This window comes from Streptosporangium heterodermiicola, from assembly GCF_051390675.1.
Classification (GTDB): domain Bacteria; phylum Actinomycetota; class Actinomycetes; order Streptosporangiales; family Streptosporangiaceae; genus Streptosporangium.
The window spans coordinates 1-56036 of sequence record NZ_JBPJSR010000034.1 but is presented as its reverse complement, the minus strand read 5'-3'; the positions used below and the strand labels follow the sequence as shown (position 1 = coordinate 56036).

Annotated in this window: 54 protein-coding genes; 29 read left to right on the top strand and 25 right to left on the bottom strand. The window is 71.5% G+C overall.

Annotated elements, in window-relative coordinates; genetic code table 11:
• The first annotated feature begins 29 nt into the window (after positions 1-29).
• The 4 genes from ACSC1Q_RS39920 (at position 30) to ACSC1Q_RS39905 (ending at position 2521) form a co-directional block, all read left to right on the top strand.
• Positions 30-371 (top strand): hypothetical protein, encoded by a 342-nt coding sequence (locus tag ACSC1Q_RS39920; protein WP_436763941.1) that lies wholly within the window; start codon positions 30-32, stop codon positions 369-371.
• A 697-nt stretch (positions 372-1068) separates the two neighbouring features.
• Complete coding sequence (locus ACSC1Q_RS39915; protein WP_436763940.1) at positions 1069-1365, top strand: hypothetical protein; 297 nt, start codon at positions 1069-1071, stop codon at positions 1363-1365.
• Positions 1366-1425: 60 nt separating this feature from the next.
• Positions 1426-2055: a TetR/AcrR family transcriptional regulator gene (locus tag ACSC1Q_RS39910; protein WP_362685409.1), complete on the top strand. Its 630-nt coding sequence runs from the start codon at positions 1426-1428 to the stop codon at positions 2053-2055.
• A gap of 235 nt (positions 2056-2290) precedes the next feature.
• Complete coding sequence (locus tag ACSC1Q_RS39905; RefSeq protein WP_436763939.1) at positions 2291-2521, top strand: DUF3107 domain-containing protein; 231 nt, start codon at positions 2291-2293, stop codon at positions 2519-2521.
• A gap of 825 nt (positions 2522-3346) precedes the next feature.
• Here the strand turns inward: ACSC1Q_RS39905 and ACSC1Q_RS39900 are convergent.
• On the bottom strand, positions 3347-3997 hold the full coding sequence (locus ACSC1Q_RS39900; protein WP_436763938.1) for a ferritin-like fold-containing protein: 651 nt from the start codon (positions 3995-3997) through the stop codon (positions 3347-3349).
• A gap of 369 nt (positions 3998-4366) precedes the next feature.
• Here ACSC1Q_RS39900 and ACSC1Q_RS39895 point away from each other — a divergent pair, with 369 nt between their 5' ends.
• The 3 genes from ACSC1Q_RS39895 to ACSC1Q_RS39885 all read left to right on the top strand — a co-directional run bounded on the left by ACSC1Q_RS39895 (position 4367) and on the right by ACSC1Q_RS39885 (position 8259).
• A complete protein-coding gene (locus ACSC1Q_RS39895; protein WP_436763937.1) occupies positions 4367-6301 on the top strand; it encodes a DEAD/DEAH box helicase in 1935 nt (644 codons plus the stop codon).
• Positions 6302-6410: 109 nt separating this feature from the next.
• Complete coding sequence (locus ACSC1Q_RS39890; protein WP_436763936.1) at positions 6411-7283, top strand: alpha/beta fold hydrolase; 873 nt, start codon at positions 6411-6413, stop codon at positions 7281-7283.
• Between the two features lie 58 nt (positions 7284-7341).
• The gene (locus ACSC1Q_RS39885) at positions 7342-8259 is read left to right on the top strand and encodes an oxygenase MpaB family protein (RefSeq protein ID WP_436763935.1); all 918 of its coding nucleotides are present in this window, start codon (positions 7342-7344) and stop codon (positions 8257-8259) included.
• 222 nt (positions 8260-8481) lie between these two features.
• Here ACSC1Q_RS39885 and ACSC1Q_RS39880 read toward each other — a convergent pair whose 3' ends face one another.
• The 3 genes from ACSC1Q_RS39880 to ACSC1Q_RS39870 form a co-directional block, all read right to left on the bottom strand.
• Positions 8482-9390 carry a RecB family exonuclease gene (locus ACSC1Q_RS39880; RefSeq protein ID WP_436763934.1) on the bottom strand — a complete coding sequence of 303 codons (909 nt, stop codon included), beginning with the start codon at positions 9388-9390 and terminating at the stop codon, positions 8482-8484.
• Positions 9391-10116 (bottom strand): MBL fold metallo-hydrolase, encoded by a 726-nt coding sequence (locus tag ACSC1Q_RS39875; RefSeq protein ID WP_436763933.1) that lies wholly within the window; start codon positions 10114-10116, stop codon positions 9391-9393.
• 101 nt (positions 10117-10217) lie between these two features.
• Positions 10218-10859 (bottom strand): DUF6758 family protein, encoded by a 642-nt coding sequence (locus tag ACSC1Q_RS39870; protein WP_436763932.1) that lies wholly within the window; start codon positions 10857-10859, stop codon positions 10218-10220.
• Between the two features lie 74 nt (positions 10860-10933).
• Here ACSC1Q_RS39870 and ACSC1Q_RS39865 point away from each other — a divergent pair, with 74 nt between their 5' ends.
• Positions 10934-11332 (top strand): NUDIX hydrolase, encoded by a 399-nt coding sequence (locus ACSC1Q_RS39865; protein ID WP_436763931.1) that lies wholly within the window; start codon positions 10934-10936, stop codon positions 11330-11332.
• Between the two features lie 126 nt (positions 11333-11458).
• Here ACSC1Q_RS39865 and ACSC1Q_RS39860 read toward each other — a convergent pair whose 3' ends face one another.
• On the bottom strand, positions 11459-14623 hold the full coding sequence (locus ACSC1Q_RS39860; protein WP_436763930.1) for a hypothetical protein: 3165 nt from the start codon (positions 14621-14623) through the stop codon (positions 11459-11461).
• Positions 14624-15433: 810 nt separating this feature from the next.
• On the opposite strand from ACSC1Q_RS39860, the gene ACSC1Q_RS39855 reads away from it, so the two are divergent.
• Together ACSC1Q_RS39855 and ACSC1Q_RS39850 are read left to right on the top strand one after the other, a co-directional pair.
• A complete protein-coding gene (locus ACSC1Q_RS39855; protein ID WP_436763929.1) occupies positions 15434-16102 on the top strand; it encodes a hypothetical protein in 669 nt (222 codons plus the stop codon).
• A complete protein-coding gene (locus ACSC1Q_RS39850) occupies positions 16102-16668 on the top strand; it encodes a DUF6529 family protein (protein ID WP_436763928.1) in 567 nt (188 codons plus the stop codon). The genes ACSC1Q_RS39855 and ACSC1Q_RS39850 overlap by 1 nt, the downstream gene beginning before the upstream one ends.
• Here the strand turns inward: ACSC1Q_RS39850 and ACSC1Q_RS39845 are convergent.
• Positions 16658-17599: an HpcH/HpaI aldolase/citrate lyase family protein gene (locus ACSC1Q_RS39845; protein ID WP_436763927.1), complete on the bottom strand. Its 942-nt coding sequence runs from the start codon at positions 17597-17599 to the stop codon at positions 16658-16660. The genes ACSC1Q_RS39850 and ACSC1Q_RS39845 overlap by 11 nt on opposite strands.
• 135 nt (positions 17600-17734) lie before the next feature.
• Between ACSC1Q_RS39845 and ACSC1Q_RS39840 the strand changes: the two genes are divergently transcribed.
• Both ACSC1Q_RS39840 and ACSC1Q_RS39835 read left to right on the top strand, forming a co-directional pair.
• Positions 17735-18346, top strand: a complete 612-nt coding sequence (locus tag ACSC1Q_RS39840) for a biotin transporter BioY (RefSeq protein WP_436763926.1) — start codon at positions 17735-17737, stop codon at positions 18344-18346.
• A 60-nt stretch (positions 18347-18406) separates the two neighbouring features.
• The gene (locus ACSC1Q_RS39835) at positions 18407-18769 is read left to right on the top strand and encodes a hypothetical protein (protein WP_436763925.1); all 363 of its coding nucleotides are present in this window, start codon (positions 18407-18409) and stop codon (positions 18767-18769) included.
• A 67-nt stretch (positions 18770-18836) separates the two neighbouring features.
• Here ACSC1Q_RS39835 and ACSC1Q_RS39830 read toward each other — a convergent pair whose 3' ends face one another.
• Positions 18837-19787, bottom strand: coding sequence for an EamA family transporter (locus tag ACSC1Q_RS39830; protein ID WP_436763924.1), 951 nt, complete (start codon positions 19785-19787; stop codon positions 18837-18839).
• A gap of 140 nt (positions 19788-19927) precedes the next feature.
• Here ACSC1Q_RS39830 and ACSC1Q_RS39825 point away from each other — a divergent pair, with 140 nt between their 5' ends.
• Entirely contained in the window at positions 19928-21175 is a 1248-nt protein-coding gene (locus ACSC1Q_RS39825; protein WP_436763923.1) for a magnesium transporter MgtE N-terminal domain-containing protein, read from the top strand.
• Positions 21168-21647, top strand: coding sequence for a DUF1003 domain-containing protein (locus tag ACSC1Q_RS39820; protein ID WP_436763922.1), 480 nt, complete (start codon positions 21168-21170; stop codon positions 21645-21647). The genes ACSC1Q_RS39825 and ACSC1Q_RS39820 overlap by 8 nt, the downstream gene beginning before the upstream one ends.
• Positions 21648-21841: 194 nt before the next feature.
• Here the strand turns inward: ACSC1Q_RS39820 and ACSC1Q_RS39815 are convergent, their stop codons facing one another.
• Together ACSC1Q_RS39815 and ACSC1Q_RS39810 are read right to left on the bottom strand one after the other, a co-directional pair.
• Entirely contained in the window at positions 21842-23761 is a 1920-nt protein-coding gene (locus tag ACSC1Q_RS39815) for a Xaa-Pro dipeptidyl-peptidase (protein WP_436763921.1), read from the bottom strand.
• 200 nt (positions 23762-23961) lie between these two features.
• Positions 23962-24447: a MarR family winged helix-turn-helix transcriptional regulator gene (locus ACSC1Q_RS39810; protein ID WP_436763920.1), complete on the bottom strand. Its 486-nt coding sequence runs from the start codon at positions 24445-24447 to the stop codon at positions 23962-23964.
• Positions 24448-24713: 266 nt separating this feature from the next.
• Here ACSC1Q_RS39810 and ACSC1Q_RS39805 point away from each other — a divergent pair, with 266 nt between their 5' ends.
• A complete protein-coding gene (locus tag ACSC1Q_RS39805) occupies positions 24714-25853 on the top strand; it encodes an Mrp/NBP35 family ATP-binding protein (RefSeq protein ID WP_436763919.1) in 1140 nt (379 codons plus the stop codon).
• 198 nt (positions 25854-26051) lie between these two features.
• Here ACSC1Q_RS39805 and ACSC1Q_RS39800 read toward each other — a convergent pair whose 3' ends face one another.
• The 5 genes from ACSC1Q_RS39800 to sigE form a co-directional block, all read right to left on the bottom strand.
• The gene (locus tag ACSC1Q_RS39800) at positions 26052-26414 is read right to left on the bottom strand and encodes a sec-independent translocase (RefSeq protein ID WP_350972036.1); all 363 of its coding nucleotides are present in this window, start codon (positions 26412-26414) and stop codon (positions 26052-26054) included.
• A 104-nt stretch (positions 26415-26518) separates the two neighbouring features.
• Entirely contained in the window at positions 26519-28213 is a 1695-nt protein-coding gene (locus tag ACSC1Q_RS39795) for a S1C family serine protease (protein ID WP_436763918.1), read from the bottom strand.
• A gap of 95 nt (positions 28214-28308) precedes the next feature.
• On the bottom strand, positions 28309-29346 hold the full coding sequence (locus ACSC1Q_RS39790; RefSeq protein ID WP_436763917.1) for a sigma-E factor regulatory protein RseB domain-containing protein: 1038 nt from the start codon (positions 29344-29346) through the stop codon (positions 28309-28311).
• A complete protein-coding gene (locus tag ACSC1Q_RS39785; RefSeq protein WP_350972032.1) occupies positions 29343-29873 on the bottom strand; it encodes an anti-sigma factor family protein in 531 nt (176 codons plus the stop codon). The genes ACSC1Q_RS39790 and ACSC1Q_RS39785 overlap by 4 nt, the downstream gene beginning before the upstream one ends.
• Positions 29874-29925: 52 nt before the next feature.
• Positions 29926-30558: an RNA polymerase sigma factor SigE gene (gene sigE / locus ACSC1Q_RS39780; protein WP_436763916.1), complete on the bottom strand. Its 633-nt coding sequence runs from the start codon at positions 30556-30558 to the stop codon at positions 29926-29928.
• Positions 30559-30729: 171 nt separating this feature from the next.
• Between sigE and ACSC1Q_RS39775 the strand changes: the two genes are divergently transcribed.
• Together ACSC1Q_RS39775 and ACSC1Q_RS39770 are read left to right on the top strand one after the other, a co-directional pair.
• Positions 30730-31380: an O-methyltransferase gene (locus ACSC1Q_RS39775; protein ID WP_362685333.1), complete on the top strand. Its 651-nt coding sequence runs from the start codon at positions 30730-30732 to the stop codon at positions 31378-31380.
• A 167-nt stretch (positions 31381-31547) separates the two neighbouring features.
• Entirely contained in the window at positions 31548-31772 is a 225-nt protein-coding gene (locus ACSC1Q_RS39770) for a hypothetical protein (protein WP_436763915.1), read from the top strand.
• A 91-nt stretch (positions 31773-31863) separates the two neighbouring features.
• Here ACSC1Q_RS39770 and ACSC1Q_RS39765 read toward each other — a convergent pair whose 3' ends face one another.
• Both ACSC1Q_RS39765 and ACSC1Q_RS39760 read right to left on the bottom strand, forming a co-directional pair.
• Entirely contained in the window at positions 31864-33378 is a 1515-nt protein-coding gene (locus tag ACSC1Q_RS39765) for a leucyl aminopeptidase (protein ID WP_436763914.1), read from the bottom strand.
• A gap of 221 nt (positions 33379-33599) precedes the next feature.
• Positions 33600-33767, bottom strand: a complete 168-nt coding sequence (locus ACSC1Q_RS39760; protein WP_084195322.1) for a DUF3117 domain-containing protein — start codon at positions 33765-33767, stop codon at positions 33600-33602.
• A gap of 189 nt (positions 33768-33956) precedes the next feature.
• Here ACSC1Q_RS39760 and ACSC1Q_RS39755 point away from each other — a divergent pair, with 189 nt between their 5' ends.
• Both ACSC1Q_RS39755 and ACSC1Q_RS39750 read left to right on the top strand, forming a co-directional pair.
• Complete coding sequence (locus ACSC1Q_RS39755) at positions 33957-34739, top strand: PaaX family transcriptional regulator (protein ID WP_436763913.1); 783 nt, start codon at positions 33957-33959, stop codon at positions 34737-34739.
• 149 nt (positions 34740-34888) lie between these two features.
• Positions 34889-35668 (top strand): enoyl-CoA hydratase-related protein, encoded by a 780-nt coding sequence (locus tag ACSC1Q_RS39750; protein ID WP_436763912.1) that lies wholly within the window; start codon positions 34889-34891, stop codon positions 35666-35668.
• A 27-nt stretch (positions 35669-35695) separates the two neighbouring features.
• On the opposite strand, the gene ACSC1Q_RS39745 is transcribed toward ACSC1Q_RS39750, so the two are convergent.
• Together ACSC1Q_RS39745 and ACSC1Q_RS39740 are read right to left on the bottom strand one after the other, a co-directional pair.
• Positions 35696-36253, bottom strand: a complete 558-nt coding sequence (locus tag ACSC1Q_RS39745; RefSeq protein WP_436763911.1) for a DNA-3-methyladenine glycosylase I — start codon at positions 36251-36253, stop codon at positions 35696-35698.
• A gap of 53 nt (positions 36254-36306) precedes the next feature.
• Positions 36307-37206 carry a hypothetical protein gene (locus ACSC1Q_RS39740; RefSeq protein ID WP_436763910.1) on the bottom strand — a complete coding sequence of 300 codons (900 nt, stop codon included), beginning with the start codon at positions 37204-37206 and terminating at the stop codon, positions 36307-36309.
• A gap of 23 nt (positions 37207-37229) precedes the next feature.
• Here ACSC1Q_RS39740 and ACSC1Q_RS39735 point away from each other — a divergent pair, with 23 nt between their 5' ends.
• Entirely contained in the window at positions 37230-37628 is a 399-nt protein-coding gene (locus tag ACSC1Q_RS39735) for a hypothetical protein (protein ID WP_436763909.1), read from the top strand.
• On the opposite strand, the gene ACSC1Q_RS39730 is transcribed toward ACSC1Q_RS39735, so the two are convergent.
• From ACSC1Q_RS39730 to ACSC1Q_RS39715, 4 genes are all read right to left on the bottom strand, one after another.
• Complete coding sequence (locus ACSC1Q_RS39730; RefSeq protein WP_436763908.1) at positions 37605-38192, bottom strand: LOG family protein; 588 nt, start codon at positions 38190-38192, stop codon at positions 37605-37607. The two genes, ACSC1Q_RS39735 and ACSC1Q_RS39730, sit on opposite strands and share 24 nt — an antisense overlap.
• 9 nt (positions 38193-38201) lie before the next feature.
• Positions 38202-38996 (bottom strand): LOG family protein, encoded by a 795-nt coding sequence (locus ACSC1Q_RS39725; protein WP_436763907.1) that lies wholly within the window; start codon positions 38994-38996, stop codon positions 38202-38204.
• A gap of 229 nt (positions 38997-39225) precedes the next feature.
• Positions 39226-40290, bottom strand: coding sequence for a succinyl-diaminopimelate desuccinylase (gene dapE / locus ACSC1Q_RS39720; RefSeq protein ID WP_436763906.1), 1065 nt, complete (start codon positions 40288-40290; stop codon positions 39226-39228).
• Between the two features lie 95 nt (positions 40291-40385).
• On the bottom strand, positions 40386-41240 hold the full coding sequence (locus tag ACSC1Q_RS39715; RefSeq protein WP_436763905.1) for a 2,3,4,5-tetrahydropyridine-2,6-dicarboxylate N-succinyltransferase: 855 nt from the start codon (positions 41238-41240) through the stop codon (positions 40386-40388).
• Positions 41241-41309: 69 nt separating this feature from the next.
• On the opposite strand from ACSC1Q_RS39715, the gene ACSC1Q_RS39710 reads away from it, so the two are divergent.
• Positions 41310-42134: a hypothetical protein gene (locus ACSC1Q_RS39710; RefSeq protein ID WP_436763904.1), complete on the top strand. Its 825-nt coding sequence runs from the start codon at positions 41310-41312 to the stop codon at positions 42132-42134.
• 26 nt (positions 42135-42160) lie between these two features.
• Here the strand turns inward: ACSC1Q_RS39710 and ACSC1Q_RS39705 are convergent, their stop codons facing one another.
• From ACSC1Q_RS39705 to fdxA, 3 genes are all read right to left on the bottom strand, one after another.
• On the bottom strand, positions 42161-42802 hold the full coding sequence (locus ACSC1Q_RS39705; RefSeq protein WP_436763903.1) for a DUF4178 domain-containing protein: 642 nt from the start codon (positions 42800-42802) through the stop codon (positions 42161-42163).
• A gap of 47 nt (positions 42803-42849) precedes the next feature.
• Positions 42850-43929 carry a succinyldiaminopimelate transaminase gene (dapC, locus tag ACSC1Q_RS39700; RefSeq protein WP_436763902.1) on the bottom strand — a complete coding sequence of 360 codons (1080 nt, stop codon included), beginning with the start codon at positions 43927-43929 and terminating at the stop codon, positions 42850-42852.
• A gap of 146 nt (positions 43930-44075) precedes the next feature.
• Positions 44076-44402 (bottom strand): ferredoxin, encoded by a 327-nt coding sequence (gene fdxA, locus ACSC1Q_RS39695; RefSeq protein ID WP_350972007.1) that lies wholly within the window; start codon positions 44400-44402, stop codon positions 44076-44078.
• A gap of 109 nt (positions 44403-44511) precedes the next feature.
• Between fdxA and ACSC1Q_RS39690 the strand changes: the two genes are divergently transcribed.
• From ACSC1Q_RS39690 to ACSC1Q_RS39655, 8 genes are all read left to right on the top strand, one after another.
• Positions 44512-44748, top strand: a complete 237-nt coding sequence (locus ACSC1Q_RS39690) for a putative acetyltransferase (RefSeq protein WP_436763901.1) — start codon at positions 44512-44514, stop codon at positions 44746-44748.
• A gap of 192 nt (positions 44749-44940) precedes the next feature.
• A complete protein-coding gene (locus tag ACSC1Q_RS39685; protein ID WP_436763900.1) occupies positions 44941-46002 on the top strand; it encodes an ABC transporter substrate-binding protein in 1062 nt (353 codons plus the stop codon).
• A 126-nt stretch (positions 46003-46128) separates the two neighbouring features.
• Positions 46129-46881: a class I SAM-dependent methyltransferase gene (locus tag ACSC1Q_RS39680; RefSeq protein ID WP_436763899.1), complete on the top strand. Its 753-nt coding sequence runs from the start codon at positions 46129-46131 to the stop codon at positions 46879-46881.
• Positions 46882-46992: 111 nt separating this feature from the next.
• Positions 46993-49485 carry a hypothetical protein gene (locus ACSC1Q_RS39675; RefSeq protein ID WP_436763898.1) on the top strand — a complete coding sequence of 831 codons (2493 nt, stop codon included), beginning with the start codon at positions 46993-46995 and terminating at the stop codon, positions 49483-49485.
• A 3-nt stretch (positions 49486-49488) separates the two neighbouring features.
• A complete protein-coding gene (locus tag ACSC1Q_RS39670) occupies positions 49489-51546 on the top strand; it encodes a UvrD-helicase domain-containing protein (protein WP_436763897.1) in 2058 nt (685 codons plus the stop codon).
• Between the two features lie 49 nt (positions 51547-51595).
• Entirely contained in the window at positions 51596-53437 is a 1842-nt protein-coding gene (locus ACSC1Q_RS39665) for a sigma factor-like helix-turn-helix DNA-binding protein (protein ID WP_436763896.1), read from the top strand.
• Positions 53438-53634: 197 nt separating this feature from the next.
• A complete protein-coding gene (gene cysS / locus ACSC1Q_RS39660) occupies positions 53635-55023 on the top strand; it encodes a cysteine--tRNA ligase (RefSeq protein ID WP_436763895.1) in 1389 nt (462 codons plus the stop codon).
• A gap of 332 nt (positions 55024-55355) precedes the next feature.
• On the top strand, positions 55356-56036 hold a 681-nt coding region (locus ACSC1Q_RS39655), incomplete at its 3' end, for a glycosyltransferase 87 family protein (protein WP_436763894.1).

Here is a 56036-nt window from a genome sequence, read left to right as displayed (position 1 = left end):
TAAATCGATCCTTTCAAGGGGGAAACGCAATGCCCGAGTTCAAGAGTGTTCTCGCAGGGCTCGCGATCAGCACGGCACTGGCCGGCGGAGTCGTCGCCATGGGCGCGGCGACCACCATCACGAGCGCCAACGCGATGACCACCGCGGTCACCGCCGGCACCTTCACGACCTGGGGCGGCGGCGGCTGCTGCGGCCGTGACCGCCACTACCGTCGTAGTCACCACCGCTTCAGGCTGACGCTCAACCAGGACAACTGCAACCGCAACCGCCTGGACAACAGGACCCGTTCCGAGCGCCTCGTGCCGCTCGGGGACACCACTCCGCCTCCGCTGCCTCCGGTCATTCCGGGCACCGCCACCACGTCGTCCTGATCCACGCTTGACACGGGATCGGAACACGAGGCCGAAAACGGCTGGAACCGCTTTCAAAAGCGGCTCCGGAACCGTGACGGAGAGGTAGGGATCCCGTATTCACCAGGGTCGCGTTCTTCTACGGACGAACGCCGATCCGGACGGTGAGCACGGAAGGCCGGGAAGATATTTCCCGGGATTCCGAATCTCGATGAAGTGCGAGTTCTCATTTCTCATGAATCGCAGGCGGGGGCTCCGCGGTTTTCCGACCGCGGGCCCCCGCTCTGTCATATCCGGAAGATCCGACGCCCGGCACGGAAACCCCCCGCCGCCTCCGATTCCCTCGGGCCCATCGCCTCCCTTGTGCCCCTCGCCTCCCTCGCGCCCCCGACTTCCTCGCGCCCCGGACAGCGCGGCACACCTTTGGTCTTCCCGGCACACCCCACCCTGATCTTCCCGGCACACCCCACCCGCTTCTCCGCACGCCCCTCCCCGCCGAGCACTCAACCTCGTACATCGCACTCAAGTTCGTAAATACGGCCGGACAGCGGTGAAAGGCCGTCAACGCGGCAGGTGCCGCCATGGGCAATCCGATGCCGCGTCTTTCTCGGCGCGCGGCACCCGAGGTCGTACGCTGGGCGATGTCCGACGTTTGCAGGAACCGGGTGAGGAGAGGGAACGTGCAGAAGCCCGGATGACGACAGGGGATGTCAGACATATGAACGCGCGCGGCGACAGATCGTACGGGGAAGCGGTCGACGACCTTCCCGAGGAGCTCTCCGTCGAGACGCCCGAGGCCGACGCCGCCGAGCAACACCGGCCGGTGCGCGAGAACGGCTCCGACGCGCCCGTCGACCTCCCCATCGAGGTCGACCCCGCCGACGCCGCCGAGCAGAGCCGCGTGGCGCGCGAGGAGGGGTCGGAGTGGCCCGACTCCATCCCCCTGGAGGCGGATCCCGCGGACACCTTCGAGCAGCGGCGCACCGTCGAGCTCGACGAGGACGATTATCGCTGACCCGGGTTACCCACGCGTAGGATGGCCGCAGACGCCAGGAGCTTGACACGAGGAGACCACGTGACCGCTACCCCGGACGCCAAGCCCCGGGGCACCCGGCTGCCCCGGACGGCCCGACGCCGCCAGCTGCTCAGCGCGGCGCAGGAGGTGTTCGTGGAGAACGGCTACCACGCGGCCGCGATGGACGAGATCGCCGAGCGGGCAGGGGTCAGCAAGCCGGTCCTCTACCAGCACTTCCCCGGCAAGCAGGAGCTCTATCTCGCCCTGCTCGACCTGCACGTGGACGACATGATCACCCGCTGTCGCGACGCCCTCGCCTCCACCACGGACAACAAGCAGCGCGTCCAGGCCGCGATCGGCGCCTTCTTCGACTTCGTCTCCAGCCAGGGTGAGGCGTTCCGGCTGGTGTTCGAGTCGGATCTCCGCAACGTCGCCCCGGTCCGCCAGCGCATGGAGCGCAACCTCCGCGAGAGCGCCGAGATGATCAGCCAGGTCATCCAGGAGGACACCGGCTGCTCCAGTGACGAGGCGCGCCTGCTCGGCGTCGGGCTCGTCGGCATGGCCGAGGTCAGCGCCCGTTACTGGATCAGCAGCAACGGCTCCATCCCCAAGGACGCGGCCACCCAGCTCATCGCCCGCCTGTCGTGGCGTGGCATCTCCGGCTTCCCCCGCACCGTCGCCGACCACTGAGGCCCCCGGGCGTCCGCCCGCGCTCCCGGCACCGGCCTCGGGCCGGTTCCCCTCCCCCGTCCTTCCCTCTCACCGTTTTCCCTCTCCCGGCGTCGCCGTCACCGGGGAATCCTCCGGCCTTCCGTCCGGCTGTTCGCCGACCGCGATCACCTGTTCGCTTGCCGCGATCAACCGGCGCGTCGGATCTCCGATGGGGCGACCATGGGACGAGCAACCCTCATCGAAAGGGAGCACAATGGAAATCAAGATCGGCGTACGTTCCGTACACCGTGAACTCGTAGTGGAGACCGACCTCACGGCCGAGCAGCTCGAAGGCGAGATCGGCGCCGCCCTCGCGTCCGGCAGCGGTGTCTTCACCATCACCGACGTCAACGGCCGGAAGATCATCGTCCCGGTCGCCTCACTCGGCTTCATCGAGATCGGCGAGGAGGAGGCGCGTCCCGTCGGCTTCGGCGGCACGCTCTGACGGATTCCGGGCTCGCGCCAGGTCGTCCTTCGCGGCATGGCGCGGTCCGCGGATCCGGTGCGAGCGCGCCCCTCGGGTTCCCTGCCTCCCCGTCTCACCGCGCCCGGCCGGCCGTGAGGAGCACCGGCTCGGGAACGATCGGCGAAGGAAACCCCCGACTCCGGATCGGCCGGGGAGAAGCGGCCGGCTCCGGAACGGCCAAGAGAGGCGGCGGGCCCGAGACCGGCCGGTAGGAGCGGCCGACTCGGGAACGGCGGACTCACGGGCACCGGGCTCGTGGGCACCGGGCTCACGGACACCCGGCAGGAACACCCGAGCGGGAATTCCCGCTCCGGAAAGGTCCGTCTCTCAGTTGCCCGAGCACTCGTCCCGCTCGCCGAGCCCGCAGCAGCGCGGGCGTCTGACGCGGCGGAGATGCTCCCGCCCCCGGCTGATCGCCGGGCAGCCCGCGCCTCCCCTGCGCAGCACGGGACGCGAAGTCCAGCGGTTCGGCCCACATCTCGTCAAGGAACTGCCATAGCGGCGCGAGGCCCTCATGTCCCGCACGCTACCTGATTCGTCCGCAGTGCTCCGGCGTTCACGCCAAAGGTGAAGCGGCCTCCCCCACGTGGCGGGGCGGAAAGCGCCGGTTCGCCACCACGGCGGACCGGCGCCCGGCGCGCCCCTCGCGTCCGGCACCACCGGGTGAGACGTCCGATGCCACCGGGCCGGGAACGAAGTCCGTGAGGACCGGAAAGCCGGAAGACCGGGGAACCGTAAGACCGAAGAACCAGAAAACCGGGGACCCGGAAGACCGGGGGCCGCTGGAGGTCACGGCTCACCCCGCTAGGGGCCCGGGGTCAGCCCGAGGGCGGCCATCCGATGGCCGTGCTTCTCGGTCAGCCGGGCGAACATCCGGCCGATGTCCTCCCCGGCCGCCTCCACCAGCAGGGCCGCGAGGTCGGGCCTGGCGGCGGCCACGTGCTGTCCCTGGCTCAGCGCCTCCCCCACCAGGCGCCTGGCCCACAGCGCGAGCCGCCCGGCCTGCCTGGGGTCCGCCTGGAGCGCCGCGCGGACCCTCTCGACGGCGAACTGCGACCGTCCCTCGTCCGCGAGGACCTCGTCGACGAGGTTCCGCGTCTCGTCGTCCACGCCGATGGCCGCCTCGCGGTAGAAGTCGAGGGCGATCCCCGTGCCCACGTACGCCTTGACCAGAGCCTCCAGCCAGTCTCCGGGGAAGGTGAGGGCGTGCCAGTCGTCCAGCGGCCCGGTGAACGGCTCCATCGCCTTCTCGGGATCCGCCCCGAGGGAGGCGAGCCGGTCGCGGAGCAACTCGAAGTGCGCGTACTCGGCCGCCGCGAGGCCGCCGAGGGCCGCCTGATCGGTCAGTGAGGGGGCGTACCGGGTGGCGTCCTCGGCGAGTCTGAGGAACGCGGTCAGCTCGGCGTAGGCGAGGACGCCGAGCAGGTCGGAGACACCGGGAGGGGAATCGCTCATGGAGGCAGCCTACGAGCTGAGCGACCTCGCGATTCACCGGGAATACGAAGAAATCGGTTCTCCGTTGTGGTATCGAGTACACTGCTCTGTGAAAGTGCGACCGCACCGTGTTAATCCGGGATATCCACTCCCGGACGCCCCCAAAAGTCGGCGTGACGCCGCAGCGGTCGCTGATGACATGAGAGGGCTGGACCTTCCGCGAGGACCCGGCACGGGGAACACGTTTTCTGCCCGTGGTCCCGGCAGGCCTGCCTTCAACGGAGATTTAGGCAGGCCAAGCTGACGACGTTCCGAGACCTCGGAGTCACCCCAGAGATCGCCGATGCCCTTGAGACCGAGGGCATCATCGCGCCGTTCCCGATCCAGGAAATGGCACTCCCCCTGGCCCTCAACGGCCAGGACATCATCGGCCAGGCGCGCACCGGCACCGGCAAGACCTACGCCTTCGGCGTGGCGATGCTGCAACGTGTCGGCAAGCCGAGGAAGAACCGCAAGAAGCCCCGCGGGCTGGTCGTCGTACCGACCCGCGAGCTCGCCGTCCAGGTCACCGAGGACCTCGTGACGGCGGCCGGCAAGCTCGGCTCGCGGATCCTCACCGTGTACGGCGGGCGCGCCTACGAACCCCAGATCGAGGCGCTCAAGCAGGGCGTCGACGTCATCGTCGGCACCCCGGGCCGCCTGCTCGACCTGGTCAAGCAGAAGCACCTCGACCTCAGCCAGATCGGCACGCTCGTCCTGGACGAGGCCGACCGGATGCTCGACCTGGGCTTCCTGCCCGACATCGAGCGCATCATCAAGCTCATCCCCGCGGAGCGGCAGACGATGCTGTTCTCCGCGACCCTGCCGGGCGAGATCGTCGCCCTGTCCAGGCGTTACCTCACCCGCCCCACCCACGTGCGGGCCGAGAACAACGACGTCGAGGCCGAGGCGACCCCGCAGACGACGCAGTTCGTCTGGCGCACGCACCGGATGGACAAGATCGAGATCGTCGGCCGCCTGCTGCAGTGCGAGGGCCGCGGGCTCACGATGATCTTCTGTGAGACCAAGCGCGCCTGCGACATGGTCGTCGAGCAGCTCAAGGAGCGCGGCTTCGCCGCCGCGGCCGTGCACGGCGACCTCGGCCAGGGCCAGCGCGAGCAGGCCCTGCGGGCCTTCCGCAACGGCAAGATCGACGTGCTGGTCGCGACCGACGTCGCGGCACGCGGCATCGACGTCGACGACGTCACCCACGTCGTCAACTACGACTGCCCGCAGGACGAGAAGGCGTACGTCCACCGGATCGGCCGCACCGGCCGGGCCGGCAAGACGGGCGTCGCGGTGACCTTCGTCGAGTGGGAGGACCTCACTCGCTGGAAGGTCATCAACAACGCGCTCTCGCTCCCCTTCCCCGAGCCGGTCGAGACCTACTCGACCTCCCCGCACGTCTTCAGCGACCTGGGCATCCCCGAGGGCACCAAGGGCGTGCTGCCGCGCGCCAACCGCTCCCGGGCGGGCCTGGCCGCCGAGGAGGTCGAGGATCTCGGCGAGACGGGCCGCATCCGGTCCCGCTCCCCCCGCAAGGGGCGCGAGGACGACTCCCGCAGGGGACGCGACGACGATCGCGAGGAGCGCCGCGAGCGCCCCGCGCGCGCGTCCCGCGAGCGCCGCCGCACCCGCGGAGGCCGTACCGGCGAGGAGACCCCCGCGCCGGTCGTGGCCGAGGAGGTCCAGCCCCCTGTCGTCGAGATCGCCGAGGTGGAGCCCGACATGGCAGCCCGCAGGGACGTCCGTGACGAGCAGCCCGCCGAGACCGCGTCCCGCAGGGGCCGGGCTCGCAAGGCCGGTCTGAACCCCGACGTGAGCCTCGTCGGCACGGCAGAGTCCCCGGCGGCCCCGGCGGCCCCGGCGGTACCGGCGCACGCCGAGCCCGCGGCGGAGGAGCCGGTCCGCCGGCAGCGCCGCGGCAGGCGCGAGCAGGCGGCGGACGTCGCGGTGACCCCGGCGACCCCGGCGGTCCAGGAGGCACCTTCGGCTCCGTCGTGGGCCGAGGAGCGGGTGGCGGAGTTCACGGATCCCGGAGAGGACGACGACACCATGGCGGAGCGCTGGGACGACGAGCCCGTGGCGGAGGCCCCCAGGCCCCGGCCGCAGCCCGAGAAGATCATTCCCCCGAGCCCGTTCTCGGTGATCTTCAAGTCACCGGACCTGGCGTCGGAGGACGACGAGATCGCCCCCTCGGCGGCCTCGGAACGCGTGCAGAGCCGTCGCCGCCCCCCGGCGCGCAGCGGCCAGCAGCAGCAGCGAGGAACGCGTCGCCCTAACTAGAAGTCACCATGTGAAGGGGCGCGACCTTGTCGGTGGCGCCCCTTTTCACGCTCCCGGCCCCTTCCGGACGCACGGAGCGATGTCACCAAGAGAGGTATCGTGGGGCCACGTGAGTACGCCGCGTTTTCTGACCCTGCCTCCTGGCGTCCGCTCTCGTCAGATCGAGACGGCGGTGGGCGCCTTCGCCGTACTGGAGGCCCTGCCCGTCAGCGGCATCCCCGAGCGGTGGCCCGCCCTGCTGGTTCCCGGCCTGACCGGCAGCAAGGAGGACTTCATCGCGGTCCTGCAGACGCTCGCGCAGTCGGGCCGTCAGGTCGTCGCGATCGACATGCGCGGCCAGTTCGAGACGAACGGCCCTGACGACAGGAGCGCCTACACCTGCGCGGCGCTCGGCAACGACGTCGACGTCCTGGCCCAGGTGATCGGCCACGGCGGCCCGATCCACCTGGTCGGCCACTCGTTCGGCGGCCTGGTCACCCGGGAGGCGGTCATCGACGGCCGTACCCGGTTCGTGTCCTACACGCTCATGAGCTCCGGGCCCGCCGCGATCGTCGGCCCCCGCGAGCGCGCGGGCCGCTTCATGGTCGCCGAGCTGCCCGGCGTCGGCCTGGAGCACCTGTGGCATACCCGGATGGAGCCCGAGGCCCTCGCCTCGGGGGTGTCCGACGAGATCATCGCCTTCCTGCGCAAGCGGCTGTTCGCCAACTCGCCCGTCGGCATGCTCACGATGACCGAGGAGGTGCTCTCCGCGCCCGACCGGTGCGACGAGCTCACCCAGGTCGGGATCGACACCCTGGTCCTGTACGGCGAGCACGACGACGGCTGGCCGCCCCGCATGCAGTCGGAGATGGCCCGCCGCCTGGACGCCGACTGCGTGGTCGTCCCCGGCTCGGCGCACTCCCCGGCGGTGGAGGCCCCGGAGACCACGGCCGCCGCCCTCATCCGCTTCTGGAACGCCGCCGAGAGCCGTCTGAGAAGCTGACGGGCGGGGGCGGGCCCGTTGGACGGTTCGCCGGGCGTCGTGTCACCATGTGCCGACCATGGCGAGCATCGAGGACATCGAGAAGATCGTCGTCCAGCCCCCGCACACCGCGACATGGCTGGTGCACATCGACCGCTCCATGTGGATCGGCGGGGTCGGCGGCCTCATGCTCCAGGCCCTGCACCCGCTCGCGATGCGCGGGGTCTGGCAGAACTCCGACTTCCGGCGGGACCCGTTCGGGCGGCTCCGCCGTACGGCGGACTTCGTGGGCAGGGTCACCTTCGGCAGTCCCGCGGAGGCCGACGAGGTCGGCCGGCGCGTCCGGGGGATCCACCGGCGGCTGCGCTTCGACGACCCCGGCACCGGCCGGATCCGCCGGGTGGACGACCCGGAGCTGCTGCTCTGGGTGCACTGCGCGGAGGTCTCCTCCTACCTGTCCGTGGCGCGGCGCTCCGGCCTGGGGCTCGACGACCGCCAGGCCGACCGCTACCTGGCCGAGCAGCGCCGCAGCGCCACCTACGTCGGCCTGCACGCCGAGGACGTGCCCGGCTCCGTGGCGGAGCTGGACGACTACTTCGCCGCGACGCGCCCGCTGCTGAGGGCCACCCCCGAGGCCGTGTCCACGGTCCGCTTCCTGATGTGGCCGCGCCTGCCCGCCGGGCTGCGCGCCCTCACCCCCGGCAAACCCGCCTACTTCCCCTTCGGGGCGCTCTGCTACTACGCGCTGCCCGGCTGGGCCAGGCGGATGTACGGCGTGCTGCCCGAGGTGCCGCCGGGTGCGGTGACCGCGGCGCTGAGGGCGTTCCGGCTGGTCATGGACACGCTTCCCGAACCCGTCCACGACCGGGCGTTCATGGCCGCCACCCGGGAGATGCTCGCCGCCTCGCGCGAGCGGCTCGGCGCGGCGGGCTACGACATGACCGGGGGGCTCAGGGGGCTGACCGACCCGCGCCGCTGGCCGTCCCGCCCCTCCTGACGGACTCCGCCTCCTCTGGCGATCCGGCGGCACGCTCTCGCGAACGCGGTCCCGGCCGCGTGATCCGGCGGCCGGCCCGTCAGGCAGGCAGGCAGGCAGGCAGGCAGGCACAGTGTTTCGAGGCTCGCCCGAGCCCGGGGCACGGTTGGGCGGGCCTTCGCGGCCAGAGACGGCCGGCGGGGGACGGGGGCGGGGGGCGGACCGGGAAGCCCGCGAACACGGTCAGTCGGCGAGGGCGGCCCAGGGCTCGCGGTCGTCGCCCGTGGCCTGGCCCTCGGGGCAGTGGCGGCGGAAGTCGCACCACGAGCACAGCGGGCCCGTACGGGGCGGGAAGACCGCGTCGATCTCGGGGGGCACCGCGGGCGCGGCGCGGTCGCCGCCGCCGCGCGCCTTGGGCGGGGCGGTCCCCTTGGGCCGGGTGGTGGCCGACCACTCCTTGTAGCGCTCGTCGGCCTCGGAGGCCTCGACGGCGATCTCCTCGGCGTGGCCCAGGTGGCGGGCGAGCGACTCGTCGGTGTGCTCCCACTCCACGATCGAGGCGGTCGGCAGGTGGTGCAGCTCGACCCGGTGACAGGGGGTGTGCATCATCCGGGAGGAGGCGATGGCGTAGACCGCGAGCGCGAGCGAGGAACGGGCGTCGTCGGTGTTCAGCGGGCGGCGGCCGGTCTTGTAGTCGACCACGACCAGCTCCTCGCCGCGCCGGTCGAGCCGGTCCACCCGGCCGGAGAGCGCCACGACGGAGGTGCGTGTGGCGACCGTACGCTCGACGCCGACCGGTTCGGCGGACGGGTCGAGGCTCGCGACGTATCCGGAGACCATCTCCCCGGCCCGGTCCCGCCAGGTCCGCGACTGCTCGGCGTCGCGGAACCCCTCGTTGATCCATCCCTTGGTGAGAAGACTCGCCGCGACCTCGGGCGTGCGCCGCTCGTACGGCTCGCGCCACCAGGCGGCCAGGGCGTTGTGCACGCTGGCGCCCACGCTGTTGTGCGCCCACGGCGGGCCCTTCTGCGGCGTGGGCCGGTCCATGTAGGTGAACCGGTAGCGGCGGGGGCAGTCGAGCCAGTTGTTCAGCCGCGACGGCGTGCAGGCGTAGAGCCGCCGCGGCATGCCCTCCAGGGGAAGCTGATCCATCTAGAGCAGATCGTTCCGGGGGTTCAGCCGGATTCCCGACACGCGGGTGCCGTCGGGCAGCGGCCCCTCCTCTTCCTCCGGCGCGTCGGCGTCGCGGGTGAGCGAGCCGGAGAGCCAGGCGTCGAACTGGGGCTCCAGATCGCCGATGGTCGTCTCCTCGCCGTGCGCGGGCAGCACCCGGGTGCGGTGCGGCAGGGTGAACAGCCGCCCGCCGATGGCGGTCAGCTGGTCGGCCAGCGCGGGGTACTCACCGCCGATCTTGCCGGGGCCGTCGGCCTGGAGGGTCTTGCCGGTGAAGACCGCGTCCAGGGCCTCGCAGTACAGCGAGACGCCGCCGTGGGAGATGCCCGGGGTGGACATGACCTCCAGCTGGACGCCGCCGACCTCGAACAGGCCGTCGTCCTCCATGTCGATGTCCGGCCAGGTGTCGGGCCAGGTCAGCCGCCACAGGGGCCGGTCCTTCGGGTGGAGTGCGACCACCGCCTCGTCTCTGGCCGCGACCTCGATGGCCGCGCCCACGTGGTCGGGCAGGCCGTGGGTGCAGATGATCGCCAGCACCTCCCGCTCGCCGACCTTCTCAAGGATCCTCTCCGCGTCGCGCGCGGCGTCGATGACGATGACATCCTCGTCGTCACCCAGGATCCACGTGTTGTTCTCGACCTTGTGCTCGACGCCGTCGACATCGACGACGCCCTCGGTCACCACTCGCTCGATACGCGCTGTCACGCTTCCGAACTTTACTGCCTCCCCCCGCCCCCCGGTTCGGACAGAAGGGTCAAGTCTCCGGAGAAGGAGAGGGTGGGAAGGGCGAGGGTGGCCCGGCGGTGTCAGGGGGCCAGGAAGTCCAGACGCGGGGAGAACGCCCCGAAGGGCAGGTCGAGGGTCTGGTCCTGGTCGCGCAGGTCGCGCAGGGACAGCTCGGCCAGGGTGATCAGGTAACCGGCCTCGGCGGGCCACACGACCGCCCAGAGCCAGTTTCCCAGCGCCTCGCCCGCGTAGACGGCCCGGTCGGGGGCGGCGGTGACGCACCACAGGGCGGCCGGATGGCCCCTGACGTCGATCTTGGCGTGCGGCGGGCCCTTGTCGAACCCGGTCCCCGGATCGGTGGCCTCCAACCCGGCGAACGCCGCGCCGAGCCCCACTCCGGGCTCCTCGGCGATGATCAGCAGGTCGGCGGGGCCGTGGGTCAGCGAGGGACCGGAGACCGCGACCACGGTGGCCCGTACGTCGCTGCGCTCGTCGCCCACCTCGCCGAACCCCGTGACCAGCCACCCCGTGGGCAGCGGCCAGGGAACCCAGGCGGGTACGCGGGAACCTCGGGTGACGGCCTCCACGGCGGCGGAGGACGGAGGTCTGGGTGGCTGGAACGGCAGGACATCGCCGTGGGGACCGCATCTCCAGGAGCTCGACCAAGCACCCGGCGGACGAAGCGGGCCGAAACACCGTGGGCACGTAGGGGCGGCTTTCACGCCTACCCACGCTGCTTCTTCCGCGGGCCATCCGTCAAGAGGCTCGGTCGTTATCACAACGTAATATTGTTCACGTGCGCGTAAATTGTGTCGGAGCGATCATCCTTGACGGCTCGGGGCGGATGCTGCTGGTCCGCCGTGGCAGACCCCCCGGTGAGGGCCTGTGGTCCGTCCCCGGCGGGCGGGTCGGGCCCGGGGAGTCCGACCCCGAGGCGGTCGCCAGGGAGGTCCTTGAGGAGACCGGGCTCACGGTCGTTCCCGGGCCCCTGGCCGGGACCGTCGACCGCCCGGGTCCCGGCGGCGCCGTCTACGAGATCCGCGACTATCTCGCCGAGGTCTCCGGGGGCACGCTCGCCGCCGGGGACGACGCCGCGGACGCCCGCTGGTTCGCCCCCGAGGAGCTCCCGCGCCTCCCCCTCACCCCCGGCCTGCTGGACGCGCTGGTCGAGTGGGCGGTCATCGAGCCCGGGTGAGCCCGCGAGGCCCGTTACGGGCCCGCCGCGAGCGTCGCGGGATCCCGGCCTCAGGACCGGAGCGCGGCTCTCGGCCACGAGACCGGGGCACGGCTCTCGGCCGCGAGACCGGGGCGCGCTCCCCGGTCATCGCGACGAGGTGAGCGTGGAGCGCCACAGGGTGAGGTGGTCCGCGCTGTAGGTGGTGGAGCGGCCCAGGGCCACGACCTGGCCGCCGGAGACCGCCACCGCGCCGAGCCACTGGGCGCCGTCGCCGTCCAGGCCGCCCTGGCTCGGGGTGTGGCGCTGCCACTTCAGCCCGTCCTCGGAGGTCCAGGCCGCGCTGTCGCCGGCCCCCGGCGCCCCGTGCCAGCCGACGGCCACCACGCCCTCCGGCGTCGCGGCGAGGTCCTGGACGGCGGACGCCCGGTCGGCGGGGAACCAGGAGAACTCCCAGCTCGCCCCGTTGTCGTCCGACACCGCGCCGAAGGCCCTCGTGCCGTCCTCGGTCCTGGCCGTGCCCGCCGCGACGACGTACCCGCCGTGCAGGACCACGTGCCGCAGGCCCGCGGACGTCGCCCCCGGGGGCAGGACCGGCTTGCGCGCGGTCCAGTTGACCCCGTCGGCCGACACCCAGACCACCCCGGTCTCGCGCTCGGCCGTGCCGGTGCCGCCGACCGCCACGTACCCGGACGAGGTCGCCGAGACGTCGTGCAGCCGCACCCCCGTACCGCCCGCGGGAAGCTTGGAGGCCCTGGCGAAGCGCTTGAGGTCGGCGGAGAACCACAGGACGGGCACGGTGGCGGCGGGCCCGCGGTCCTCGCCCGCCATGACGTAGCCGGACGGCCCCGCGGCCACCGCGTGCGGGGCGAGGAAGTCGTGGTCGTTCGTCGGGGCGAGGGGGCCCAGCACCGGCACCCTGCGCCAGCTCTGGCCGTCGGAGGAGGTGAGCATCAGCGGCTCGGTGGAGGAGGCGTCGGTCATCGTGCTGCCGACGGTCAGCCAGCCCCGCCTGCCGTGCGCGACGTCGGCGAGCGCCTGCCGCCTGGGGCCGCCGAGGAGCTGCGCCGGGCCGCCGGCCTTCCAGTTCTCACCGCTCGCGCTGCTCCAGATCCCGGCGTCGCCGGAGACGGCGCCCACCGCGACGAACCTGCCGTCCCCCGCGGCCACCCTGGCCGTCTCGCGGGCGGCCCTGGCGAGGCCCTGGATCCCGCCCAGGGACACCGGCGTAGGCTCGCCGCCCTTGGGCGCGGTGATGAGGACCACCCGGTTGTCCACGTCGGCGGCGCGCTCGTCGCCGCCGACGACGAGCGTGCCGTTGTCGGACATCGCGAGCGCCCGCAGCGAGCCCGGCACCTCGCCGAGGTCGGTGGTCCTGTTCCAGTCGCGGCCGTCCTCGCTGGTGTGGACGGTGTAGCGCTCGAAGCCCGACTCGACGACCGCGGCCACGCCCGCCGAGGAGGAGGCGAGGCGCTTGACACCCGTGCCCTCGGGCCCCAGGCCGGTGATGGCGCCGCAGGCCTTCCATTCGGCGCCCTCGGGCGAGCAGTAGACGCGGACCTCGCCCTTGTCGCTGCGCTGCTGGGTCGGTACGAGCACGAACCCGCCGCCGGCCACGGCGAGCGCGCCCGGCTCCGGGACGACGTCGTTGAGCGCGGCACCGGTCCGCTGCCAGCTCCCGCCCCCGTCGGACGAGCGCAGGATGACCGAGGTGGACTGGCCCTGGGCCGGGTCCGCCAGCGCGACGACGGCGTCCCCCTTGGCGACGACCGCCTTGATGCCGCGCACCTTGTCCGGCATGCCGATCTCCCGGGTCTCCACCCGGTCCCAGGCGCGCCCGTCCGGGGAGACCCAGGCGACGGCCCCGGTGGTGCCGTCGTCCAGTACGGCGGCGCCGACCGCGACGAAGCCGGAGTCGGTCCTGGCCAGATCCATGATCTTGTCCCCGCGCGCGAAGGCGCCCAGCTCGCCGGGGTCGGCCGCGGTCCAGCCGTAGCCGTCGGAGCTGGTCCACAGGCCGTGCCCGGAGCCGAGGGGGTCGTTACCGGCGGCCAGCCAGAGGCCGTCGCCGCCCGCCACCCGGCCCACCGTGGTCGGCCCCGTCTCCTGCCCCGCCGGGCCGGTCACCTTGCCCAGCTGCCAGGTCGTGCCGCCGTCGGGAGAGACCAGGAACAGCGGCCTGGGGACCGGGCTGGTGGTGTCGCTGCCGACCGCGACCATGACGGAGCCCACCGAGGCCACCGCGTTGAGCACCTGGTTGGACCCGTTGCCGCCGACACCGGCCAGCGGCACGAAGTTGTCGTCGCCCGAGCTCACCTCGTCGCCGACCAGCCGGAGGCCGGTGGCGAACGGGCTGCTCACCCAGCCCCACAGGACCAGGCCGCCGCCGACCGCGACGGTGAGGACCAGGACCATCAGGAAGGGGATCACCAGCCCCCGGCCGCGCCTGCGCCTGGTCGGGGTGGAACGGCGTACGGCGGAGGGCGCGGTGGCCGGGCGGTGGTGCCGCCCGCCGTTCGGCCCCCGCCTGCCCGGCGGGCCCTGCGCGACGAGCAGGTCGGGCCTGGCGGGCCTGCCACCGGGCGGGCGGCCGACCCTGCGTACGGGCTCGAAGTCGAAGTCGTCCTCGACCGGCACGGGGGATCGCTCGTAGTCGGGGGACCGCTCGTAGTCGGCGGGGCGTTCGTACTCGACGGGCCGCTCGGGTTCGGCGGGCCGTCCGGGTTCGACGGGTCGTTCGGGGGCGGAACCGGGTGCCGAGCCGGGTTCCGGTCTGGGGTCCGGTCTGGTCCGCGCTCCGGGTTCCTGTCTGGGATCGGGCCCGGATTCCGGTTCCGGGGCCGGTTCCGGCGTCGCCGCGATGCTCGGCTCGACCCTGATGCGGTCCGCGGGCGGGGGCTCCGTCCGGTCCGTTCCCGTCTCCCCGGGTGGCGCCGAGGCGACCAGGAGGTCGGGCCGCTCCGCCCTTCTCCTGCCCCTGCGCTCGGGGGCCGGCCCGGAGGCGACCAGGAGGTCCGGACGGTCCACCAGGCGCGGACGCCCCCGCTCGGGCGTGGCGTGGCGTCCCGGCCCGGCGGGCCTCTCCTCCGAGGGCGGGGAGTCGGCGACAGGACCGGCGGGAGGCTCCTGCGGGGGCGGCCCGGCGGGCCGGCGCGCGGGAGGAGGGGGTACGGGAGGCTGGGGGGCGGGGCCGTAGGGGCGGGCGTACGGGCGGCGACGCTCGCCGCCGAGGCCCTCGGGACGGGCCTGGGGCGGCTCGCCGTCGTCCGGGGTGGGCGCCGCGAACGGCGGGAGCATCCACGGGGAGGCCATGGGGACCCCTCGCGCCCCGTCGTCGGAGGGGCCCGGCGGGGAGTGCTGGATCGTCGGGGGGGACGGGTGGGACTCCTGGGACCCGCCTTCGTGTACAGCATCGTCGTGAACGCCGTCGTCGTCCACCGGCCACTCTCGCGAGCGCGGGTCGTGGGGGCCCGAGGCCACGCTCAGCACCTCCTCGCAGGAAGCCCGTTCCAGCCAGGGGTCACCACCCCGGACCGTTCCAGTCGTCTCCGTAACAGCAGGCCGCAACCCCTACGGATGCGGCAAATCGCACGCGACCCTACTACTACCCCGTTCTCCGGAAACGATCACCTCCCACGGCCGGATACCCGGCCGCCGTCCGTACACAGTCAAGAGCAACACGTCCTGGCCGCGATGACGAGACCTCTCTAGTCAGATTTATCAACCGAGCGCCGGAATTGTCAGGTTTTATCCTTTAAATTTCAAAAACATCAGCCACTGGAAGATCCCTCTGAAACCCCCGTCGCGAGGACCTGTCACGAGGACCCGTCGCGGGGAGCGGTCGAAGGGACCGGGCACGGGAGCGACGTCCCCTGGTATCGCGGGACATGACGCCCCCGGCCATCAATCACGGTTTTTCCCGTGAAACCCCGTTAAACGGCACCGCCCTCCGCCTAGAGTCGCGAGGCATCACGGTCAGCAGCGGCCCACCTCCGGCAAGAAGCCTCCGGCAACCTCCGGCAGGAATCCGGCTTCGTCCGCCCGTGTGCGGATTAGTTCACAGACTCCCGGCACGACGGCATGTACACCTGACTTCACAACCCACCACCCCAGGGAGCGGATATGACACGGCTGGGGCCCGTATACACACTGGCGGCAGGAGCGGTGATGGCCGTCGCCCTCGGCGTGGCCAGCGCCACCACCTCACCGACCACACAGACCGTCAACGCGCAGGACGACGTGGCCGCCCCGGCGGCCCAGGCCACCACGGAGGCCACGCCCGAGCCTGAGCCGGAGGCCGTCAAGACGGCCAAGCCCACCCCCGTCAAGGCCGACTACGCCGGGCGGGTCACCGGCAACGGCGGGCTGATCGCGATCTCCATCAGGAACGGCAAGGCGGTCGGCTACTTCTGCGACGGCAAGATCGAGGCCTGGATGAAGGGCAAGGCCGCCGACGGCAAGGTCACCCTGTCCGGCCGCCACGGCGCCTCACTCACCGCACAGCTCGCCGGCGGCAGGGCCACCGGAAACCTCGGTTTCGACGGCAGGAAGTGGACCTTCAAGGCTCCGACCGTGAAGAAGCCCTCCGGCCTCTACCGGGCGACCGCGCTCGTGCGCGGCGCGAACGTCCGCGCCGGATGGATCTACCTCGACGACGGCACCAGGGTCGGCATCACGCTCGTGGGCGACGAGATCGCCGACGTGCCGATCCCCGAGCCGGGCGAGAACGCCGTCGTGAACGGCGTGGAAGTGGACCCGCAGGACGTCGACGAGTTCATCGAGGGGTTCTGATGAGTGACACGCAGGTCACGCCGGTTCAGCACCGGCAGCCGAACAACGTCGCGCCGCTCCTCGTCCCGCTCGTCGTCGGCGGGCTGGTCGCGGTCGGGCTGGGCGTCTACGGACGGGTCCACGCGCCCACCGGGTACGCGATCGGCCTGGCCGGGTTCTCCGGGGCGCTGGCCATGAAGGCCTGGCTCACCACCGGCGCGTTCCTGCTCGCGCTGGTCCAGCTCTTCTCGGCGCTGGTCATGTGGGGCCGGATCAAGCTGGACGTGTCGTGGATCGGGGCCCTGCACCGCTGGTCGGGGCGGGTGGCGTTCATCCTGACTATCCCGGTGGCACTCCACTGCCTGTACGCGCTCGGCACCCAGTTCGACGTGCCGCGCGTGATGATCCACTCGCTGCTCGGCTGCTTCTTCTACGGTGTCTTCACCGCGAAGATGCTGTCGCTGCCCAAGCGGGGCCTGCCCGGCTGGACCCTCCCGGTCCTCGGCGGGCTGACCTTCGTCGCCCTGACCGGCCTCTGGCTGACCTCGTCGTTCTGGTTCTTCACCACCATCGGGATCAAGCTGTAGGAGGGGTGAAGGCCGTGGTCCGCCGCAGACCGGCGGCCCTGCCCTTCGCCGCGACCACCAGCGCCATCTTCCTGGACGCCTCGTCGATCATCTCGTCGCCGAGCATGACCGCGCCGCGCCTCTCGACCGTCGTGTAGTACTCGTACGCGTCGAGGATCAGCTCGGCGTGGTCATAGTCCTCCTGCGGCGGCGAGAACACCTCGTTCGCGGCCTCGATCTGGGAGGGGTGCAGCACCCACTTGCCGTCGAACCCGAGCGCCGCGGCCCGCCCCGCCACCCGGCGGAACCCGTCGAGGTCCCTGATCGCCAGGTACGGGCCGTCGACGGCCTGCAGGTCGTGTGTCCTGGCGGCCATCAGGATCCGCATCAGGATGTAGTGGTAGGCGTCGCCCTCGGTGTAGCCGGGCGGCTGCTCGCCGACCACCAGGGTCCGCATGTTGATCGAGGCCATGAAGTCGGCCGGGCCGAACACGAGCGTCTCCAGCCGGGGGGACGCGCCGCCGATGGCGTCCACGTTGACCAGGCCCCTGGCGTTCTCGATCTGGGCCTCGATGCCGATCCGGCCGACCGGGAGGCCGTTCGCCCTCTCGATCTGGGTGAGCAGCGTGTCGAGCCACATCACCTGGGCCGCGTCCTCCACCTTGGGCAGCATCAGGCAGTCGACGAACTCCCCCGCGCCCTCCACGACCTCGATGACGTCCCGGTAGGTCCACCGGGTGCCGAGGTCGTTGACCCGGACGACCCTCGTCCTGCCCGACCAGTCGCCCTCGCGCAGGGCGGCCACGATGTTCTTGCGCGCGCCCTCCTTGGCGAGCGGCGCGACGGAGTCCTCCAGGTCGAGGAAGACCTCGTCCGCGGGGAGCCCCTGTGCCTTCTCCAGGAATCTGGGGTTGCTGCCGGGCACCGCGAGGCACGATCGTCGGGAACGCATGGGGAACACGCTAACGCCCGCGCGGGGACGGACGACAGGCCGGACGGACGTCGCGGACGTTATGGCGTCCACACAAAGACCCCGCCGTGTTCTTGGCGGTGATCTCGTAGGACCCTTGCCGGAGATGTCAGAAGAATGGACATCAAGAATCTGTCGAAGGAGACCAGCACGATGGCAAACGCCTCCTCGGTGGCCAGGCCCGCCGTACTGTCCGACCTCATCCCCGCCTCTCGCGTCCGCGACGTCGCGCTCGTGGTCGGCGGCGCCGCGCTGACGGGCCTGGCGGCGCAGCTCAGCTTCCCGCTGCCCGGATCGCCGGTGCCGGTCAGCGGCCAGACCTTCGCGGTCGTGCTGGTCGGCGCCGCCCTGGGCATGAACCGCGCGGTGCTGAGCATGGCGCTCTACCTGCTGGCCGGCGTCGCGGGCGTGCCGTGGTTCGCCGACGGCGCCTCCGGCTTCGGCGGGGCGTCCTTCGGGTACGTCATCGGCTTCGTCGCCGCGGCGGCCGTCGTCGGCAAGCTCGCCGAGCGCGGCGGCGACCGTACCGTCGCGCGCACGATCGGCACGATGGTCCTCGGCAACCTGGTCATCTACGCCTTCGGCCTGCCGGTCCTCGTCGCCGTCGCCCAGGTGGATCTCGTCACCGGCCTCTCCCTCGGCGTGCTGCCCTTCCTGCTCGGCGACGCCCTCAAGATCGTCGTCGCGGCCGGGCTGCTCCCGGCGGCCTGGAAACTCTCGCGGCGCTGACCTGGCGGCGTGTATGGCCCGTACCGCCATTCGGGGAGGCGCAGGCCGTACATTCGTCTCATGGGCGTGATCGAGGAGGGCGCGAAGAAGTCGAGCGTCCTGTGGCTGTCGCTGGACCGGCCCCGGCTGGCCTGGCACACCTGGCACGACGGCGCGATCTACCTGGTCACCGGCGGGGGCGAGCAGCCGCTGCCGGGGCTGGCAGAGGCCGGGGAGGTGCGAGTGACGCTGCGCAGCAAGGACAACGGCGGGCGCCTGGTGGCCTTCGAGGCCTCCGTGGAGGTGGTTGACCAGGCGAACGCCCCCGACGCGGTCGCCGCGCTCGCCAAGGAGCGGCTCAACGCCCCCGACGGCACGAGGCTGCTGGAGCGCTGGGCGGCGGCTTCCAAGGTGATACGGCTCGTCCCACGCGAGCCCGCCTGACCACGAGCCCGAAGGCCGCCGACGCCGCCAGGACCGCCGAGGCCGTCCTGCGGCGTCCACCCCGGCCTCACCTCACGGGAGCGGGCTCCACGGTCTCACGCGCGGCCACGGGCGCGGGCAGCGCGGCCGTGGCCCGCTGGGCCAGATAGGCGCCGGTCAGGACGATCACGCCACCGATGATCTGGAAGGGCCCGAGCGCCTCGTCCAGCAGGATCCAGGCGACCACCGCCCCGGCGATGACCTCAAGCGAGGCGACCGTGGCGCCGATGGCGGCCGACAGGCGGCGGATCGCGAGGACGCCGAGGATGTACGCGGCGGCCGTGGCGACCACGATGAGCCAGACCAGCGCCCCGAGGACCGGCAGCGTGAGGCCGCCCTCGGGGGTGGCCGTCCCGCTGATCGCGCCCCAGGGGATGTTCCACGGCCGGGAGATCGGCAGGAGCACCGCGGCGGCGCCGAGCAGGCCCCAGGCGATCAGGCCGAGCGGGTCGACGTCGTCGCCGAAGCTGTCGCTGAGCAGGAAGTATCCGGCGCAGCCCGTCATCGCGGCGAAGGCGAGCAGCAGGCCCACCGGATCGAGGGCGAGGCCCGACCAGACCTCCACCACGATGCCGAGCCCGACCACGGCGACGACGGCACCGGCGAAGGCCGCCCGGGGCAGCCGTACCCGCCGGACGAACCGCACCCAGAGCACCACCACCACCGGCGAGGTGTACTCGATCAGCAGGGTGACGCCGACCGGCAGCCGGGTGATCGCCGCGAAGAACAGCGCCTGCACACCGGCGACCGCGATCACCGCGTACGCCAGGAGGAAAGGCAGCCGTGAGCGGGGGATGCGCAGGGCCGAGGGCCGGGCGACCGCGAGGACGCCGACGAGCAGCAGCCCGGCGCCCGCCATCCGGATCCAGACCGCCTCCAGCGGGGCCAGCCCCGCCGCGCCCAGATATTTGGCCATGGGCCCCGAGAAGGCGAAGCACAGGGACGACGCGAGCGCGATCAGCAGTCCTGCACGTCTCATGTCGCACCATTTTCGTAATTACCGTTAAGCACGTTTGATGCTGTCATGTCGGTATATCGGACAGCAAGCCGATTCCAGATCGTGAGCCGGGGGAGCGTGGCAGCGACCGACCGGCCCGAGATGCGGCCTACGCTTCAGATGTGAGGATCTTCATCGCGCGTCTCGCCGGCACCCCGGTCTTCGACCCCGCCGGGGACCAGATCGGCCGGGTCCGCGACGTGGTGGTGGCCATCGCCGGCAGCGCGCCGCCGTACGTCCACGGGCTGGTCGTCGAGGTGCAACCCCGGCGCAGGGTCTTCCTGCCGATCACCCGGATACGGTCCGCCAAGGCGGGTGCCGTCGTCTTCAGCGGCCAGCTCAACATGCGCAGGTTCGAGCAGCGGGCGACCGAGACCCTGGCCATCGCCGAACTGCTCGACCTCCACGTGGAGGTCGACGGCGAGCGGATGACGGTCCTGGACCTGGCCATGGAGGAGAACCGGCGCTCCGAGTGGCTGATCACCAAGGTGGCGGTGGTCGGGAGCGCCCCGGGCATAGGGCTGCGCCGGCGCGGCGCGACCAAGATCGTCGACTGGGGCGAGGTCCGCGGCTTCGGCGCCGTCCAGAAGGACCAGGGCGCGGCCAACCTGCTGGTCGCCTTCGAGTCGATGCGCGCCGCCGACCTGGCCGGGGCCCTGCACGAGCTGCCCGACAAGCGGCGGGTCGAGGTGGCGGCGGCCCTCGACGACGTACGGCTCGCGGACGTGCTGGAGGAGCTTCCCGAACGGGACCAGATCGGCATCCTGAGCAGGCTCGCCCCCGAGCGGGCCGCGGACGTGCTGGAGGAGATGAACCCCGACGACGCGGCCGACCTGCTCCAGGACCTCCCCGCCGAGCAGGCGGAGGCGCTGATGGCGCTGATGGAGCCCGAGGAGGCCGCGCCGGTCAGGCGGCTGCTGATCTACCCAGAGAACACCGCGGGCGGGATGATGACGAGCGAGCCGGTGGTCCTGCCGCCGAACGCGACGGTCGCCGAGGCGCTGGCCAGCATCCGCCAGCGCGACCTCACCCCGGCGGTGGCCGCGCAGGTCTACGTGGCCCGGCCGCCCGTCGAGACGCCCACCGGCCGCTTCCTCGGCCTCGCCCACTTCCAGCGGCTGCTGCGCGAGCCGCCCTCGACCCTGCTCGGCGGCATCCTGGACACCTCCCTGGACCCGATCAGGCCGGGGTTCAGCCTGAACCAGGTGACCTCCTACCTGGCCAACTACAATCTCGTCGCGGCTCCCGTCGTGAACGAGGCGGGCCGCCTGGTCGGCGCCGTCACCGTGGACGACGTGCTCGACCACCTGCTGCCGGACGACTGGCGCGAGCGGGACGACCACCCGCCGAGAGAGGGCGAGAATGCCTGACCGCCTCGACCAACCCAGGCAGCCCGGCCCGCGGTTGCGCCCCCACTACGACCCCGAGGCGTTCGGGCGGCTGTCGGAGCGGATCGCCCGCTTCCTCGGCACCGCCAGGTTCCTGGTCTACATGACGGGCTTCGTCGCCGTCTGGGTCCTGTGGAACGTCCTCGCCCCCCAGTCGCTGAAGTTCGACCCGTACCCGTTCATCTTCCTGACGCTGATCCTGTCGCTCCAGGCCTCGTACGCGGCGCCGCTGATCCTGCTCGCCCAGAACCGGCAGGACGACCGCGACCGGGTCCAGAACGAGCACGACCGCAGGGCCGCGGAGCGGAACCAGGCCGACCTGGACTACCTCACCCGGGAGATCGCCGCCCTGCGGATGGCGCTCGGCGAGGTGGCGACGCGCGACTACATCCGTTCGGAGCTGCAACGCCTGCAGGAGGACCTCCAGGAGCCCCAGGGATCCATGGAGTCGTGAGCCGGGGTTTCCCCGGCTCCACCCCTCCCGCCCGGCGGACGCGCGAGCTGAGCACCGCACGCGGTGTCCACCGGCGGGCCCTCGCGCCCGAGGTCGGCCGCGCCGGTGACGGGAGACGGGGTGTGAGCCGGGCGTACCGCCCCGCTCACACCCCGCCCGAAGGCCTTCCAAGGACCTCGGGGACCTCCCGAAGGTCAGAAGAACAGGTTCTCCGGCTCCGGCAGGTCCAGCAGCTGCGGGCCGGTCCACCTGGCCGTGTCCTTCGGCACGTCGGTGCTCCGCAGGGTGCTGAGCGCCAGCGGCAGGAGCACCTTGCTCCCGGCCAGGTCGACGGTGACGTTCGCGCCGGTGGCCCTCTCGTCGTTGTAGGTCGAGTCGGTGCCCGCGATCACGAGGGCCAGCCTGTGTCCCTTCTTGAAGACGTAGTCCTGCGGCAGCGTCTCCCAGCTCACCCTGCCGTAGGTGCCCGCGGGCAGCGGCGAGGGCGTGCTGAGCGAGTCGCGGTTCTGCACGTCGATCCAGCCCCGGGCGACGATCTCCAGCGGGCGGGTGGCCCGGTTGGTGACGACCTGCTTGTAGCAGCCGTCGTCGGCGGCCGTGCTCTCGCCGTGGCAGCTCTCCTCGGTGACCGTGGTGATTCCCTGGCCGCGCCGCCAGTCGATCCGGGTGTCCTCGCCGAAGTCGACGAGGAGGGCGGTCAGGTTCGAGGTGGGCTTGTCGAGCGCGACGCGCAGGTCCACCACGGGCGTGCCGGACAGGCGCAGGTCCAGCGGCAGCTCACCGGTGGTGAAGGCCACCCGCCCCGGCTTCGCCGTGCCGACGTCGGCGACCATCGCCTCCTCGGACTGGCGGACGTCGGTGAACGTGGCGGTCTGCCCCTTCTTCGCCGGTACGAGGCCGAACGAGCCGTCCGCCGCGGGGCGGAAGGGGACCTTCAGGGCGAGCGGGGCGGGCCAGTCGTACTGGGTGGTCCAGCGGTCGAGGCTGCTCTGCACGTCGGCGCGGGGCTCGCGCATGATGTCGTTCCGCACGCCGAGCAGCCAGTAGTCGAACCAGCGGTGCAGCGTGTCGACCCAGAGGTCACGGCGCCCCTCGAAGTCGAAGGGGTCCACGTGCTGGTACTGCCCGACCCAGATCTTGCGGGGCACGTTCCGGTCGGCCAGGGCCTTCCACCACTTGGAGAAGTTGTCGGGCATGACGTTGAGGTCGTTGACCGTGTGCACGGCGAAGACGCTGGCGCGCACCTTGGAGACGTCGGCCAGCGAGCCCGCGATGTAGTCGCGCTCGGCCCAGAAGCCGTTGTAGTTCCCGGTGTCGTCGGCGTCCTCGGCGTCCAGGCGCGCCCAGGTGGCCGCGCACTTGGCCGTGGGGTCGCTGTCGACGTAGTCGCCCAGCCACGACATGTAGTCGTAGTTGTAGATCACCCCGTTGGAGCGCTGGTACTTGTACCAGGAGCTGATCGCCGAGATCGGGACGATCGTCTCCAGCCCCCGCACCCCGGTCGCCGCCACGGCGTTGGCCAGCGTGCCGTCGTACGACTTGCCGATCATCGCGGACTTACCGGTGGTCCAGTCCGCGACCGCGGGCGTGCCGTCGGCGCGGTAGGCGGTGGCGCGGCCGTTCAGCCAGTCGATGACGGCTTTGCCGCCCAGCACGTCGGCCTTCCCGCCGACGTCGGGACAGCCGTCGGACCTGGTGGTCCCGATCATGTCGACGTTGAGGACGGCGTACCCGCGCGGCACGAAGTAGTTGTCGTAGTACAGGGGAAATTTCGTGACGTTTCCGGCGGCGTCGTAGACCTTCCGCTCGGCCTCGTTGCCCCGGCCGGAGTTGTCGTAGTACGGGCTCTCGTCGATGATCACCGGCACCTTGAGCCCGGGACCGGACTCCTTCGGCCTGATGATGTCGACACGGACCCGGTCCGGCCTTCCGTCGGCGTCGCTGTCGACGCTCGACTCGACGTAGACGTGCTCGCGGACGGCGTCGGCGTACGAGAAGACCGGCTGGGTCCGTCCCCGCTCGACGGTGAGAGAGGGTTGGGCGGCCGCGTGGGCCGGGGTGACACCCGCCGCGACCACGATGAGGGCGGTGAGGGCTGCTCGTAACTTTGGCATCGAGCCTCCGCATTAGTCGTGAATATCCGCAATCTCCACGAGTGTCCGTATGACCGGCAAGATCCTTTATGCGTTCGACATCACTCTGGGGCTGGCATGTGACATGGCGCCCAACAGTCTTGTCCGAAGAGAGGTCAGAACGGCAGAGCCAGGCCGCGACAGGCGGAAAACCCTCCAGGCGGCGGGGAAGGGGCCGGGGCCTAATACGGGCCGGTGTCGGCCTGGGGGTCGGGGAAGAGCTTGTTCAGCATGGCCGCGCACTGCCGCAGCTCGTCGGCGTCGAGCATGTCCAGGAACTGGGCACGGACCCCGCGCAGGTAGGTGGGACCGGCCTCGGCCAGCCGCGCGGCGCCCGCGTCCGTCAGGACCGCGAACAGGCCGCGCGCGTCGCTGGGGCAGGCCTCCCGCTCGACCAGGCCGTCGCGCTGGAGGCGGTCGATGAGCCGGGTCAGGCCGCTGCGCGAGAGCAGCACCCGGTCGGCCAGGTCGTTCATCCTCAGCCGCCGCTCGGGCGCCTCGGACAGCTGCGACAGGACCTCGTACGAGGGCAGGGCCAGGTCGTGCTCGTCCAGCATGTCGGCCTCCAGCGCCCGGGTGATGCGCACCTGGGCCCGCTGGAGCGTGCGCCAGACCACCAGCTCCGCCGAGCCGACGCTCTCTCTTGACTCGCCCGCCGTGAGGGTCACGGAGTAACCTTAGAACGTTGCGCGCGCACCTACACAGCGAATTGTCCGAATTCAGTGATCATCGCTGGATTCGGAATTCCTCCCGGTGTCCTCGGGTTCATACCATGGGCTCACGACGCCGGCCGTTCCCCGAGGGGATCGGCCTCCCGCAAAGCCATACGGGCGCCACGACGGGCGCATCCCGCCCGTGAGACGCCTCATCGATAACAGACAAGGAGGGACGGCATCCCCCGTCGCCCCAGGGTGGCGTGATTGCCGACACTTCGATGGCACCTACCCCGGAACTCGTGATGGCCGCCCTCGCGACCGTCAACGACCCTGAGATCCGTCGGCCGATCACCGAACTCGACATGGTCAAGAGCGTCGACATCTCCCCCGAGGGAGCCGTACGTGTCGCGATCTTCCTGACCGTCTCCGGTTGTCCCATGAAGGACACCATCACCCGGGACGTCACCGGCGCGGTCTCCAAGATCGACGGAGTGACCGGCGTCTCCGTCGAGATGGACGTCATGAGCACCGAGCAGCGCAAGACGCTGCAGACCAAGCTGCGCGGCAACAAGGGGCCCGAGAAGGAGATCCCCTTCGCCCAGCCCGGCTCGCTCACCCGCGTCTTCGCGGTCGCCTCCGGCAAGGGCGGCGTCGGCAAGTCGTCCGTCACCGTCAACCTCGCCGCCGCGATGGCCGCGAGCGGCCTGAAGGTCGGCGTCGTCGACGCCGACATCTACGGGCACAGCGTTCCCCGGATGCTCGGTGTCTCCGAGCGGCCCACCAAGGTCGAGGACATGATCATGCCGCCGGTGGCGCATGACATCAAGGTCATCTCGGTCGGCATGTTCAAGCCGGAGGGCAACACCCCGGTCGTGTGGCGCGGCCCGATGCTCGACCGGGCCCTGCACCAGTTCCTCGCCGACGTCTACTGGGGCGACCTGGACGTGCTGCTGATGGACCTGCCCCCGGGGACCGGCGACATCGCGATCTCCGTGGCGCAGCGGATGCCGTCGGCGGAGCTCCTGGTGGTGACCACCCCGCAGCAGGCCGCCGCCGAGGTCGCCGAGCGCGCCGGATCGATCGCCGTCCAGACCCACCAGCAGATCGCCGGTGTGATCGAGAACATGTCGTGGCTGCCCTGCCCGCACTGCGACGAGCGGATCTCGGTCTTCGGCGAGGGCGGCGGCCAGACCGTGGCCGACGCGCTGACCCGCACCCTCGGCGCCCGCGTGCCGCTCCTGGGCCAGGTGCCCATCGACATGCGCCTGCGCGAGGGCGGCGACGAGGGCAAACCGCTCGTGCTGACCGACCCGGACGCCCCCGCGGCGACCGAGCTGAGCCGCATCGCCGCCTCCCTGAGCAAGAAGTCGGGCAGCATCAAGGGCCTCCAGCTCGGCATCTCGCCCACCCGGCGCTGAGACCGGACCAGCCTCCCGGCCGCGGACACGGCCCCGAAAACGACGACGGCGGCGCCCCCTCCACCGGGGCGCCGCCGTCGTCGTGTGTGAAGGCGGGCGAAAGCCGTTCGTGGAACGGGTCAGCCGTACGCGCCGCGTACCGCCCGTAAGCGAAACAGGTCAGCCGAACGAAGCGCAAAAACTACGCAAAATCGATAATCAGGTCGCGTCGGAGTCGTACGGGGGAATCTCGCCGTAGCCCAGCTCGTCGGCGCCGCTCATCGCGTGGGCGGCCGGTTCGGCGGTGGCGGTGGTGGCCGAGGTGCCGTTCCAGTCGTCCTCCAGGTCCGCGGTGAGGTGCTTGCGGACGAAGTTCTTGGGGTTGAGGTCGGCGGGGTCGAAATCGGCGAACTCGGGCCCGAGGCCCGTGCGCAGGTCGTCTCTCGCGTTGTTGGCCATCCGGCGCAGGTTGCGCAGCGTCTTGCCCGCCTGCGAGGCCGCCTGGGGAAGCTTCTCCGGGCCGAAGACGAGAAGGGCGATCACCACCAGCGCCACGATCTCAGGCCAGCCGAGTCCGAACACGGTGATCTCCTACCGGGAGGATGCCAGAAGCTCCTCTCCGGCCATACGCCGGAGAGGTTCCACACTAACGCGCCGGCTCGCGAGCACGCGCCCCGCCCTCACGCTCAGGAGGGTTTGGGAGAGGGCTGCTCGGGAGCGACGCCGACGGTCACCGTCGCGGTGCTCTCCTGGCCACCCCGCTGGTACTTGACCGAGAGCTTCTCGCCGGGAGCCCGGTTGCGGATCATGGCGATCAGCTCGTTGCCGTCCTGGAGCACGACGCCCTCGACCTCAAGGATGACGTCGCCGGGCTTGAGACCCGCCTGGGCGGCGGGACCGTTCGGCTCGACCGGCTGGGTGCCCTGCCTGGACTCGGTGGCGATGCGCACCCCGACACCCTGGTACGTCGGGTCGATGGCGACGCCGATCCGCGACTTCTTGGCCTTGCCCGTGGTGATCAGCTCCTGGGCGACCCGCCGGGCGTGGTTCACCGGGATGGCGAAGCCGAGGCCGATGCTGCCGCTCTGGCCGCCGACCGACCTGCCGAGCGTGGCGATCGCCGAGTTGACGCCGATGACCTCGCCGTTGACGTTGACCAGCGGGCCCCCCGAGTTTCCGGGGTTGATGGCGGCGTCGGTCTGCACGGCGCTGAGCCAGGTCGCCTCGGAGCTGTTCTCCTCGCCCGCCTGGACGGGACGGTTGAGCGAGCTGACGATGCCGGAGGTGACGGTGCCGGTCAGGCCCAGCGGGGACCCGATGGCGATGACCGGATCGCCCACGACCACGTTGTCGGAGTTGCCGAGGGTGATCTCGGGGGCGCCGAAGGTCTCCGCGGGCTTGACCACGGCCAGGTCCGACTCGGGGTCGGTGCCCACGACGACGGCGGAGGTGGACTTGCGGTTGTTGAACTGGATCTGGATCTGGCCGGTCGTCCCGGCGTTGGCCACCACGTGGTTGTTGGTCACCACGTAGCCGCCCTTGATCAGGAAGCCGGAGCCGGTGCTGGAGCTCGCCCCGCCCTCGACGGCGAGCGACACCACGCTGGGCAGGACCTTCGAGGCGACGCCCGCGACGGAGTCGGGGGCCCGGGTGTTGGAACCCGTCGGCGCCCCTCCCAGGCTGAAGGAGGGGTCGCGTCCCGAGCCGGAGGGCTTGGTGAGGAGGTAGGTGCCGACGCTGCCCAGCGTGGAGGCGAGCAGCGCGATCATCAGGGCGAGGACCACCAGCGTGGCGGTGCGCGGCCCGCGCCGGACGGGCGCGGAGGCGGGCGGCGGGCCGCCGAAGCCCCCGGGACCGCCGGGGTTCCCCGGAGGCGGCGCCCAGCCCTGCCCCATGCCGAACGCCTGGGCGGGCGGCGGGGGCGGAGCGGGCTGGGAGGCGAAGACCGCCGTGTCGTGCCTGGGCCTGCCCGAGGGGTCACCCCAGTGCTCCCCCGTGAAACCGGGGTCCCGGCCCCCCTCGCCGGGCGGCACGTCCCGGTCGTCGCGCCGGTCGCCGTACCCGTCGTCGTGCCTGTCGTACCCGTCGTGGCGGAGCAGCTCGGGCTGGTCCTGCCGCCCGCCGCCCCACCGGGCGCGGTCGGGCTGGGCGCCCAGCTGGCTCCAGCCGTCGTCGCGGGGCCGCTCGGCCTGGAAGGGCCCCTCCCCGGCGGGCAGGAACTCGGGGCGGGAGAACTCGGGGCCGTCCGGACGGGAGAACTCGGGGCCCGAGGAGTCGGCGCGTCGGGACTCAGGAGTGCCGTGTCCGCCGTCGGTGAAGTCCGACGGTGTACGCCCCTCAGCATCGTGCGCCTCATGGGAAGTACGGGCATCGTCGGTCATCGAATACTCACTACTCCTTGCCTCGCAGGCGGCCGCTCACCGAGTCAACCCGGCAATCTTCCCCCGAGCGGCATACGAGATGTGTAAAGCACGCGTTATCCGAAGGGATTGACCCAGGAGAGCAGGCGGCTCGCGCCTCGGCCGAGCCGCGTCCAGAGATCATCGGGAACGGGCTCGTGCGGCAACGCCGCGACAGCGGCGTCGACCATGTCGGCCGGCGCGTCGGCAAAGACGGTGTAGACATGACCCCCACTCGCCCAGATCGTCTCCTGCCCAGCTGGGTCTCGAACCCAGATCGTATGCCCCTCGCGCTGCTCCGCATGCCAACCACGGAGACGTTCTTCGTCAAGCATCCCAGACTGGATAAAAACTGACACAACCGACAGGCCATCCGAGTAGCCCAGGTACACGTATCCGGGAGGGGTGTCGTGGGCGGCGAACAGCTCCAGGCGCCCCGGCAGGGCGCGGGGGAACCGCCGCCCCTCGCTTTCGAGCCGGGGAAGTTCGGCCAGGTCCAGGCCACCGGCGGCCATCACGGACACCGCCGTCCCCCTCGCCACCGGGTCGAGCGTCAGGTCGACGAAGGCCCCGGCGCTGACCACCCGGCCCTCCGCGTCCATGAGCTCGCGGCGCAGCACCGGGCCCCCGGACTCGTCGAGCCAGTATCGGGCGGCGGTCGTGCCGTCGGCCCGCAGGACGTCCACGAGGCGGGCGGGGCGCCCGCAGGTGAAGCCCTCCCCCGCGGCCACGACCCGGTAGTTGCGGGCCAGGACCTCCAGCATCACCTCGGACGGGCTGGACATGCCCCCGGCCGGGGTGCCCGGATCGGCGGTCCGTACGGAACCGGAGGGCTCGGCGCGGACCGTCAGCCCCTTCCCCGGGACGTTGCGCACCTCCAGCACCGCGGAGGTGGCGCCGGAGGCGCCCCAGGCGGTGACGTACTGGGTGCCGGAGTATCCACGGGACCGGCCCGCCACCGCCGCCTCGCGGAGCAGGTGCAGGCCGGTGTCCTCGCTCTCGACGTCGTCCGGCGGCGCGGCGTGCGGGGACCGGACGGCGTACGCCGGACCGCCCGCCACCAGTCCCAGCAGCAACATGGCGGCCAGGATGACCGTGGCGGGCAGCCGGATCACGGAGAGGGGGAGAGAATCGGCGTCGCCGAACCGCCGTAGGGCACGGTGTTCCTGTGCTGGTTGGCGAACATGTCGACCGGTGGCACGACACGGGGGTTGGGGTCGGTCCCGCCTACCACGAACAGGGTCCCGATCGCCACGGCCGCCGAGGCGACGCCCACCGCGACGTATCCCGCCCTCCGGGCGCGGCGAGGTCCCCCGGCACGGCCCCGGGGCCGGTTGTCGGGGGGAGCGACGCTGTGCATGCTCGGAATGGGCGCGCCGCCGAAGGTGCGTGAGGCCGGAAAGGGGCGCTCACGCGGGGGCAGCGGGCCGCCGGGCTCCGCCATCCGCAGCAGGGACATCGTCAGGTCCGTCGGCATCGCGGGACCGTCGAGGGAGCGCAACCGGCTCTTCAGCGCCCGCATGGCGTCGACCTCGGCCCTGCAGGGGGCGCAGAAGGTCAGATGCGACAGGGCACGGTCGCGCTCGTGGTGGTTCAGCTCACCGTCGACCAGCGCGGAAACGCGTTCTCCAAGGTGACTCATGCGCACTCCTTGCCAAGTGGCTCGTCGTGACATTCGTCATGACTGTGGTTTCTCATGCGAATTCCTCCCCGTGAGTAACGCTCGGGGGGAGTTGATCGTTCCGCGGCGCGCGATGCTCCAGCGCCTCACGCAGCTGCGCCCGCCCACGATGGATCCGGCTTCGTACCGTGCCGAGCTTCACGCCCAGCGTCGCCGCGATCTCCTCGTAGGACAGCCCCTCGATGTCACACAGAACGACGGCCGCGCGGAACTCGGGCGCGAGCGCGTCGAGTGCCGCCTGGATGTCGGGCTCCAGATGGCTGTCGTCGTACACCTGTGCGGGAGAGGGCTCGCGCCCGCGCAGCCGCTCGGCGGCGTCGTCGGCGAGCCCCTCGAACCTGATGCGCTGCTTGCGCCGCGCCATGTCGAGGAACAGGTTGGTGGTGATGCGGTGCAGCCAGCCCTCGAAAGTGCCTGGCGTGTAGTTCGACAATGACCTGAAGACCCGGACGAAGACCTCCTGTGTGAGGTCCTCCGCATCGTGCACGTTGCCGGTCAGCCGATAGGCCAGCCGGTAGACGCGCGCCGAGTGCGTCCGGACCACCTCCTCCCATGTAGGAGGTGTCCAATCGGACACGGGAGCTTCGGCCTGGTGGTCGGACTCCTCCACCAGCACTCCTCTCTCCGGGACCACCGCTATCGCCATAGTGCCTGGTTTCGTCCCTTCGTGCGCACTGACTACCTTCAGGACCGGCAAAGGCCGCTTAAACCGTGCAACGCACCGGGGGTGACATGAGTTCCCGATCGGGCCTGCCTCCCTTAGGCTGCGACCCAGCGCCTATATGACTGTGTACGGAGAAAGCGGGAGGAGAGGCCGATGGCAGAGACGCCGACAAGTCCGTTGGAGGCCACTCTGGCCTATGCCGACGAGTTCCACCGGGAGGACGACATCCTGCGGGCCGCGCGCATGCGCGGCGCGGAGGTGGGAGCGCCCCCGATCCTGCCCGGTGGCGGCGCCGCCCTCTGCTTCCTCGCCACCGCCATCAACGCCCGCGCCGTCGTGGAGATCGGCACCGGCTGCGGCGTCTCGGGGCTGTGGCTGCTCCGCGGCATGCGCCAGGACGGCACGCTCACCAGCGTGGACGTGGAGCCCGAGCACCAGCGGCTGGCCAGGCAGAGCTTCGCCCAGGCCGGGTTCTCCGGCGGCCGGATCCGCCTGATCACCGGCCGCGCCCTCGACGTGCTCCCCCGCCTCTCCGACGGCGGCTACGACCTCGTCTTCTGCGACGGCGCCATGCACGAGTACGCCGACTATCTGGCCGAGTCCGTCCGGCTGCTGCGGGTCGGCGGCATCGTCGTCTTCGACAACGCCCTCTGGGGCAACAGGGTGGCCGACCCCGTGCAGCGGGACCCCGACACGGTCGCCATCAGGGAGCTGGGCAAGCTGGTCCGCTCCGACGAGCGGCTCCGCCCGCTGATGATGCCCCTGGGTGACGGCATCCTGGCCGCCGTCAAGCTCGCCGACTGACACCGTCCGCGACACGCCCCGGGGCCGGGCAATCCCGTTCATACGGGTCCGTCAAGTGATCACCAAGATCCTGAAAGAGGCGGGTCGATCCCCTGTCGGCCGGAAACGATGCCGGTAAGGCCATAACGCGGGCCTTTTCCACGATCATCGATACACAGGGGTGCACCATGACGGTTGCCGCCAAGCTGGACAAACTGCTCGACAAGGAGTACGAGGGGGCCGATTTCAACACGCTTCCCAACGCCCCGGTCAGCGCGCTCTCCGGCGTCAGCGAGAGCGACGCCAAGGATCTGGCCAAGGCGTTCGGTATCAAGACCATCGGCGACCTCGGCCGCAACAAGCACTTCCGGGCCGCGGAGGCCATCGTCAACCTCTCCGAGGCGAGCAGGTAGCGAGCAGCCGGCGAAGCGCCGGGCGGGCGCCAGGCTCGCGGGCCTGGCGCCGGTCACCGCCTCCCCGATGACCGCCCTCCGTCCCGCCCGGTCACTGCCTTCCGGCCGCCGACGCCTCCCGGTCACCGTCCTGGAACCCCGACAGCCATTCGAGCAGCAGGCGCACACCGAACCCGGTGGCCCCCTTGCTGAGAACGCCGTCGTCCGCGCCGCTGCGGCCGACACCCGCGATGTCCAGGTGCGCCCACGGCCGTCCGCCGGTGAACTCGCGCAGGAACAGCGCCGCGGTGATGGAACCGGCCCCGTAGGTCGATCCGACCTCGATGTTGGCCAGGTCGGCCACGGACGAGTCGAGCGCGGGAACGTAGTCCTCGATCAGCGGCATCCGCCAGAGCCGCTCCCCGCTGCTCTGCCCCGCCACGGCCAGCGCCCCGGCCAGCTCGTCGTCGGAGGCGAAGACCGCGCCGAGGTCCTTGCCCAGGGCGACGCCGATCGCCCCGGTCAGCGTGGCGATGTCGACCATGACGTCCGGGTCCAGCTCCGCGTCGGCGTAGGCCAGCGCGTCGGCCAGGACCAGGCGCCCCTCGGCGTCGGTGTTGAGCACCTCCACGGTCCGGCCGCCGTACTGCGTGATCACGTCGGAGGGGCGCTGGGCGGTGCCGGAGAAGGCGTTCTCGGCGGCGGCGACGAGGCCGGTGACCCGCACCCGCACGCCGAGCGCGGCCAGCGCGCCCAGGACCGCGATGACGACGGCTCCGCCCGCCATGTCGGTCTTCATGAACACCATGTTGCTCGTCGGCTTGAGCGAGATGCCGCCGGTGTCGTACGTGATGCCCTTGCCGACCAGGACCACGTGGCCGGTCGCGTCCTCGGGCTCGTAGGAGAGCTGGATCAGCCGGGGCGGGCTCACCGAGCCCTGCCCGACCGCGAGGATGCCGCCGAACCCGCCGGAGCGCAGCTCCCGCTCGTCCCACACCCGCACCGCGACCCCCTGCTCGGCGGCGCGCTCGGCGAGCCAGGCGGGGGACTTCACCGAGGAGGGCGTGTTGGCCAGGTCCCTGGCGAGCGCCACGGCCCCGGCGATCACCCCGGCCTCGGCGATCTCCGCCTCGGCCCCCTCGCCGACGAACTCCAGCGTCACCGGGGCGGACTTCGCCTCACCGGCCCTGAAGGAGTACGTGGCCAGCAGCGCGCCCTCCGCGAACGCGGCCACCGGCCCGCCGGGGAGCACGATCCTGATGGCGTCCCTGCCCTTGCCGCGCCGCGCCACCGCCGCGCCCGCCTTGCGCAGGGCGGTCGCCGAACCGTCGCCGATCCCGTAGAGGAGCACCCGGCCGACGGCGTCGCCGTTCGCGACGGGGACCTCGACGATCTCACCCGCCTCGCCCTTGGCCTTGTGGTGGGCGAGCAGCGCCGCCGCGGGCACCGGCAGCTCGATCTCGGGCGCGAGGTCCTCGGCGAAGGGGACGGCCAGCAGCTCGGCGTCACCGGGGGGCGCGGTCCCGGATTCCTCCCCGGTGACGGGCTCCGCGCCCCCGGGGGACGCGGCGGAGAGCCCCAGCGCGTACGGAACGCGAGGCAGGAGCAGGTGGGGGGAGATGGGCATAGGGGTAACTCCAGTCATCAGGCCCGGCGTGGTGGAGAACACCGGGGAGGACACCGAGGAGAACGCCGGGGAGAACACCGCGGCCCTGGCGCGAGCCGCCGTGAGGCGGTCCGGCGGCCAGGGCCGTGTTCGTCGTCGGTCGCGCGGGCCATCGCAGGTGTCATGCTCCCCGAGCAAGCTCAAATAGGGCCCGGCTCCACCACTTCTGTCTTAGATCGGGATCAACCGACTATTTTCTTCAGTTCCTCACCGAGGGCACTTGCCTCGTCCGCCGAAAGCTCGACGACAAGGCGGCCGCCACCCTCCAGAGGAACCCGCATGACGATCCCCCTGCCTTCCTTGACGACCTCCAGCGGACCATCACCGGTCCTCGGCTTCATAGCCGCCATGCGTGTATCCCTTCCTGCTTCGGGCTCCGGATCTCCGACTGACCCGAGGGTGGCCGACGCATTCACGTCTTCTGTGATGTCCTATTATCCCGCCTCCGCACGGAGAATGGGAACGATCAGTCTCAGCGTCGGCTCATCCGGCGATCAAGACCGTTGTCCGAGACCCCTCAGACGACCAAACTTGTCCTCGTGAACGCCCGCGCCGCTCTCTTCGATCTGTACGGGGACCACCTCAGGTCCCGAGGCGGTCGCGCGTCCGTGGCCGCCCTCGTCCGTCTGCTCGCCCCGCTGGACATCGCGGCTCCCGCCGTGCGCACCGCCGTCTCGCGGATGGTGCGGCAGGGCTGGCTCGCGCCCGCCAGGCTGCCCAGGGGCCCCGGTTACGAGGTCACCCCCAAATGCGTGCACCGCCTCGACGAGGCCGCGCTGAGAATTTACCGAGTCGGGACGATCACATGGAACGGCCGGTGGCACATCCTCGTGGTGGAACCCGTACGCGAGCGGTCCAGGCGCGAGCGCCTGCGCTCCGACCTGGCCTTCATCGGGTACGCCCCGATGTCGGAGACGACCTGGATAGGGCCGCGCCCCGCCCCCGGGCTGGACGCGATCCTCGACGGCGAGGGCCTCTCCGCCGACCGGTTCGACGCGGTGCTCGACGGCGACCCCGCGGCGCTGGTCGCCAGGACCTGGGACCTGGACGGCATCGGGGCCGCCTACGAGGAGTGGACGGCCCAGGCGATGGACCTGGTCGGCGGGCTGCCCGACGGCGCGGGCGACGACCGGGTGTTCGCCACCCGGAGCAGGCTGCTGCACGGGTGGCGCAACTTCCTGTTCCGCGACCCCGGGCTGCCCGCCGAGCTCCTGCCCCGGGGCTGGCCGGGGGAGAAGGCCAGGATCTACTTCGAGCGCGAGGCCGGTCGGCTGCTCCCGGCCGCCGCCGCCTTCGTCGACCGCAACCTCGGCGCGGCGTAGCGGGCGTTCTCCCGGTACGCGGCGAACGTCCGGGGGCGGCGCGAGGCCTGGAATCCATCGTCAGAGCCGTGGAACACCGTAGAACAGCCGTACGAACAGGGCCCGGTGAGCCTCTCGGGCGAAACCGGGACGTCCGGAAGGAGCATCCGTTGAACGACGTTCTCTACTCCGTCGACGACGCCGTCGCCACCATCGTCCTCAACAGGCCCGAGGCGATGAACGCGCTGACGGTCCGGGCGAAGACCGCCCTGCTGGAGGCGCTGTCCTCGGCGCAGGCGCCCTCGGTGCGGGCGGTGTTGCTGACCGGGTCGGGACGGGCGTTCTGCGCCGGCCAGGACCTGACGGAACACGCCGCGAACCTGGAGGCGGGCCGCGGGCTGGACGGGACCGTGCGCGCGCACTACAACCCGATCGTCCGGACGATCATCGAGATGGACAAGCCGGTCGTCGCGGCGGTGAACGGCGTCGCCGCGGGCGCGGGCGCCTCCCTCGCCTTCGCGTGCGACCTGCGGATCGCCTCGGAGAGGGCCAGGTTCGCGACGGCCTTCTCCGGGATCGCCCTGGCCCCCGACTCGGGCGCCTCCTGGACCCTCCAGCGCCTGGTCGGCACGGCCCGCGCGGCCGAGCTCCTGCTGCTCGGCGAGCCCTTCGGCGCGGACCGGGCGCTGGACCTCGGGATCGTCTCGCGGGTCGTCCCGGCCGGCGACCTGGACGCCGAGGCCCGCGCCCTGGCCGTACGGCTGGCGCAGGGCCCCACGAGCGCCTACGCGGCGACCAAACGCGCCCTGCGGTTCGCCGCGACCAGCTCGCCCGCCGAGGCCCTGGAGCTGGAGGCCGACCTCCAGGACGCCTGCGTCAGGACCAAGGACCACCTGAACGCGACCCGCGCGTTCCTCGCCAAGGAGCGCCCCGTCTTCGAGGGACACTGACCCGTTCCCAGGGAGCGAGGCGGGGCGTCAGGCCCGGCGCGTCCAGCAGTCGGCCAGGTGGTCGTTGACCAGGCCGATGGCCTGCATCAGCGCGTAGGCGGTGGTCGGGCCGACGAAACGGAAGCCGTTGGCCTTGAGGTCCTTGGCCAGGGCCTTGGAACCGGCGGTCTGGGCGGGCACCTCCGCCGGGGTCCTCGGGACGGGCGCGGCGGGGTCGGCGTGCCTCCAGACGAGGTCGGACAGGCCGACGCCGAGCGCGGCCCGCGCGTTGGCGATCGTCGCCTCGATCTTGGCCCGGTTCCTGACGATGCCCGCGTCGCCGAGCAGGCGGGCGACGTCCTCGTCGCCGAACGCGGCCACGGCCGGGATGGAGAACCCCTCGAAGGCCATCCGGAAGTTCTCCCGCTTGCGCAGGATGGTGATCCACGACAGGCCGGACTGAAACGACTCCAGCGCGATCCGCTCGAACACCCGGTCGTCGCCGGTGACCGGACGCCCCCACTCCTCGTCGTGGTAGGCGACGTAGTCGGGGGCGGAGGTCGCCCAGCCGCAGCGCACCAGCTCGGCGGACTCCACTGGGGCCACAGGGGTCACAGGGGTCACAGAAGTCGCAGGAGTCACAGTCTGCGAGACGTCGGTCACCGGGAGCCCTCCGTCTCCTGCCGCTCCCCGGTACGGAGACCGACGGAACCGGGAGACGCCTCCGACGCCTTCGAGTCCTTCGGATCCTTCAGGTCTTTCAGGCCCTTCGAGCCCGGAGTCCTGGCGGGGGAGGACGACGACGGCGAATCCGGCACCGAGGAAGCCTCCGACGCTTCGGACGGCTTTGAGGACTCGGACGATGCGGACGGCTCTGACAATGCAGACGGCTCTGACGGCCTGGCGAACGGTGACACACCGGACGGCGTGGCGGCCTCGGCCGTCCCGGTGGCCTCAGCGGCCTCAGCGGCCTTGGAGGGCTTCTCCGGCCCGGAGGGCTCGCCGGGCACCTCGGGCTCGCGCCCGGCCGCCGACCCGCCGGAGAGCTCCTCGGACGCCCCGGAGCCGCTCTCCCCGGAAAGGCCGGGCAGCGCCTTCTCGCGCTCGGCGTGCGAGAAGGCCGGTGACCCGTTGGACAGCTCCTCGGACGCCCCGAAACCGCCCCCGCCGAGAAGCTCGTACGGCGCCTCCAGCCCGCGCTGAGGGGACGGGGAGCCGGGGTTGAGCTCGTGGCGGGCCTGGAGCCTGCCCGCGAGCAGCTCCGAGACCCGCTGCTCAAGCACGGCGATCCTGGTGTCACGCTCGCTCAGGGCTCCGGCGACCCGGTTCAGGGTCTCGTCCACGCTCTGCGTGTTGTATCCGACGAGGCTCACCGGGAGCTGGAGGGCCATGAAGTCGACCGCGCCGAGCTGACCCGCCTGCGGCAGGTTCAGGGGGGGCACGTCGGGGGCGAACTCGCTCAGCTCGCCTCCCCGGCCCATGGCGACCACCGTGACACCGGCGATGACGGCTACGGCAGCGAAAGCTAATACGACCAGCACATACGAATCGTGCCACATCTCCGCTGGCCTAGGATCGGATCATGACGTTCGTCGTGCTCGGGCCCGGTGACCGGGCCGAACCCGGTTGGGTCGAGGCCCGTTCGGTCGGCGAGGTCGAGGACCTCGCCCGTGCCGGGCACACCGTGGTCGTCACCCCGGCCCGGCTGGCCGCCGCCTCCGTCGAACCCGCCGAGGGCAGCGAGAACACCGAGGACCGCGAGGGCAGCGAGAACACAGAGGACGGCGGGGACGCCGGGGACGCCGCCGCGAGGGAGCGGGACGCCGAGGCCGCGGAGCTCACCGCGGCCTCGATCTGCGCCTGGGCGGGCGCCCGCGTCTTCCGTACGGACCGCGTCGAGCGGGTGCGGCTCGCGGTCGAGATGACCGACTCCCTCGCCGGGCGACGCCCGCCCGCGCTAACCCGCCGTGGCCTCGCCTAGCTCCTCCGGGCTCGGCTCCAGGTGCGTGGTCGACTTCTCCAGCAGCCGGAACGCCTCGTCGACCGTGGTGGTCCAGGAGATGGCGTCGAAGACGTTCGGGCGGGTGAAGCCCGCCTCGTCCATGCCCTCGACCAGTTGCCGCAGCGGCGCGTAGATCCCCCAGGGGTCGAGGATCACCAGCGGCTTGTCGTGCAGGCCGAGCGTGCGGGACGTCCAGATCTCGAACAGCTCCTCCAGCGTCCCGATGCCGCCGGGCAGCACCAGGAAGGCGTCGGAGCGGGCGTCCATGACCCCCTTGCGCTCGCGCATGTCGGTGGTGACCACCAGCTCGTCGGCCCCCTCGTCCGCGAGCTCGATGTCCACCAGCGACTGGGGGATCACGCCGATGGTGCGGGCGCCGCCCGCGCGGGCCGCGCGGGCCACGGCTCCCATGCAGGAGACCCTGGCCCCGCCGCTCACCAGGGCGTGCCCCCGGCTCGCGAGCTCGGAGCCGACCTGCTCCGCCAGCTCCAGATACTTCTTGTCGATCTTCTGACTCGATGCGAGGAATACACAAATGAACACGTGCCGACCTTATTCGGCGTCGCCGACCGTGGTCATGGCCGACTTCCGCTCGTCCTCCAGCCGCCCGCCCCTGTTGTTGTCGGCCTCCACGATGATCCGGACCGCCTCGTCCACGTCGTCGGTGACGTGGATGAGATCCACGTCCGCCGGGGAGATCTTGCCCGTTCCCACGAGGGTGTTCTTGATCCAGTCGATCAGGCCACCCCAGAACTCCGTTCCCATGAGCACCACCGGGAAGGAGGTGACCTTCTGGGTCTGGACCAGGGTGAGCGCCTCGAAAAGCTCGTCCATGGTGCCGAAACCGCCGGGCAGCGTGACGAATCCGCAGGAGTACTTCACGAACATGGTCTTGCGGACGAAGAAGTAGCGGAACTCGATGCCGAGGTCGACGTACTCGTTCATGCTCTGCTCGAAGGGCAGCTCGATGCCCAGGCCCACGGAGACGCCCTCCGCCTCCACGGCGCCCTTGTTGGCGGCCTCCATGCAGCCGGGACCGCCACCGGTGATCACGGCGTAGCCCGCCTCGGACAGCTTGCGGCCCAGCTGGATCCCCATCTCGTACTCGGGGCTGTCCACGGGGGTGCGCGCGGACCCGAAGACGGTGACCGCCTGGGGCAGCTCGGCGAGCTGGCCGAAGCCCTCCACGAACTCGGCCTGGATGCGCAGCACCCGCCACGGATCCATGTGCAGCCAGTCGGCCGGCCCTCTCCGATCAAGAAGCCGCTGGTCGTGGGTGGAGTCGGAGACGAGATCACCACGAACCACCGCGGCTCCCTGGCGACGTTCCGGACGTTTTTTCTTCATGCGGGTCACCGTAGCGCCGTCCCAGAAAAATCTTGAAAAATCTCCATGAAAACATGGAACCGGATTTTGAACAGGGTGCGTCTAACTGCCGAGGGTGCTGCTCGGGACTGAAAGTGGCTTTCCCCGCCAAATGGCCGGCGGGGAAAGCCACTTTCATTTGTACCGGCCCCTCCCAGGTCACGCGCGCCGAGGATCCCGCGGACAACGCGCCGGCCCCGATGGGCCCGGCCTATCGGGACAGCCAGCCGAGCATTCCGCGTTCGCAGCCGGCGATCTTACGCAACGAGACGAACTCGTCCTTCTGGTGCGCCAGATTCGGGTCTCCCGGGCCGTAGTTGACCGCGGGCACGCCGAGGCCGGAGAAGAGCGAGACGTCGGTCCAGCCGAGCTTGGCCCGCGGCGTGCCGCCGACGGCGTCGACGAAGGCCGCCGCCACCGGATGGGTCAGGCCGGGCCGCGCGGCGGCGGCGGCGTCGGTGAAGCGGACCTCGTAGCCCTCGAACACCTCGTTCACGTGGGCGCGCGCGTCGTCCAGCGACAGGTCGGGGGCGAAGCGGTAGTTCACCGTCACCACGCACTCGTCGGGGATCACGTTGCCCGCGACGCCGCCGCCGATGCCCACCGCGTTCAGGCCCTCGTGGTACTCCAGCCCGTCCACGACGGGAAGCCTGGCCTCGTAGGCGTTCAGGATCGCGAGCACCGGCTCGGCCGCGTGGACGGCGTTGACCCCGAGCCAGGACCTGGCGCTGTGCGACCGCTTGCCCCGAGTGACGATCTGGGCCCTGAGCGTGCCCTGGCAACCGCCCTCGATCACGCCGTCGGTGGGCTCCATCAGCACGGCGAAGTCACCCGCGAGCCAGTCGGGGTGTGCGCGGCTGAGCCGGAGCAGGCCGTTGCGCTCGGACTCGATCTCCTCGCAGTCGTAGAAGACGTAGGTCACGTCCCTGCCGGGCTCGGGGAGGGCCGCCGCGAGCCTCAGGGCGACCGCGACGCCTGCCTTCATGTCCGAGGTGCCGCAGCCGTACAGCCGGTCGCCCTCGACCCGGCTGGGCAGGTTGCCGACGACGGGGACGGTGTCGAGGTGTCCCGCGATCACCACCCGCTCGCCGCGGCCCAGGTGGGTGCGGGCCACGATCGACTCGCCGTCGCGCTCGACGGTCAGGTGCCGGAGCGGCCGCAGGGCCTCTTCCACGGCGTCGGCCAGGGCCTTCTCGCCGCCGCTGACCGACTCGACGTCCACGATCGCGGCGGTGAGCTCCCCGGCATCCTGCGTGAGGTCCAGACGCGTACTCATGCCCGCGACCCTAGTACTCGTACGGGATCCGGCCGAGCCCGGCTCCGCGGGAGATCCTTCGCGCCCGTGCCTTCCCCCGCGAGGACCCGTACGGGCTATCCGTGCAGGAGGCGGTCGAGTTCGGCCCGGCCGGGCCGGTGGCCCTCCGCCAGGCGGTCGAGCACCAGGACGCAGGGCAGGCCGAAGCCCCCGCCGGGAAAGTCGTGCCACCGGGTGCCCCCGGTCGCCACGCACCAGTCGGGGACGTGCCCGCGGCCCAGTTCCTCGCCCGTCCGCACGTCGACGACCGGGGTCGAGCCCGACAGGACCGTCCCGGCGCCGACCACGGCGCCCCGGCCCACCCTGGCCCCGTCGACGATCACGGCCCGGCCGCCGATCAGCGCGCCGTCCTCGACGACCACGGGCACCGTCCTCGACGGCTCCCCGCCGCCGAGGGGGTCCTCCGCGCCGTCCTGGCCACCGGTCTCACCGACACCGGCTCCCCCGGACAGCCGGACGTTCCTGCCGATCTGGGCGCCCGCGCCGATCGATACCCAGGTGCCCACCGTGCTGCCCTCGTCCACGTGGGCGCCGATGTCGACGAACGAGGGCATCAGCACGACGCCGGGCGCCAGGTAGGAGCCCCAGCGGGCGATCGCCCCCGGCACGACGCGCACCCCCTCCACGGAGGTCTTCAGCGGGACGCGGTCGTGGTGGTGGAAGTCGCCCACCTGTGACCTCGCCATGCCGAGCACCCGGAACGCGAGCATGACGGCCCGCCGGGCGCGCTCGTCCACGACCACCTCGCCGGTGCGGGAGACCTCGGCCACCCTGGCCTTGCCGCTGTCGAGCATGTCCACCGCGCCCACCACGACGGCGCGGGCCTCGGCGTCGGCGGGACTCAGCTCGGCCCTGCGCCACCACAGCTCGTCGACGGCCGCGGGCAACGGGCTGGCATCGCTCTGGCTCATGGGCCGGAGCCTATGTTCGCGAGGTTCGGGCAGACCGCGCAATCGCTGGGGACCTGTAGGTTCTTGACCGTGCGACGGCGCTTCTCAAAAGGGGTCATCGCGATCATCGTGATCGTGACCGTGCTCGCGGTGGCCATCACCGTGGGTCTCCTCACCTTGCTCAGGCGGGTGACACCGCTCGTCGACCTCGGCGAGGGCTGCAGGATCACGACACCGGAGGGCTCTCTGGAGCTGGACCTCGAACAGGCCAAGGTGGCGGCGGTGATCGCGGCCGTGGCGGCCCGCAGGAAGCTGCCCGAGCGGGCCGTGGTGATCGCCTACGCCACCGCCATGCAGGAGTCCAAGCTGGAGAACCTGACGGGCGGCGACCGCGACTCGGTCGGCGTGTTCCAGCAGCGCCCCTCCCAGGGGTGGGGCACTCCCAAGCAGCTCGTCGACCCCGTCTACGCCTCGGGGAAGTTCTTCGCCGCGCTGGTGAAGGTACGGAACTACCGCAAACTGCCGCTCCACGAGGCGGCCCAGGAGGTGCAGCGCTCGGCCGACGGGACGGCGTACGCCCAGCACGAGGACGACGGGAGGATCCTCGCCGCGGGGTTCACCGGGCGCGTGCCCAGGGCCGTGCACTGCTGGTACCCCGCCCCGACGGGCAAGACCCCCCTCCCCGACGAGCGGGGGGCCGGGCGCGGGCTCGCCAGGGCCCTGGGGCCGGGGAACGCCTTCGAGGCCCCCTCGCGCAGGCGCGGCTGGCTGGTGGCCGCCTGGTCGATCGCCCACGCCAAGACGTTCGGGCTGTCCAGGATCCGCTACGACGGCCAGTCGTGGGTCTCCGCGAGGAGCCACGACGGCTGGAAGGCCGACTCCGGCTCCACCGCCAAAAAGGTCGAGCTTTCGTAGCGTCGAGCTTTCGCGTCGAGCTTTTTCTAGCCGCCCTGCTTCTTCTCGATCCTGATCGTGCCGGGGGGGAGGGGCTGGGCGTGGGAGGAGCTCCAGCGCTTGCCCTGGAGGCGTTCGAAGCTGAGCAGGCGGCCGTCGGCGGCCCGGTAGTCGGCGAAGTCGAGCAGGCCCCGCTCGGGCATCGAGGTGACGCCCTCACCGCGGAAGGCCGCGGTGCCCCGGTCGACGGGGAAGAAGTCGACCCCCTCGACGCTCAGCGTGGCCTTGGCGGGGATCATGCCCTCGGTGGGCACCGGCGTCCACAGCAGCACCTCCAGGTGCGGCGGGTCGGCGGCCGTCAGGCCGGCGCGCATCTGGATCGACAGCCACTGGTAGCGCCGGGTGCCGTCGTCGAGGAGGTACTCGGTCCACTGGGTGCCCTGCCACGACAGGTACAGGGCGCCGAGGACGCGGCTGCGCACCCCCTGGCACTCGATCGTGTCACCGACCTTGATCGTGCGGGGGTCGGGGTAGTCGATTCCGACACGGCCCGTGGACGGTTGGGCCTGCGGCTGCGCGGCCTCAACCGAGAAGAGGGGGGTCTCGCCGGAACGCTCGGAATCGCCGGCCCTCCTGTCCTGGCGCGTCGTCGCGAAGAACGCGCCGAGCAACAGAACGAGCGTGGCCACACTCAATCCGAGTATCACGGCGACCTCGGGGGTCATGCCGCGCGATCCTACTGGAGGCGGCGCACCGCCGCACTGATGCGTTCGTCACCGGCCGTCACGGCGATCCTGATGTGCCGTTCGCCCGCGGTGCCGTAGAAGTCGCCGGGCGCGACGAGGATTCCCTTGTCGGCCAGCGCGCGGACCTGGTCCCAGCAGCCCGTCCCGTCGGACGCCCACAAATACAGGCCCGCGGTGGAGTGCTCGATCTTCCAGCCGGCCGTCTCCAGCGCGGGACGCAGCGCCGCGCGGCGGGCGGCGTAGCGGGCCCGCTGCTCCTCGGCGTGCTCGTCGTCGTCCAGCGCCACGGCCATCGCCGCCTGGACCGGCGCGGGCATGATCATGCCCGCGTGCTTGCGTATCTCCAGCAGCCGCTTGACCAGCGCGGGGTCGCCCGCGACGAACCCGGCCCGGTAACCGGCCAGGTTGGAGCGCTTGGACAGCGAGTGCACCGCGAGCAGGCCCTCGTGGGAGCCGCCGCAGACGTCCGGGTGCAGGATCGAGACCGGCCGCTCCTCCCAGCCCAGCTCGATGTAGCACTCGTCGGAGGCCACGACCGCGCCGTGCTCGCGCGCCCACGAGACGACCTTGCGCAGGTGCTCGGCGGGCAGGACCCTGCCTGTCGGGTTGGACGGGGAGTTCACCCAGACCAGCGGCACCCGCTCGGGCCCGAGCGTGAGCAGCCCGTCGGTGGCGTACGGCTCGGCGCCCGCGAGGCGCGCCCCCACGTCGTAGGTGGGGTAGGCGAGCTCGGGGAGGATCACCCGCTGCCCGGGGCCGAGGCCGAGCAGCGTCGGCAGCCAGGCCACGAACTCCTTGGAACCGATCAGCGGCAGCACGTCCGCCTGGTCGAGGATCACGCCGTGCCTGCGCCGCAACCACCCTGCGGCGGCCGAGCGGAGACGCTCGGTGCCGTACGTCAGGGGGTATCCGGGGCTGTCGGAGGCGTCCGCGAGAGCCTGCCGCACGACGGCGGGCACCGGGTCGACGGGGGTGCCCACCGACAGATCGACGATCCCGTCGGGGTGCGACGCCGCGAGTTCCTTCAGCGGCGTGAGCCTGTCCCACGGAAAGTCCGGCAGGCCGTTCATCGGAGCCTCGCCGGGACGCTCGTGGCCTCTGACCGGTCGGGAATGGCGTTCATGGTGATCAGCCGTCGTCCTTCGCTGGGGCGGGTCTGCCTGAGGCGGTCGCCGGAGGGGACGGCCACGACGGCCGTCCCCTCCGGCACCCGCTCCTAGTGACTCTCGGCCTGCGGGGGCAGGGCCGCGACGACCGAGTGGTCCTTCTCGATCTTGCCGACCTTGGAGGCGCCACCGGGCGACCCCATGTCATCGAAGAACTCCACGTTCGCCTTGTAGAAGTCCTTCCACTGCTCGGGCAGGTCGTCCTCGTAGAAGATGGCCTCCACCGGACAGACGGGTTCGCACGCGCCGCAGTCGACGCATTCGTCGGGGTGGATGTAGAGCATCCGCTCACCCTCGTAGATGCAATCGACGGGGCACTCCTCGATGCACGCCTTGTCCAGGACGTCCACGCAAGGCTGCGCGATGACGTAGGTCACCTCGGGCTCCTTCTTCTTTACGCACCTAGGCACGACTTCGACCGCGAGTTGCTAAGCCCTAGTATTGCCGTGCCTGCCATGTGTCTGAAACGGGAGGGGGCAAAAGCCGATGGCCCTTGGTTTCAGCGCTCGCCTGAACATCACCCTAACCCCTGCCGACGTGGGCAAAAGAGTCACCACTCGGAGACGGGTCCCGGAAGGGTTCCGCGACGCGGTGGGTGAGCTGGAGTTCTGGCGCGACGGCGTGCTCGGCGTACGCAGGCGGAACGGCACCCTGGTGGAAATCGACGAGGAGACGCTCGCCGCGGCGAAGGTCGTCCCGGAATCCCCGCGGCCGCGCGCGTAGGTCTCCGGAATCCCGCACCCGCGTCTCGGGAATCCCGTACCCGCGGTCTCCGGAATCCCGTACCCGCGCGACGTGCGCGGACGGCGGCCGGGCCTCGCCGGGTAAGCCACTCGCCAAGACACGTGTAAGCCGTTCGCCAATAAGGGTCGCGCCTGCTCGACCAGGCGAATCGCAGCGGAGAGTATGCCGTTCGTGACCGTACGTACCAGCGCCGCAGCCGCCGTGATCCTCACGGCCACGATCGCCGGATGTGGCGCCCCGGCTCCTCAGAACGTCCAATTCCCACCTCTCAACGTGCAGGGCGCCTCCTTGAAGGAGGGGTTCTCGACGATGGAGCGCCTCGCCGAAGCGGCCAGGAAGGAGGGGGCCCTCACGGTGATCGCGCTGCCGCGCGACTGGGTGAACTACGGCGAGATCATCGACACCTTCTCCGAGGAGTACGGGATCAAGGTCCACCAGCTGGAGCCCGACGCCAGCAGCGCCAGGGAGATCGCGGCGGCCGCCGAGCTGAAGCCGGACGTGTTCGACCTGAGCATGGACGTCGCGGCGGCCAGGGCCGCCCTCTTCGCCCCGTACCGGGTCCAGGGCTGGCAGGACATCCCCGACCGCCTGAAGGACCACAGGGGCCTCTGGTACGCCGGGTACGGCGGCTACATGTCCATCGGCTACGACCCGAGCAAGGTCGCGGCCCCCGCGTCCTTCTCGGACCTGCTCAAGCCGGGACACAGCGTCGCGCTGCCCGGGGATCCCCTGGAGGTGGCCGCGGCCTTCAACGGGGTGATGGCCGTCTCCCTCAGGGGAGGCGAGGCGAGGGCCGAGCGGGGCGTGGAGTTCTTCCACCGCCTCAAGGGCGAGGGCAACCTCGCGGCCACCCCCAAGGCGGCCTCGGTGCTCGTCGACTGGGACTACCACAACGCCGAGCGGGCCGCCGCCGACAAGGCGTGGAAGGTCGCGATCCCCGGTGACGCCGTGCTCGGCTCGTACTACGTCCAGGCCATCAACAAGCAGGCCCCGCACCCGGCCGCGGCCCGGCTCTGGCAGGAGTTCCTGTTCTCCGACAAGGGCCAGAACCTGTTTCTGAAGGGTTACGCCCGCCCGGTCAGGATGGAGGCCCTGCAGATGCGCGGCACCCTTGACCACGAGCTGGCCGCGAAACTGCCCGCGACCAGCGCGAAGCCCGTGATCCTCACCGTCCCGGAGATCGACAGGGCGAGGTCCTACCTCCAGCGCGAGTGGACCAGGAAGGTGAGATGACCCTGAGGCTGCTGAGACTGATATGTCGTGACTTCCCAGAGGCTCTAAAGTGTCTGGTGAGGCCGACAGAGGCCTCGCGTCTCAGAATGTGAGCTGATCGTCTTGCGATACGACACCCCGAGCTCGATGAGGTGGAACGCTCGCGCGTATGACAGCAGCTTCGGGTACGTCTCGGCGCACGGCGCCCCCCTGGTCGAGCTCCTCGACCCGCAACCGGGGGAGCGCATCGTGGATCTCGGCTGCGGCACGGGGGTGCTGACGGCCGAGATCACCTCCCGGGGTGCCCGCGTCCTGGGGATCGACGGCTCGCAGGCGATGATCGAGAAGGCCCTGGCCCAGCATCCGGGACTCGACTTCATCGTCGGCGACGGCCGTAACTTCACGGTGGCCCAGCCGTACGACGCGGTCTTCTCCAACGCCGCCCTGCACTGGATGGGCCGGGAGCCGGACGCGGTGATCACCAGCGTCCGCGAGGCCCTCACCCCCGGCGGGCGGTTCGTGGCCGAGATGGGCGGCGCGGGCAACTGCGCCGCGCTGACGGCGGCGCTGTCCACCGCCTGGCGGGAGTACGGGCTGCGCGAGCCCGACCTGCCGTGGTACTTCCCCACTCCCGCCGAATACGCCACGCGGCTGGAGAAGGGCGGCTTCACCGTCCGCCTGCTGGAATACTTCGACCGGCCGACCCCGCTCGACGAGTGCCCCGGCGGGGCGGCCGACTGGGTCCGGATGTTCGCGGGTTCGCTGCTCAATAAGGTGCCCGCGGAGATGGTCGACCCGCTGCTCCGCCGGGTGAACGAGCTGGCCGCCCCCGCCCTGCGGCGGGAGAGCGGTTGGATGGCCGACTACGTCCGACTGCGTTTCGCGGCCGTACGCCGCTGAACCGACCCGATGCGCCGCGGTGATTTGCCAGACTATGGTCTGTTCCATGAGTCTCGTTCCCCGGCCACATGGAGTGACTCGGGCGGCTTGAGGGGCTGGTGAAGGGAACGGATGAACTTCTGTCTGAGTGACCTCGTGCCGCCGCTGCGCTGGAGCGACGCGGCCACGATCCCACTTCTGCGCGAACAGCCCGACCTACCGGACGCTTGGTGGCGGAGCCTGCCGATGGCCCGCGTGCTCGCCGTGCTGGGCCCGGAGAGGCTGGCCGACGTCCTCGCCTCGGTCGCCCTGAACCACTGGCCGGCCGCCGCCGTGGGTGACGTGCTCCCCGCCCTGCACGTGCTGGACCCGGACGACGCGGACGAGCCCTGCACGGCCATCGCCCTCGACCGGGCCGGGTCCTGGCCCGGCCTTCTCTCGCTGACCGGCCACGACCTGCGCGACCAGCCGTTCATCCAGCCGGTCCCGCTGCTGCAGGCCCTCTTCACGGCGGTCTTCACGCGCCTGGCGGCCCCCTCCCACGCGGTCCCTGGCGCGGCCTCTGGCCCGGTGGCGCACGCGGCCGGGGCGCCCGCGTCCCAGACGCCCGTCTCCTCCCCCGAGCCCTCCGAGGCCCCTGAATCCCCTGAGGTCCCCGAGGCTGCCGAGGTCCCTGAGATCTCCGGATCTTCCGAGGTCTCCAGGGCTCCCGAGGTCTCCGCGGTCCCCGAGTCCTCTCCCGAGCCGACGGCCTCCCCCGCGCCCGCCGCGAGCGAGCCCGCCGCCGGGGACCTCCCGGCCCAGGAGGCTCCGCCCGTCGCGGCGGGCCTCCCGGCTCAGGAAGCGCCGCCCTCCCACCCCGGGAGCGCGCCGGACCACCTCGAAAAGGCCCCGGACCGCGCCGAGGACACACCGGACCACGCCGGGAACGCGCCGGAGCCTGAGGTCCTCGCCGAGCCGATAGTCCTGCCGAAGCGCAAGCCCCCCCGGGAGCGCGGCGCCCTGCCGGTGCCAGAGGCCCGCCAGCCGGGCGCCGGGCCCGAGGAGGCCCCCGGGTCGCTCTTCCAGCCCGCCGCCACGAGGAAGAACCGGTCGGCGAGCACCCCCGCGTGGGAGGAGCGGTTCGCGACCGCCCCCGAGGACGGGGAGGCCGCCGGGGCGGAGTTCGCCGCCGAGGCCGCCCCCGGGGAGCCGGAGGTCCCGTCCGGGGAGTCTGAGACCGCCCTCAGGGAGCCGGAGGCCGTCGCCGCGCCCGCCGGGACCGGCCCCGTCCACGAGACCGAGGACGAATCCGGCGACGACCACGAGAGCGGCGGCCACGAGGACGACCGCGAGGACGACCTGGCGAGCGACCCCGTACCGGCCGCGGCGGAAAGCGACGAGGACCACGAGAGCGACGAGAGCGACGAGGACGCCGGAGCCGACAGGGCCGTACGCCCGCCGGTGCGGAAGAGCCTGCACGCGCTGGTCGACGGCGTCTTCGCCAACGTGGAGGACAAACGCTGGGCGGTGGCGCAGAACAGGCTGTTCAGCGACGCCCCGGCGACCGTGGAGGCGCTGGCCAAGCTCTTCGCGGTGCCCCCGGAGGTCATCGGCGACATCGAGACCGACCTGCGCCGGGAGCTCGCCGAGTGGACCGCCTCCGACGAGGCCACCCCGTACCGGGAGCACCTGGAGGAGGTGAAGGGCATCCTCGGCAAGGCCGCGCCCAGGGAGCGGCTGATCAACGCGACCCCCTGGCACACCCTGGAGCTGCACTCCCTCGACGTGCCTGCCTGGCAGTTCGTGCTCGCCGGCCTGCCTGATTACCACCTGGTCGACGAGTGGCTGGTGGAGGGCGACATCACCGAGCTGCGCCACCGCACCCGCGACATGATCAGCGGCGCCAAGCCGCCGCTCACCATCAACAAGGCCCTCGACATGGTCTCCTCGCTGGGCATCCACCCCGAGGTGTCCAAGGAGTGGCTGGAGAACGTCCCGCAGCTCCGGATCCTCGGCGCGGGCGAGCGGCCTCCCCAGCGCTCGAACGGCGCCCCCTCCCTGACCGCGGAGAAACCCCACGACGGAAACGGCGGTGAGCCCGGCCAGGAGCCGAGGAAGGCCCCGTTCCGCCCGCTGAAGGACGTCTCGCTGACCAGGCGCTGCTTCCGGCAGCCCGACGGCCGCTGGTGGCTGAGGATCGACGTCACCCAGGAACACCTCGGGGGCGCCGAGTGCCCGCTGCCCAGCGGGTTCGCCGCCTACCTCGGGATGTCGCCCGGTGACGGCCGCACGGTCAGCAGCGCGGTCGGGGAGCTCGTCCTCAGCTGGCAGGACAGGCCCGTGCTGGAGTCGCTCATGACGCTCCTGGAGGACGTGGGCGCCAAGGAGGGCAGCCACCTGTTCCTCACCCTGTCGGACGAGGGGGTGCTGCGGGCCAGGCACCTGCCGGCCGCGGGCGAGGAGGTGGAGGCGACGGCGCGGGCACTGCGGCTCGTCGGCTACACCGCGACGGGCGGCACCCCCGAGCAGGCCGGGCGGGTCATCGCCACCCGGGTCGGCATGACGGGCCCCGTGGCCGCCCCCGAGCTCCTCACCCGGCTGCGAGAACGCGGGGACCGCGATCTCCTGTCACTGTTGGCCTGACCCATGCCCCGCCTCGCCATCTCCCCGGACTTCCCCGTCGAACTCGGCGCCCTGGCCCAGCCGGTGCGCCGCGACGTCGTGGTCTCGGCGCTCAGGTTCCTGCAGAACGTGGCGGGCGCCCCGCACCCCGAGCGGGTCAGGGGGGCGCGGGACCCGCGGGTGGCGACCCTGAGGCTGGCCGACCGGCACCGGGGCGTCGTGGTCAAGCAGCGGGACGTCTACTGGCTGCTGACCGTGCTGCCGGACGCGGAGGCCTGGGCGTACGCGCAGCGCTACCGGTTCGGCGTCAACACGGCGCTGGGCGTGGTCGAGATGTGGGACGCCGAGGCGCTGGACAAGGTGCGGCCCGCGGTGCGCAGGGCCGCCGAGGCGTCCGCGACGCGGCTGTTCTCCGACTTCTGCGACAGCGACCTGGCCGAGCTGGGGGTCGACGGCCGGTTCCTGCCGCTGGTCAGGCAGATCACCGACCAGCTCACCCTGGAGGCCCTCGAACCGCTGCTGCCCCCCACGCAGTACGAGCCGCTGGCGGCGCTCGCCAGGGGCGAGTCGATGGCCGGGGCCTGGCGGGAGCTGGAGAACTGCCGCTCCGTCGCCGCGGACCCCGAGCCGGTCAATCCCGAGGACTTCGGCGCCGCGCTCCTGCGCAGCCCGGACCGCGCCGTCTTCACCGAGGATCCGCGCGAGCTGAACCGCGTGCTCGACGCGCCGGGCTGGTGCGTGTTCCTGTACCCGCCGCAGCACCGGCTGGCGTACTGGGAGTCCTATCAGCAGCCGACGCTGGTCACCGGCGGCGCGGGCACCGGCAAGACGCTCGTCGCGCTGCACAGGGCCGCCTACCTGGCCGGGCGCGCGAGCGGGCAGATCCTGCTCGTCACCTTCTCCCAGGGGCTGAGCGCCGAGCTCGCGGCCAGGCTCGACCAGCTGGTCGAGGACGAGGTGATCCGCAAGCGGATCGAGGTCGGCAACGTGGACCGGCTGGCCCACCGCATCGTCGCCGAGGCCGAGGGCCGCCCGCCCGCCCTGGTCGGCGCCGCCGAGCTGACCGCGCTCTGGGAGGAGACCGAGACCGGTCACAGCCCGGCGTTCCTGCTGCGCGAGTGGGAACAGGTGATCCTGGCGCAGAATTTACAGACCCTGGACGAGTACCTGGAGGCCCCCCGGCCCGGCCGCAGCGTCGAGCTGGCGGCCGAGGACCGCACCTGCGTGTGGAAGGCCGTCGAGCACGTCACCGGGCAGCTGCGGGAACGCGGCAAGCGGACCCTGCTGCAGCTCGCCTCCGAGGCGTCGACGCTGCTCGGCCAGACGACCGGGGACCTGCTGGAGGAGACGGAGCCGGCGCGGGAGCCGTACCGGCACATCGTGGTGGACGAGGCGCAGGACCTGCACCCGGCGCAGTGGCGGCTGCTGCGGGCGGCGGTGCCGCACGCCCGCGACGACATGTTCGTCGTGGGCGACCCGCACCAGCGCATCTTCGACACGCGGGTGACGCTAGGCGCCGTGGGGATCGACGCGATCCAGCAGCGCCTGCGGGTGTCGTACCGGCTCCCCCGGGAGATCCTTTCCTGGGGGGTCCGGTTACGCGGGGGCGGTCCCGCCGACGGGCTCGTCAAGGGTGTGCAGGAGCTTTACGGCTTCAGGGGCACCCGGCACGGGCTCCGGCCGATGGTCCGCGCCTACGATTCACCGCAGGATGAGCTGACGGGTCTGGTGGCACAGGTGGGACAGTGGGTGAATGAGGGTGTGACGCCCGAGGAGATAGCGGTGGCCGCCAGGACCGCCGGCCTCGTGCGTGACGCACGGGCCGCTCTGCGTGATCTGGGGGTACGGGTGACGACGCTGCACGGTATGAAGGGGCTGGAGTTCCGGCGGGTCGCGGTGATCGGCGTGGCCGACGGGATCGTGCCGGACCCCGACTCCCTCACCCCGGTCGGCGAGGACCTCGCGGCCAGGGCACATGATCTCCAGCGGGAGCGCGGCCTCCTCTACGTGGCCTGCACCCGGGCGAGGGAACTCCTCTACGTTTCTCATTACGGACGGGCAAGTCCCTTCCTTCCTACCTGACCACATAGTCTGAACTGCGGATATATTCCCCTTTGCCGGTTGGACCTCAATGAACCTCAGCCTGAGCGACATCGCGCCACCCTTGCGCTGGACCTCTCCTGGCCAGGTAGCGCCGATCGCGACCGACCCCCGCCTCCCCGAGGCGTGGTGGCAGGCGCTTCCGCTCGACACCGCCTGCTCGACCATCGGGACGTCCGAGGTCGCCGGTCGCCTGACCGACCTCGCCCTGGCGTGCTGGGGTCACCTGATGCTCGGTGACGTTCTCCCCCTGCTCAGGTTCGCCGACCCCGCCGCGAGCGTCCGCACGCCCGAGGGGCTCGGCCGCGAGGTGGTGCACAAGCTGTTCACCGGGGTGCTGGAGCGGCTCCTCGAACCGGTCACCGAGGAGAGCGTCGCCAGGATCCGCCCCTCCAGGCCCGACCGGCCGCTGCCCGAGCTGATCGACGAGGTCTTCGCCACGCTGGACGAGCGGCAGCGGGCCATCGCCAGGGACCGGCTGTACGCCTCCCAGCGGGCCACGCTCGACGATCTCGCCCAGCGGTTCTCGGTCACCAGGGAGCGCATCCGGCAGATCGAGCGCGACCTGCGCGACCACGTCGAGGCCTGGCTCGCCAAGGACGACGCGGCGCCGCTGATCGCCCACGTGTCGTGGCTGCGGGGCCGGCTGGGCTCCGCCGTGCCCGCCGACGACCTGGCCGCCGCCGTGCCCTGGCACCGCACCGACCTGGCCACGCTGGGCATCCCCTCCTGGCGGTTCGTACGGACCCTGCTGACCGGCTACGAGCAGGTGGACGGCTGGCTGGTCGCCGGGGGGGCCGACGAGCTCAGGGAGAAGACGCGGCAGCTGTTCACCGACGGGCCGCGCCCGCTGGACGAGGCCGTGACGCTGGCCAGCCAGCTCGGCATCCGCGAGGACGTGGCCGAGCGCTGGCTCATCGCGGTGCCCCAGCTGCGGGTGCTGGAGAACCACGTGGTCCCGTGGCCGCGCAGCGTCAACGACAAGGCCGAGGCCGTCCTCGCGGTGGCGGGCGGCCCGCTCACCCCCGAGGAGATCCAGGAACGCATCGGCGAGGACTACAGCCTCGTCGGCATCCGCAACCAGCTCACCGCCGACGACCGCTTCCTGCGGGTCGACCGGAACAAGTACGGGCTCTCGCGCTGGGGCGGCGAGCAGTACCTGGGCATCCGGGAGATGATCGTCAGGGAGATCGAGCGGTCCAACGGCGAGGCGTCGGTCAACACGATCGTCACCAACCTCACCGGGCGCTACGACGTGAGCGAGAGCTCGGTCCGCGCGTACGCGGGCGGGCCCGGGTTCGAGCGCACGCAGCGCGGGTGGATCAGGGTGGCCGGGGCCGAGCAGGCCGACTACCAGCCGCGCCGGGACGTCTCGGAGACCCGGCGCTGCTTCCGCAGCCGCGACGGGCGCTGGTGGCACCGGGTGGACGTCAACGCCGAGCACCTGCGCGGCTCGGGTTCCCCGCTGCCGACCGGCTTCGCCGCGCACCTGGGCATGGCCCCCGGCGGCCAGCTGACCGCCTCCACCCCCTCGGGTGACGTGGTGATCAGCTGGCACAACCAGCCGACCATGGGGTCCATCCGTCCCGTCCTGATCGCCGCCAACGCCTCCGAGGGCGACCACGTCTTCCTCACGGTCTCCGACGGCGGCGAGCTGCTCACCCGCTACCTGCCCGCGGCCTCGCCGGGACTGCCCGCGCTGAACCGGGCGCTGCACCTGATCGGCTACACGGCGCCGGTGGCGTCGGAGGCCGAGGGCGTCCGCCTGATCGGCGCCCGCATCGGCCTGTCGGAGGGGTGTACCCGCGAGGAGGTGATCGCCCGCCTGCGCGACCGGGGCGACCGCGAGATCCTCGCCTTCCTCGAAGGCTGATCCCCCGGAGATTCCTGAAGACCGGGGGTCGGGCCCCGGGTCCGGACACGCACCCGGGGCCCGGGGCGCGCCCGCGAGGACTCCTGCCCGGTCGCCGGGATCGCGCCGGTGCCGCCCAGCGGCCGGCCCACCCGCGTGAATCCGCTTGTGTGGACTCTTACGCTGTGGGACCCGACGGCATTGCGTAGGCTCAACACATGCTGAGCCTGTATGACACGCGAAATCGCCGGGTTGAGCGGATCGTGCCCGAGGGGAGCCGCTCCCTGCGGATGTACACCTGCGGCCCGACCGTCTACAGGTCGGCCCACGTGGGCAACATGCGGTCGTACCTGCTGGCGGACCTGATCAGGCGGGTCAGCGAGCGGCAGCGGGTCCGGGTGGTGGCCTGCCGCAACATCACCGACGTCGGGCACCTGGTGGACGACACCGAGATCGACGCCTCGGGCGAGGACAAGGTGCTCGCCCAGGCCAGGGCCGAGGGGCGGGGCGTCCTGGAGGTCGCGCGGTTCTACGAGGACGCCTTCGTGGCGGACACGACCGCGCTGAACATCCGCCCGCCCGAGCACTCGCCCCGGGCGAGCGAGACGATCGACCTGATGGTCGAGATGATCGCCAAGCTGATCGAGAAGGGGCACGCGTACGCGGTGCCCGACGGGTCGGTCTTCTTCGACGCCGCCTCCTTCCCGTCGTACGGGGAGATCTCCGGCAACCGGCTCGACCAGCTGAGGCCGGGCCACCGGATCGAGGCCGTCGACCCGCGCAAGCGGTTCCACGCCGACTGGGCGCTGTGGAAGCCCTCCGACCAGGGGCTGACCTGGGAGACTCCGTGGGGCCGCGGCTTCCCCGGCTGGCACATCGAGTGCTCGGCCATGTCGCTGCGGTTCCTCGGCGAGCGCATCGACCTGCACACCGGCGGGATCGACCTGCGCTTCCCGCACCACGAGGACGAGCGCGCCCAGTCCGACGCCACCGCCGGGCACGAGGTGGTACGGCACTGGGTCCACGGCGAGCACCTGCTCTTCGACGGGCGCAAGATGTCGAAGTCCACCGGCAACGTGGTCCTGCTCAAGGACGTGGCGGACGCGGGCCTCGACCCGCTGGCCGTGCGGCTGGCGCTGCTGGAGCACCGCCACCGCCAGCAGATGAACCTCACCTGGGACACCCTGCGGGCCGCCGACAAGACCTTGCGGCGCTGGCGCGGCCAGGTGGCCGAGTGGTCGGAGTCGCCGAGCGGCCCGATGCCCGCCGACCGGGTCTCCCGGATCGAGGCCGCCTTCGACGACGACCTCGACACCCCGCTGGCGCTGCGGCTCCTGCGCGAGCTGGAGCGCGACGGCTCGATCTCCCCCGGTTCCCGCTTCGAGGCGTTCCTGCACCTCGACCAGATCCTCGCCCTGGACCTCTCCCTCGACATCGGCAGGACGGTCAGGCCGAAGCCCCTGCCCGAGGGGGCCGCCGAGCTGCTGGAGCGGCGCTCGCGGGCCCGCGACGCCAGGGACTGGGCCGCCTCCGACAGCCTCCGCGACGAGCTGGCCGCCCTCGGCGTGAAGGTCGTCGACACCCCGGAGGGCCAGACCTGGTCCTGACGGCAGGGGCACGCACGCCCGCCATGCCACCCCGGCTGACACCGAGCACACCTGCTGACAGACGATCGACACGCATGCTCCCCGCCCGCCACCGGGAAGGGGACGCTCCGCCGGATCGCACCGGAGCCCTGACCGGCGAGCGGCGAACGGGTGTCTGCATGGGTGTTGGCACGGGTATCGGCACGGATGAGGCACGACAAGCTTTGGACAAGCCGGCGTGGCTAGCGTGCACCGTAGCCAACTCGGGAGCCGCATTGTCTTCTTCGGTGTCAGCCGGTCCGCGCATTCGTCCGGGCAGGAGAGATGGCGGCTCTTTCCAAATAGCGTGCGGATTGCTGATCGCGTTGGGTGGCGCGCTGACAGCCCTCGCCTTCAACGCGGTCCACGCGGAGGGCTGGGTCGATCTGGAGGTTTACCGGGAAGGCGGCGCGGCGGTACTGCGGCGTGATTCCCTCTACGACCTGAGCGTGGGCAAGTATTGGCTGCAGTTCACCTATTCGCCGTTCGCGGCGATGCTGTTCGCGCCTCTCGCCCTGGTCGACATGGAGGTCGCCGTCGCCCTCTGGGTGCTGATCTCCATACTCGCCCTTGAGGTGGTGATATGGATTCTCGTCGGCCGTACCGCGGTGAGGGGCCGCAGTCGCCGGGCGACTCACACGTTGCTGGCCGTCATCGCGGCACTCCCCTTGTATCCGGTAGTGATAACGCTGTGGAACGGGCAGATAGGTATTATTCTGCTGCTGGCGACAGTTGTGGACCTGACGCACGGCAAAGAAAAGTGGCGTGGGATATTAACGGGCATCGCCGCGGGCATCAAGCTCACCCCGCTGATATTCATCCCCTATCTTCTCATCACGCGTCGTTTCCGGGCGGCCCTGATGGTCGGCCTTGGTTTTCTCGGCACGGTGGTCCTCGGATTCCTGCTGCTGCCCGCCGATTCACGTGATTACTGGGGCGGTACGTTCTTCGACACGCAACGGGTGGTCACAGCGCCGGAAACGGTTTTCTTCAAC

Excerpts from the sequence above, each read along its gene's own strand:
- dapE (WP_436763906.1), bottom strand. The coding sequence starts at position 40,290 with ATGAGTACGCGTCTGGACCTCACGCAGGATGCCGGGGAGCTCACCGCC.
- ACSC1Q_RS39885 (WP_436763935.1), top strand. The coding sequence starts at position 7,342 with ATGGCGAGCATCGAGGACATCGAGAAGATCGTCGTCCAGCCCCCGCAC.
- ACSC1Q_RS39895 (WP_436763937.1), top strand. The coding sequence starts at position 4,367 with ATGGCACTCCCCCTGGCCCTCAACGGCCAGGACATCATCGGCCAGGCG.
- ACSC1Q_RS39900 (WP_436763938.1), bottom strand. The coding sequence starts at position 3,997 with ATGAGCGATTCCCCTCCCGGTGTCTCCGACCTGCTCGGCGTCCTCGCC.
- sigE (WP_436763916.1), bottom strand. The coding sequence starts at position 30,558 with ATGGCGATAGCGGTGGTCCCGGAGAGAGGAGTGCTGGTGGAGGAGTCC.
- ACSC1Q_RS39805 (WP_436763919.1), top strand. The coding sequence starts at position 24,714 with ATGGCACCTACCCCGGAACTCGTGATGGCCGCCCTCGCGACCGTCAAC.
- ACSC1Q_RS39680 (WP_436763899.1), top strand. The coding sequence starts at position 46,129 with ATGAGGTGGAACGCTCGCGCGTATGACAGCAGCTTCGGGTACGTCTCG.
- ACSC1Q_RS39915 (WP_436763940.1), top strand. The coding sequence starts at position 1,069 with ATGAACGCGCGCGGCGACAGATCGTACGGGGAAGCGGTCGACGACCTT.
- ACSC1Q_RS39735 (WP_436763909.1), top strand. The coding sequence starts at position 37,230 with ATGACGTTCGTCGTGCTCGGGCCCGGTGACCGGGCCGAACCCGGTTGG.
- cysS (WP_436763895.1), top strand. The coding sequence starts at position 53,635 with ATGCTGAGCCTGTATGACACGCGAAATCGCCGGGTTGAGCGGATCGTG.
- ACSC1Q_RS39860 (WP_436763930.1), bottom strand. The coding sequence starts at position 14,623 with ATGGCCTCCCCGTGGATGCTCCCGCCGTTCGCGGCGCCCACCCCGGAC.
- ACSC1Q_RS39675 (WP_436763898.1), top strand. The coding sequence starts at position 46,993 with ATGAACTTCTGTCTGAGTGACCTCGTGCCGCCGCTGCGCTGGAGCGAC.
- ACSC1Q_RS39835 (WP_436763925.1), top strand. The coding sequence starts at position 18,407 with ATGGGCGTGATCGAGGAGGGCGCGAAGAAGTCGAGCGTCCTGTGGCTG.
- ACSC1Q_RS39795 (WP_436763918.1), bottom strand. The coding sequence starts at position 28,213 with ATGACCGACGATGCCCGTACTTCCCATGAGGCGCACGATGCTGAGGGG.
- ACSC1Q_RS39815 (WP_436763921.1), bottom strand. The coding sequence starts at position 23,761 with ATGCCAAAGTTACGAGCAGCCCTCACCGCCCTCATCGTGGTCGCGGCG.
- ACSC1Q_RS39770 (WP_436763915.1), top strand. The coding sequence starts at position 31,548 with ATGACGGTTGCCGCCAAGCTGGACAAACTGCTCGACAAGGAGTACGAG.
- ACSC1Q_RS39785 (WP_350972032.1), bottom strand. The coding sequence starts at position 29,873 with ATGAGTCACCTTGGAGAACGCGTTTCCGCGCTGGTCGACGGTGAGCTG.
- ACSC1Q_RS39820 (WP_436763922.1), top strand. The coding sequence starts at position 21,168 with ATGCCTGACCGCCTCGACCAACCCAGGCAGCCCGGCCCGCGGTTGCGC.
- ACSC1Q_RS39850 (WP_436763928.1), top strand. The coding sequence starts at position 16,102 with ATGAGTGACACGCAGGTCACGCCGGTTCAGCACCGGCAGCCGAACAAC.
- ACSC1Q_RS39765 (WP_436763914.1), bottom strand. The coding sequence starts at position 33,378 with ATGCCCATCTCCCCCCACCTGCTCCTGCCTCGCGTTCCGTACGCGCTG.
- ACSC1Q_RS39845 (WP_436763927.1), bottom strand. The coding sequence starts at position 17,599 with ATGCGTTCCCGACGATCGTGCCTCGCGGTGCCCGGCAGCAACCCCAGA.
- ACSC1Q_RS39880 (WP_436763934.1), bottom strand. The coding sequence starts at position 9,390 with ATGGATCAGCTTCCCCTGGAGGGCATGCCGCGGCGGCTCTACGCCTGC.
- ACSC1Q_RS39670 (WP_436763897.1), top strand. The coding sequence starts at position 49,489 with ATGCCCCGCCTCGCCATCTCCCCGGACTTCCCCGTCGAACTCGGCGCC.
- ACSC1Q_RS39760 (WP_084195322.1), bottom strand. The coding sequence starts at position 33,767 with ATGGCGGCTATGAAGCCGAGGACCGGTGATGGTCCGCTGGAGGTCGTC.
- ACSC1Q_RS39715 (WP_436763905.1), bottom strand. The coding sequence starts at position 41,240 with ATGAGCCAGAGCGATGCCAGCCCGTTGCCCGCGGCCGTCGACGAGCTG.
- ACSC1Q_RS39740 (WP_436763910.1), bottom strand. The coding sequence starts at position 37,206 with ATGTGGCACGATTCGTATGTGCTGGTCGTATTAGCTTTCGCTGCCGTA.
- ACSC1Q_RS39840 (WP_436763926.1), top strand. The coding sequence starts at position 17,735 with ATGGACATCAAGAATCTGTCGAAGGAGACCAGCACGATGGCAAACGCC.
- ACSC1Q_RS39665 (WP_436763896.1), top strand. The coding sequence starts at position 51,596 with ATGAACCTCAGCCTGAGCGACATCGCGCCACCCTTGCGCTGGACCTCT.
- ACSC1Q_RS39855 (WP_436763929.1), top strand. The coding sequence starts at position 15,434 with ATGACACGGCTGGGGCCCGTATACACACTGGCGGCAGGAGCGGTGATG.
- ACSC1Q_RS39830 (WP_436763924.1), bottom strand. The coding sequence starts at position 19,787 with ATGAGACGTGCAGGACTGCTGATCGCGCTCGCGTCGTCCCTGTGCTTC.
- ACSC1Q_RS39920 (WP_436763941.1), top strand. The coding sequence starts at position 30 with ATGCCCGAGTTCAAGAGTGTTCTCGCAGGGCTCGCGATCAGCACGGCA.
- dapC (WP_436763902.1), bottom strand. The coding sequence starts at position 43,929 with ATGAACGGCCTGCCGGACTTTCCGTGGGACAGGCTCACGCCGCTGAAG.
- ACSC1Q_RS39690 (WP_436763901.1), top strand. The coding sequence starts at position 44,512 with ATGGCCCTTGGTTTCAGCGCTCGCCTGAACATCACCCTAACCCCTGCC.
- ACSC1Q_RS39725 (WP_436763907.1), bottom strand. The coding sequence starts at position 38,996 with ATGAAGAAAAAACGTCCGGAACGTCGCCAGGGAGCCGCGGTGGTTCGT.
- ACSC1Q_RS39775 (WP_362685333.1), top strand. The coding sequence starts at position 30,730 with ATGGCAGAGACGCCGACAAGTCCGTTGGAGGCCACTCTGGCCTATGCC.
- ACSC1Q_RS39905 (WP_436763939.1), top strand. The coding sequence starts at position 2,291 with ATGGAAATCAAGATCGGCGTACGTTCCGTACACCGTGAACTCGTAGTG.